The organism is Deinococcus humi, assembly GCF_014201875.1.
Taxonomy (GTDB): Bacteria; Deinococcota; Deinococci; order Deinococcales; family Deinococcaceae; genus Deinococcus; species Deinococcus humi.
Genome location: NZ_JACHFL010000025.1, coordinates 1 through 48,831, shown reverse-complemented (window position 1 = coordinate 48,831; position 48,831 = coordinate 1). Strand labels below are relative to the sequence as shown.

At 64.4% G+C, this 48,831-nt stretch carries 46 protein-coding genes and 3 pseudogenes; 35 read left to right on the top strand and 14 right to left on the bottom strand.

What is annotated here, in order from left to right; genetic code table 11:
• Positions 1–46: 46 nt before the first annotated feature.
• From HNQ08_RS24770 to HNQ08_RS27695, 5 genes and pseudogenes are all read left to right on the top strand, one after another.
• Entirely contained in the window at positions 47–694 is a 648-nt protein-coding gene (locus tag HNQ08_RS24770; RefSeq protein ID WP_229790260.1) for a GNAT family N-acetyltransferase, read from the top strand.
• A gap of 260 nt (positions 695–954) precedes the next feature.
• Positions 955–1,335 (top strand): ArsR/SmtB family transcription factor, encoded by a 381-nt coding sequence (locus tag HNQ08_RS24765; RefSeq protein ID WP_184137909.1) that lies wholly within the window; start codon positions 955–957, stop codon positions 1,333–1,335.
• A complete protein-coding gene (locus HNQ08_RS24760) occupies positions 1,332–2,582 on the top strand; it encodes an MFS transporter (RefSeq protein WP_184137908.1) in 1,251 nt (416 codons plus the stop codon). The genes HNQ08_RS24765 and HNQ08_RS24760 overlap by 4 nt, the downstream gene beginning before the upstream one ends.
• 373 nt (positions 2,583–2,955) lie before the next feature.
• Entirely contained in the window at positions 2,956–3,615 is a 660-nt protein-coding gene (locus HNQ08_RS24755; RefSeq protein WP_184137907.1) for a PIG-L deacetylase family protein, read from the top strand.
• 204 nt (positions 3,616–3,819) lie between these two features.
• Positions 3,820–4,144 (top strand): annotated as a pseudogene (locus HNQ08_RS27695) (IS6 family transposase); the annotation flags it as partial.
• 199 nt (positions 4,145–4,343) lie between these two features.
• Here the strand turns inward: HNQ08_RS27695 and HNQ08_RS24750 are convergent.
• From HNQ08_RS24750 to HNQ08_RS24740, 4 genes are all read right to left on the bottom strand, one after another.
• A complete protein-coding gene (locus tag HNQ08_RS24750) occupies positions 4,344–6,779 on the bottom strand; it encodes a heavy metal translocating P-type ATPase (protein ID WP_184137906.1) in 2,436 nt (811 codons plus the stop codon).
• A gap of 290 nt (positions 6,780–7,069) precedes the next feature.
• Positions 7,070–8,314 (bottom strand): MFS transporter, encoded by a 1,245-nt coding sequence (locus tag HNQ08_RS24745; protein WP_184137905.1) that lies wholly within the window; start codon positions 8,312–8,314, stop codon positions 7,070–7,072.
• A gap of 1 nt (position 8,315) precedes the next feature.
• Entirely contained in the window at positions 8,316–8,627 is a 312-nt protein-coding gene (locus tag HNQ08_RS27205; RefSeq protein WP_221284472.1) for a hypothetical protein, read from the bottom strand.
• 312 nt (positions 8,628–8,939) lie between these two features.
• Positions 8,940–11,363 carry a phosphoketolase family protein gene (locus HNQ08_RS24740; protein ID WP_184137904.1) on the bottom strand — a complete coding sequence of 808 codons (2,424 nt, stop codon included), beginning with the start codon at positions 11,361–11,363 and terminating at the stop codon, positions 8,940–8,942.
• Positions 11,364–11,580: 217 nt separating this feature from the next.
• Here HNQ08_RS24740 and HNQ08_RS24735 point away from each other — a divergent pair, with 217 nt between their 5' ends.
• Both HNQ08_RS24735 and HNQ08_RS24730 read left to right on the top strand, forming a co-directional pair.
• The gene (locus HNQ08_RS24735; RefSeq protein ID WP_184137903.1) at positions 11,581–11,853 is read left to right on the top strand and encodes a hypothetical protein; all 273 of its coding nucleotides are present in this window, start codon (positions 11,581–11,583) and stop codon (positions 11,851–11,853) included.
• Between the two features lie 198 nt (positions 11,854–12,051).
• On the top strand, positions 12,052–13,248 hold the full coding sequence (locus HNQ08_RS24730; protein ID WP_229790261.1) for an N-acetylmuramoyl-L-alanine amidase family protein: 1,197 nt from the start codon (positions 12,052–12,054) through the stop codon (positions 13,246–13,248).
• Between the two features lie 63 nt (positions 13,249–13,311).
• Here the strand turns inward: HNQ08_RS24730 and HNQ08_RS24725 are convergent, their stop codons facing one another.
• Positions 13,312–13,734 carry a four-helix bundle copper-binding protein gene (locus tag HNQ08_RS24725; protein WP_184137902.1) on the bottom strand — a complete coding sequence of 141 codons (423 nt, stop codon included), beginning with the start codon at positions 13,732–13,734 and terminating at the stop codon, positions 13,312–13,314.
• A gap of 240 nt (positions 13,735–13,974) precedes the next feature.
• On the opposite strand from HNQ08_RS24725, the gene HNQ08_RS24720 reads away from it, so the two are divergent.
• The 5 genes from HNQ08_RS24720 (at position 13,975) to HNQ08_RS24700 (ending at position 18,898) form a co-directional block, all read left to right on the top strand.
• The gene (locus HNQ08_RS24720; protein WP_184137901.1) at positions 13,975–15,027 is read left to right on the top strand and encodes a peptidase C39 family protein; all 1,053 of its coding nucleotides are present in this window, start codon (positions 13,975–13,977) and stop codon (positions 15,025–15,027) included.
• A gap of 13 nt (positions 15,028–15,040) precedes the next feature.
• Positions 15,041–15,904: a WD40/YVTN/BNR-like repeat-containing protein gene (locus HNQ08_RS24715; RefSeq protein WP_229790262.1), complete on the top strand. Its 864-nt coding sequence runs from the start codon at positions 15,041–15,043 to the stop codon at positions 15,902–15,904.
• Positions 15,905–16,310: 406 nt separating this feature from the next.
• On the top strand, positions 16,311–16,637 hold the full coding sequence (locus tag HNQ08_RS24710) for an Ig-like domain-containing protein (RefSeq protein ID WP_184137900.1): 327 nt from the start codon (positions 16,311–16,313) through the stop codon (positions 16,635–16,637).
• A gap of 193 nt (positions 16,638–16,830) precedes the next feature.
• On the top strand, positions 16,831–17,781 hold the full coding sequence (locus HNQ08_RS24705; protein ID WP_184137899.1) for an alpha/beta hydrolase family protein: 951 nt from the start codon (positions 16,831–16,833) through the stop codon (positions 17,779–17,781).
• Between the two features lie 25 nt (positions 17,782–17,806).
• Positions 17,807–18,898 carry a peptidoglycan DD-metalloendopeptidase family protein gene (locus tag HNQ08_RS24700; protein ID WP_184137898.1) on the top strand — a complete coding sequence of 364 codons (1,092 nt, stop codon included), beginning with the start codon at positions 17,807–17,809 and terminating at the stop codon, positions 18,896–18,898.
• 53 nt (positions 18,899–18,951) lie between these two features.
• On the opposite strand, the gene HNQ08_RS24695 is transcribed toward HNQ08_RS24700, so the two are convergent.
• Together HNQ08_RS24695 and HNQ08_RS24690 are read right to left on the bottom strand one after the other, a co-directional pair.
• Positions 18,952–19,215, bottom strand: coding sequence for a metal-sensitive transcriptional regulator (locus HNQ08_RS24695; protein WP_179164928.1), 264 nt, complete (start codon positions 19,213–19,215; stop codon positions 18,952–18,954).
• Positions 19,216–19,279: 64 nt separating this feature from the next.
• Positions 19,280–19,483 carry a CopZ family metallochaperone gene (locus HNQ08_RS24690; RefSeq protein ID WP_179164929.1) on the bottom strand — a complete coding sequence of 68 codons (204 nt, stop codon included), beginning with the start codon at positions 19,481–19,483 and terminating at the stop codon, positions 19,280–19,282.
• Between the two features lie 139 nt (positions 19,484–19,622).
• Here HNQ08_RS24690 and HNQ08_RS24685 point away from each other — a divergent pair, with 139 nt between their 5' ends.
• Positions 19,623–22,130, top strand: a complete 2,508-nt coding sequence (locus HNQ08_RS24685) for a heavy metal translocating P-type ATPase (protein ID WP_184137897.1) — start codon at positions 19,623–19,625, stop codon at positions 22,128–22,130.
• A gap of 56 nt (positions 22,131–22,186) precedes the next feature.
• Positions 22,187–22,597: a hypothetical protein gene (locus HNQ08_RS24680; RefSeq protein WP_179164931.1), complete on the top strand. Its 411-nt coding sequence runs from the start codon at positions 22,187–22,189 to the stop codon at positions 22,595–22,597.
• Positions 22,598–22,697: 100 nt separating this feature from the next.
• On the opposite strand, the gene HNQ08_RS24675 is transcribed toward HNQ08_RS24680, so the two are convergent.
• The gene (locus HNQ08_RS24675; RefSeq protein WP_229790263.1) at positions 22,698–23,486 is read right to left on the bottom strand and encodes a DUF305 domain-containing protein; all 789 of its coding nucleotides are present in this window, start codon (positions 23,484–23,486) and stop codon (positions 22,698–22,700) included.
• Positions 23,487–23,506: 20 nt separating this feature from the next.
• Between HNQ08_RS24675 and HNQ08_RS24670 the strand changes: the two genes are divergently transcribed.
• The 3 genes from HNQ08_RS24670 to HNQ08_RS24660 all read left to right on the top strand — a co-directional run bounded on the left by HNQ08_RS24670 (position 23,507) and on the right by HNQ08_RS24660 (position 25,456).
• Positions 23,507–24,310, top strand: a complete 804-nt coding sequence (locus HNQ08_RS24670; protein WP_184137896.1) for an HAD-IC family P-type ATPase — start codon at positions 23,507–23,509, stop codon at positions 24,308–24,310.
• A gap of 115 nt (positions 24,311–24,425) precedes the next feature.
• Positions 24,426–24,863, top strand: coding sequence for a four-helix bundle copper-binding protein (locus tag HNQ08_RS24665; RefSeq protein WP_184137895.1), 438 nt, complete (start codon positions 24,426–24,428; stop codon positions 24,861–24,863).
• 74 nt (positions 24,864–24,937) lie between these two features.
• Complete coding sequence (locus HNQ08_RS24660) at positions 24,938–25,456, top strand: DUF305 domain-containing protein (protein ID WP_221284470.1); 519 nt, start codon at positions 24,938–24,940, stop codon at positions 25,454–25,456.
• Positions 25,457–25,475: 19 nt separating this feature from the next.
• On the opposite strand, the gene HNQ08_RS24655 is transcribed toward HNQ08_RS24660, so the two are convergent.
• The 4 genes and pseudogenes from HNQ08_RS24655 to HNQ08_RS24640 form a co-directional block, all read right to left on the bottom strand.
• Positions 25,476–26,564 carry a sensor histidine kinase gene (locus HNQ08_RS24655; protein ID WP_184137911.1) on the bottom strand — a complete coding sequence of 363 codons (1,089 nt, stop codon included), beginning with the start codon at positions 26,562–26,564 and terminating at the stop codon, positions 25,476–25,478.
• Entirely contained in the window at positions 26,561–27,247 is a 687-nt protein-coding gene (locus HNQ08_RS24650) for a winged helix-turn-helix domain-containing protein (RefSeq protein ID WP_184137894.1), read from the bottom strand. Before HNQ08_RS24650 ends, HNQ08_RS24655 begins: the two co-directional genes overlap by 4 nt.
• Positions 27,232–27,789, bottom strand: a pseudogene (locus tag HNQ08_RS24645) (DUF305 domain-containing protein); the annotation flags it as partial. The pseudogene HNQ08_RS24645 and the gene HNQ08_RS24650, both read right to left, overlap by 16 nt.
• A 390-nt stretch (positions 27,790–28,179) precedes the next feature.
• A complete protein-coding gene (locus HNQ08_RS24640; protein ID WP_184137892.1) occupies positions 28,180–29,070 on the bottom strand; it encodes a C39 family peptidase in 891 nt (296 codons plus the stop codon).
• 232 nt (positions 29,071–29,302) lie between these two features.
• Here HNQ08_RS24640 and lnt point away from each other — a divergent pair, with 232 nt between their 5' ends.
• The 6 genes from lnt to HNQ08_RS24610 all read left to right on the top strand — a co-directional run bounded on the left by lnt (position 29,303) and on the right by HNQ08_RS24610 (position 34,654).
• Positions 29,303–30,826, top strand: a complete 1,524-nt coding sequence (lnt, locus tag HNQ08_RS24635) for an apolipoprotein N-acyltransferase (protein WP_229790265.1) — start codon at positions 29,303–29,305, stop codon at positions 30,824–30,826.
• Between the two features lie 130 nt (positions 30,827–30,956).
• Positions 30,957–31,775 (top strand): bifunctional metallophosphatase/5'-nucleotidase, encoded by an 819-nt coding sequence (locus HNQ08_RS24630; protein WP_184137890.1) that lies wholly within the window; start codon positions 30,957–30,959, stop codon positions 31,773–31,775.
• 318 nt (positions 31,776–32,093) lie between these two features.
• Positions 32,094–32,513, top strand: a complete 420-nt coding sequence (locus HNQ08_RS24625; RefSeq protein WP_184137889.1) for a MerR family DNA-binding protein — start codon at positions 32,094–32,096, stop codon at positions 32,511–32,513.
• 33 nt (positions 32,514–32,546) lie between these two features.
• A complete protein-coding gene (locus HNQ08_RS24620; RefSeq protein WP_184137888.1) occupies positions 32,547–33,014 on the top strand; it encodes a putative iron-sulfur cluster-binding metallochaperone in 468 nt (155 codons plus the stop codon).
• Positions 33,011–34,390 (top strand): dihydrolipoyl dehydrogenase, encoded by a 1,380-nt coding sequence (gene lpdA, locus HNQ08_RS24615; protein WP_184137887.1) that lies wholly within the window; start codon positions 33,011–33,013, stop codon positions 34,388–34,390. The genes HNQ08_RS24620 and lpdA overlap by 4 nt, the downstream gene beginning before the upstream one ends.
• A 72-nt stretch (positions 34,391–34,462) precedes the next feature.
• Positions 34,463–34,654, top strand: coding sequence for a hypothetical protein (locus tag HNQ08_RS24610; protein ID WP_184137886.1), 192 nt, complete (start codon positions 34,463–34,465; stop codon positions 34,652–34,654).
• A gap of 14 nt (positions 34,655–34,668) precedes the next feature.
• Here the strand turns inward: HNQ08_RS24610 and HNQ08_RS24605 are convergent, their stop codons facing one another.
• A complete protein-coding gene (locus HNQ08_RS24605; protein WP_184137885.1) occupies positions 34,669–35,529 on the bottom strand; it encodes a tyrosine-type recombinase/integrase in 861 nt (286 codons plus the stop codon).
• A 152-nt stretch (positions 35,530–35,681) separates the two neighbouring features.
• Between HNQ08_RS24605 and HNQ08_RS24600 the strand changes: the two genes are divergently transcribed.
• Positions 35,682–38,645, top strand: coding sequence for a Tn3 family transposase (locus tag HNQ08_RS24600; RefSeq protein WP_184137884.1), 2,964 nt, complete (start codon positions 35,682–35,684; stop codon positions 38,643–38,645).
• A 54-nt stretch (positions 38,646–38,699) separates the two neighbouring features.
• On the top strand, positions 38,700–39,290 hold the full coding sequence (locus HNQ08_RS24595; protein ID WP_229790266.1) for a 5'-nucleotidase: 591 nt from the start codon (positions 38,700–38,702) through the stop codon (positions 39,288–39,290).
• 123 nt (positions 39,291–39,413) lie between these two features.
• On the opposite strand, the gene lgt is transcribed toward HNQ08_RS24595, so the two are convergent.
• Complete coding sequence (lgt, locus tag HNQ08_RS24590; RefSeq protein WP_184137883.1) at positions 39,414–40,361, bottom strand: prolipoprotein diacylglyceryl transferase; 948 nt, start codon at positions 40,359–40,361, stop codon at positions 39,414–39,416.
• A gap of 466 nt (positions 40,362–40,827) precedes the next feature.
• On the opposite strand from lgt, the gene HNQ08_RS24585 reads away from it, so the two are divergent.
• From HNQ08_RS24585 to HNQ08_RS24540, 10 genes and pseudogenes are all read left to right on the top strand, one after another.
• Positions 40,828–41,610, top strand: coding sequence for a peptidoglycan DD-metalloendopeptidase family protein (locus HNQ08_RS24585; RefSeq protein WP_184137882.1), 783 nt, complete (start codon positions 40,828–40,830; stop codon positions 41,608–41,610).
• A gap of 413 nt (positions 41,611–42,023) precedes the next feature.
• On the top strand, positions 42,024–42,578 hold the full coding sequence (locus HNQ08_RS24580; protein WP_184137881.1) for a thioredoxin-like domain-containing protein: 555 nt from the start codon (positions 42,024–42,026) through the stop codon (positions 42,576–42,578).
• Between the two features lie 31 nt (positions 42,579–42,609).
• On the top strand, positions 42,610–43,107 hold the full coding sequence (locus tag HNQ08_RS24575) for a TlpA family protein disulfide reductase (RefSeq protein WP_229790267.1): 498 nt from the start codon (positions 42,610–42,612) through the stop codon (positions 43,105–43,107).
• Between the two features lie 31 nt (positions 43,108–43,138).
• Positions 43,139–43,840 (top strand): response regulator transcription factor, encoded by a 702-nt coding sequence (locus HNQ08_RS24570; protein WP_221284469.1) that lies wholly within the window; start codon positions 43,139–43,141, stop codon positions 43,838–43,840.
• Positions 43,841–43,847: 7 nt separating this feature from the next.
• Positions 43,848–44,354, top strand: coding sequence for a HAMP domain-containing protein (locus HNQ08_RS24565; protein ID WP_184137879.1), 507 nt, complete (start codon positions 43,848–43,850; stop codon positions 44,352–44,354).
• Positions 44,251–44,964, top strand: coding sequence for a sensor histidine kinase (locus HNQ08_RS24560; protein ID WP_184137878.1), 714 nt, complete (start codon positions 44,251–44,253; stop codon positions 44,962–44,964). Before HNQ08_RS24565 ends, HNQ08_RS24560 begins: the two co-directional genes overlap by 104 nt.
• Before the next feature lie 366 nt (positions 44,965–45,330).
• Positions 45,331–45,543 carry a hypothetical protein gene (locus HNQ08_RS24555; RefSeq protein WP_184137877.1) on the top strand — a complete coding sequence of 71 codons (213 nt, stop codon included), beginning with the start codon at positions 45,331–45,333 and terminating at the stop codon, positions 45,541–45,543.
• 77 nt (positions 45,544–45,620) lie between these two features.
• Positions 45,621–46,922, top strand: coding sequence for a peptidoglycan D,D-transpeptidase FtsI family protein (locus HNQ08_RS24550; protein WP_184137876.1), 1,302 nt, complete (start codon positions 45,621–45,623; stop codon positions 46,920–46,922).
• Between the two features lie 169 nt (positions 46,923–47,091).
• A protein-coding gene (locus HNQ08_RS24545) for an IS3 family transposase (protein WP_425321375.1) occupies positions 47,092–48,209 on the top strand; the annotation gives its coding sequence in 2 pieces (ribosomal slippage) (positions 47,092–47,341 and positions 47,341–48,209; 1,119 coding nt in all).
• Between the two features lie 350 nt (positions 48,210–48,559).
• A pseudogene (locus HNQ08_RS24540) lies at positions 48,560–48,831 on the top strand (hypothetical protein); the annotation flags it as partial.

Genomic DNA, 48,831 nt, shown 5'->3' with positions numbered 1-48,831 from the left:
AGTGCATGGAGCTGTTGGTCGGCGGCTTCGCTGATCTCGATCTGTCGTGCGGGACGACCCATCCCTAATTCTACTTCTTATTCGCGATCTACTTAATCGGAGTCCGTATCAGACTGGATTTTTTGGTGAGAGCGCAGCACGGTACTTTCCTGCACAGCGGCTTTTCGAGTTGTTATGGATAGGGCCGTACTTTGCTCAGGCGAACGCGTTTGGGTTTATGGCCGTGCTAGATGGGCAGGCGGTGGGGTATATCCTGGGAAGTACCAGCCAATTGCTCTACCGGCGTGCCATGACCCGCTCGGTGCTGAGAACGGCGTGGTCAGTACTCCCTCCGGTGGGTAAGCTGTGGCTTTGCCTGCGTTATCTGCTGCGGCTTGCCCGGTTTGCCTCGCCACATGCGGACTGGACACAGTACCCGGCTCACCTGCACATCAATCTGTTGCCAGATGCGCGTGGTTTCCGGCTAGGCGAACAATCACTTGAAGCGTATCTATTGGCCCTGTCGGAACGGGGGGTGCCTGGCGTGCAACTGTCCACCACCACCGAGAATCAGGCGGCGGTGGGGCTGTACCACAAGTTTGGTTTTCAGGTGCTGGTTTCGAAAGTCACGCCGTTATGGACCCTGTGGCTGGGTCATCCAGCACAGCACCTCATCATGGGGCGATTGGAGTCTGCTATCAGTGTTGGACACTGATCAGCCCATTGGTTCGTCCTGCAAGAGCCGTCTCATGATTGTGGTCTGTGTGGGGTAGGCATTTATGGCCTGCAATTTGCCTTGCTGTCGGTTAACCTGTTCTCAGGACAGAGGTGTGGCGCGACCAGCGCTGAAGTGGCCAGCAGCGTCAGCAGGGAGGCGGGGAGGCTCAGCATCTGAAGTGGAACACGCACCGGCGCAATGTCCCTGAAGATTAGTTCTGCTTTCCGCTATTCCGCATAACCGGATATGCTGCCCCCATGCACCGGCACCCCCTGTCTTTTCCCCCCAACCCTGCCGATCTCGCGCACGTCAGCGGACTGTTCCAGGCGCTGGCTGACCCCACCCGGCTGACCCTGCTGCTGGCCCTCCAGGACGGCGAACATGCGGTTGGTGAGCTGACCGGGCTGCTGGATCAGCCTCAGAGTACCGTCAGCCGGCATCTGGGCGTGCTGCGTCACGCTGGTCTCGTCATCCCGCGCCGGAACGGCCCGCGCGTGCAGTACCGTCTCGCGGACAGCCACCTGGTGGGGCTGCTCACCCAGGCGTTCAGCCACGCCCAGCATCACCGCCTCGGTCTGCCTGGGCACAGCGCTCACAACCAGAACGCCGACACCGCCAACACCGGGGAGGCATCGTGAATCCCCCGGCGCTGTTCGGTGCCCTGAGCAACCCGCGCTTTGCCCGGCTGTACGCGGCACAGACCATCAGTCAGATCGGCGACGCGCTGACCTGGGTGGGCCTGGCCCTGCTCGCCGCGCAGCTCGCCGGGCCAGACCAGGCCCCGGCGGTGCTGGCCGTCGCCCTGACCCTGCGCGTGACCACCTTTGTGCTGCTCAGCCCCCTGGCCGGCGTCCTGGCTGACCGGGTCAACCGCCGCACCGTCCTGGTCGCCTGCCACTTCGGGCGCATGGTCGTCATCGGTCTGATGTTTTTCGTGACTCAAGTCTGGCAGATCTACGTCCTGATGGTCGCGCTCAACGCCCTGACGGCCTTCTTCACGCCCACCAACCAGGCCACCGTGCCGCTGGTGGTGGGCCGTGACGACGCCCGCTCGGCGTTCGCGCTGTCCAGCGCGACTACCGAACTGCTGGGGATCGTTGGCCCCGGCCTGGCCGGGCTGCTGGCCGCGTGGCTGGGGGCACGGGCCCTGTTCGTTGTGGACGCCGCGAGCTTTCTGATGTCCGGGTTGCTGATCCTGACCCTGCCCGCCCTGCGGGCCACCCAGGACGCTGGCGCACCAGAACGCAGCACCCGCAGCGACCTGCGCGACGGCACCGCGCGGCTGTGGCGCGATCCGCCGATCCGTTTCGCGCTGCTGATGGAACTGGTGGCCGCGCTGGCGGGGGCACTGATCCTAACCGTGACCATCTCGCGCGTGGAGGGGGGCCTGGGCCTCGGGGAAGCCGAGTACGGATGGGTGATCGCCGCCTACGGTCTGGGGGCCGCCGCCGCGTCCCTGGTGGTCGGTGCCGCCGGGAAGCGCATTCCGCTGACGCGGTTCATCGCGCTGGGCGCGCTGATCACCAGCCTGGCGATCCTGCCGGGGAATCTGGTGCCGCTGGGCGGGCTGATGGCGTTCTGGCTGCTGGCCGGCGTCGGCCAGAACTGGGTCAACCTGCCCACCGAGACGCTGCTCGCCGAGCGCACCGAGGAGGCCGCGCAGGGCCGGGTGTACGGCGCGCACTTCGCGTGGAGTCACCTGTGGTGGGCGTTTGCGTACCCGGTGGCTGGGTTCCTGGGCATCCGCTTCCCGGATCAGGCCTTCGTGCTGGGGGGCGGGCTGGCGCTGGCGCTGCTGGCCGGCGTGTGGCTCAGCCACCGGGGACGGCTGGGCGCAGGTCTGGATGAGCGGACCACACCCGGACCAGCGGATCAGTCCGGCTGAGCGGCCCCAAGCTGCGCGCGCGGCAACAGCTCGAAAGCCACGTCGCTGCTGGCGTCGTCACGCCGCGCGAGCGGGAGCAGGAGCATGGAATGCATCACGCCGTCCACCGTGGCGCTTGGCCCGGAGAGGCGCTCTGGGTCAGCCAGGCGCGGGCCGCCCGGCGGATCCGCCGGGCGGCGGGGGTCATCGCTGGGGTGACGGAACCCAAATGCGGCCGGGACGGACGTGAACGGTGATCGTCCTGGGGACTCCTGGAACTGAGGAGGGTGGGGTAACGGAGTGCCGGTTCGGGAGCGCGGACCCAAGAGGAAGTGCAGCGGGGGTGGTCTGACTCCCCGGCCCCCGGGGCCCGCCCCTGACCTATGCTCCTGGGATGACGCAGCTCAAGCTCCTGGTGATCGTGCCCCATCCTGACGACGAGGTCTTCGGGTCCGGTGGAACGATCCTGGAGGTCCTGGCACGCGACGAGCCGTGCGGCCTGGTGACCCTGACCCTGGGGGACGCCGGCAGGAACCTCGGCCTGTGTGAAAGCCGTGCGGAACTGGCCGAACTGCGGCGTCACGAACTCCAGACCTGCCTCACCACCCTGGGCCTCTGGGAGCAGGCGGGAAGCTGGCACCAGCAGCACACCTTCCCGGATGGAGAGATCAGTGCCCACCTCTCAGAGGTCACCGGGGTGGTACGTGAGGCCTTCACGAGGTGTCAGCCGGAAATCGTCCTGACCTTTCCGCCCGATGGGCTCAACGGCCATCCCGATCACGTTGCCACCCATCAGGCGGTCAAGGCGGTGTGGGACGCCCTGCCGCCCCGGACGCGTCCCCGGTTGTGGTACTACGCCCTGCAAGCAGAGCTGCTGGGCACTGTTCTGCCTGGATATCTCCCGCCGAACCGAATCCATGACGTGAGCCTGTTTATCACCAAAAAGTTGCGGGCGATGGGGTGTCACCGCTCGCAGGGCATCACCCTGGCGAACACGTTGCGCCGGTTCCCGGAACGCGTGACCCACGAACCTTTCCACGAAGTCACGGCGTAGGACAGGGGACGCCCTTCTGGCCGCCGCAGGGTGTCGCGGTGGCCACCCGTGACGGTCTGCGGTGGCAGGTGAAGACCGGAGCGGGGTGACGACACGGCTCGGCCATTGGCGTACAGCAGGGTTGCAGGGTTCTGGCAAGTGAACGCCGGTAGGCTGGTCAGTTTTGACTGACGGAAGCCTTACCAACACCGTTTTCCCCGCCGCATCATCGGCTACACCTTACGGCTAGATCACCGCTGCCTCTCAGCCAGCGTAACGTGCTGGAACTGTTCCACGAGCGCGGCATTGGGGTCAGCCATGAGACCCGAGGGCAGTGGAACATCATATTCGCGCCACTCCTTACCGAGGAAGGGAGCCACTGAGAACCCTGCCGGGGTTCTCGGTGGCCTCTGGGCGAGGCCTCCGTCAAGGTTGGTGGAGTGGGGCACTGGTTGTGGCGGGCCGCCCTGGAATACAGGGACATGCTGGTCGTCCTTCTCCAGGGACACCGCGACGGCCAAGTCCTTCTTTGTCCGCCTAACGCAGGAATTCTTCGCGCTGCACGCCGAGTCTCAAATCTTCACCGCCATATCTGAACGACACTCCCCGCTGCCTTTAGACGAAACCACCAAACATCAGCACTGCTCCTCTGACGAGAGGCGATGCAGCAGGGGCTTGACAACCAAACCCCCTGCTGAGCTATTCCGCTCCCGTTGGGTTAAGTGAACGGAACCCTCCGGAAGCTGCTCCTAGCGAACCGCAGCAGGCAGCGAGCCGGCCGTCCCTTCCCCTGTTGTTGGCCCACTCGGACGAGCGAACTGAACCCGGTTGAGCAGCAGGGCATTGACCGTGACGATGACCGTGCTCGCGCTCATCAGCAGCGCCGCCCATTCCGGCCGCAACAGGATGCCGTAGCTCGGGTAGAGCACACCGGCCGCGAACGGAATCGCCAGCACGTTGTACCCGGCCGCCCAGAACAGGTTCTGCTTGATCTTGCTCCGCACCCGCCGGGCCAGGTTGATGCCGCCCGCCACGTCCGCCGGGTTGTTGCGGACCAGGATGACATCGGCGGTCTCCACGGCCACGTCGGTGCCTGCGCCGATCGCGATCCCGACGTCTGCCTGCGCCAGGGCCGGGGCGTCGTTCACGCCGTCCCCGACCATGGCCACCACCCGCCCTTGAGCCTGCAACGCCTTGATCTGGTTGGCTTTGTCCTCCGGCAGAACATCCGCGATGACCGTGTCCATGCCCAACTCACGGGCCACCGCTTCCGCCGTCCGGCGATTGTCCCCGGTCAGCATCACTGTTTGGATGCCCGCGTCATGCAACGCCCGGACCCCCACCCGGGCCGTTTCCCGGATCCGATCAGCCACCGCGATGACGCCCAGGGCTTGTCCGTCGGCGGCCGCATACATCGCGGTTTTGCCATCCGCGGCCAACCGCTCGGCCACCTCCGGCAAGTTCCCCACGTCGATACCTTCCCGATCCATCAGCTTGCGGTTGCCCAGCAGCACCCGGCGGGCGTCCACCGTGGCCACCACCCCGTAGCCAGGGACCGAATCGAACTGCGCCGGGGCTTTGACCTCCACGCCTCGTTCTTTTGCGCCGGCCACGATCGCTTCGGCCAGCGGGTGCTGGGAAGGCTGATCCGCCCCCGCCGACAAACGCAACAGGTCCTGTTCACTCACATCCGGGGCAGGCACCAGGTCAGTCAATGCTGGTTTCCCTTCCGTCAGCGTGCCCGTCTTGTCGAACACCACGGTGTTGACGCCCGCGGTGGCTTCCAGGGCAGTGGCGTTCTTGAACAGCACGCCTTCCCGGGCCCCTTTCCCTACACCCACCGTGATGGCGGTCGGTGTCGCCAGGGCCAGGGCGTCCGGGCAGGCGATCACGATGGCCGAGACTGCTGCGGTCAGCGCAAACACCACGCTCTCTCCCAGGAAGAACCACACCAGGAAGGCGATCAGACCGGAGCCGAGTGCCACAAACACCAGGTATTTCCCCGCCTGATCAGCCAGGCGCTGCGCGGGCGCCTTGCTGGCCTGGGCGTTCTGGACCAGCTGCACGATGCGCGACAGGGCAGTGTCACGGCCCACCGCGGTGGCCCGGACCTTCAGAGCACCGTTCTGGTTCACCGTGCCGCCAGTGACGGGCGTCCCGGGCCGTTTCTCGACGGGGATGGGCTCACCGGTGATCATGCTTTCGTCCACGAAGCTGCTTCCGGAGACGACCTTCCCATCGACCGGGACCCGGTCCCCGGGACGCACGGCCAGGACGTCACCGACCACCACCTGTTCCAGCGGCACTTCGGTCTCCTGACCATCACGGACCAGCCGCGCCGTGGTGGGGGCCAGCTTCAGCAGGGCTTCCACCGCCCGGCCGGTGGCGAAGCGTGAGCGCATCTCCAACCAGTGCCCCAGGAGCGACAGGGTGGTCAACATGGCGGCCGCCTCGAAGAACACCTCGGCGCCCCCAAGGAATAGGGTGGCGTACACTGAGAACACCCAGGAGACCAGGATGCCGGTGGCAATCAGCGTCATCATGTTGGCTTCGCGCTGCTTCAGGGCGCGCCAGGCCGCACTGATGAACGGCCAGCCACCCCACCACACCACGGGTGTGGCGACGATCAGGCCGAACCACGCCATGGACCAACCGAACGGTGGCATGCCGGAGAGCCCGAAGACCGTGCCGATCGGTGAGAACAGCACCACTGGGACCGTCAGGATCAGGCTGATCACGAAGCGCCGCAGCATGTCATCAACCATGTGGGCACCGTGCCCGGCATGCTCGTCCTGGATCATCCCAGCATGATCACCGGAGGCGCCCTGTGCCATTGCCGAGTGGTCATGGGGCGCGGCTGGATTCGGGTGTTCATGCTGATGTGCAGGCTGGCCAGGCTGGGCGGCGGACGGAGCGCAGTCGGTGCACTTCCCGTCATACCCGGTCTCGTGAAGATGAGCGCGCAAGCCGGCTTCGGTCTGGACCTCCGGGTCGTACCCGAGGTGCGCGACCGCCCGGGTCCGGTCCAGGTGCACACTCTGGACGCCCGGCACCTGCGACAGGCGACGTTCCAGGTCCGCGAATTCTGAGCCGTTGTAACAATTGCCGAAGGCGACTTCCAGGACCTTGATGGGAAGGTGGGCGCCTGAGGCGTGGGTGCCGGACTGAGGGTGGTTGTGTGTCATCTCGCTCCTGCCGTACTTGAGAGCTGTTCGTCAGCGTCACCGGGCGGTGTCCAGGTTCCGTTACCAGGGAGGGGAGAGTGCAAGGTGACGAACAAACACCAAGACCACATACCCCAGGGGGAGGATTGGACGGAACCGCATTTAACAACCCCTTTGACTGTCGGACTCTTGACTGACCTTATTTTTCAATAGCCCGATTTATTAGCCAAAATAGGTATCGCAAGAGAGTTTCAGGACTAACCTCCACCCAGACTCTCTTGGTGTCACCTTACACCCCCCATGGGGGGATTTCAACCAGGACCAGCTGGGCGGAGTGGCCTCTCCCCCCAGAGCGGCCTGCTGACCGATCTCCAGCCGAGGACCATCGCCAGGAGGAGCAATCCAGAACCAGTGAACACGTAAGGCGCGTGCACCTGCCAGATCAACAAGGCACCCCCTAACAGAGGACCCAGCACCTGACCCAGGCTGTTTGCAGCGTTCTGAATGCCCAGTGCCGCACCCATGTGGTGTTGTCCACCACCCTGAGAGATCAGGGCCGCGAGGTTCGGAGAGACAAAGGCCGTCCCGAGAGCGAGCAGGGCCACCAGGGTGATCACGGCAGGTGTTGACTGGACGGTCCCCAGCAGAAGCAGACTCAGCCCCATCAGGCCGAAACCCACCCCAACCTGGTAGATCTTGCGCACACGACCGGCCAGGAACCCCACCGCACCAACCTGAAAGATGGCCATCACCAGCCCGCACACCACGAAAATGACTCCAACCTCAGCGAGCCCGTACTCGAACCTTGTCTGGGCGTACAGGGCAAACGTCGCCTCAAACACCGCGAGTCCGAACTGGCCGGCAAGCGCCAGCCCGAGCAGGGGCCGGAGACCTCGCCAGTCCGTGCGGGTCTTGCTCCCGGGCGCTCGGCGCTGCTCGACGGGCAAAGATTCCGGCAGCCACCGAAGCGCCATGAACACGGTCATCAGGCCCAGCAGCGCCGCCACGAAGAATGGCACCGAAAAATTGTCAACTCTGATGTGGCCATACCGGGCATTGAAGTGCAGGTCCGTACGCGACAGAACTCCCGCAAGTGCCGGACCAACCACGAAACCGAGGCTGACTGAGGTACCCAACCAGGCCATCCCCCGCACCCGTTCCTTGTCACTGGTCAGGTCAGCCACATACGCCGCCGCCACCGGCAAAGTCGCCGAGGAGAGAATGCCGCCGAGGACGCGCGCTGCATAGAGCGTCCAGAGGGAAGTAGACAGACCGAACATGACCTGCGCAGCGATAAAACCAACGACCCCGATCAGGATGAGCGGCCGTCTGCCGACTCGGTCAGACCATCGTCCCCACACCGGCGCGAAGAGGAGCTGCATCAGCGCGTAGACACCGGTCAGTAACGTGACGTGCAAGACGATGATCTCACGCGAAACACCCGAGGCCAGCCCCAGCCGCTCAACGTAAAAGGGCAGCACCGGCATCGTAATGCCAAGTCCAATCATCACCACGAACACAGAGGTCAGGAGAACCAACAGGTGTTTGTTGATCATCTCAGGCCTTCGCAGCGTGCCGCGGGAACATCAAGGCCAGCCCAGCTCCCCAGAGGAGTGCGGGGATCAACAACAGCCACCTGAAATCGGACTTGAGACGGAAATTGGTCACGCTCATCGTCCCAACCGTGGACATACCAGTCAGTGCCAGGACGGGCCAGGTCCATTTCTCCTGTGGAGAAGCCTCCCTGGCCACCCAGAAGGTCAGGACCCCGGCACCGAACATGAACCCCCCCATCACCCTGAACACGCGTGGCAACCACCGGGCCAATCCAGGCATGGCCTCTTGAATCTGGTCTGGGCGAACGTCCATGTACCGGAGATCCTCTGGAAGCAGAGGAGGGCGCTTAAAAGCGAAATAGAGGCCCAGTCCACTCATCCACAGACCGCAAGTTGAGAAGATGAGCACAGCTGGATGACGCGATTGTGTTTCCATTTGATGTTCCTTCTTGAGGCGTGCTCAGGTCATTCGGCAGCAGCACGATACCGATGCCCACCAGCGCCCAAACCAGCAGCATCCCCAGGCCCCACCCATGTCATGGCCATTCCACATCGTTGGTTGCCTTCTGCTGTGGAATTCGATTCCGTATGGCTCGCGATCCCGTCCGGGCCACACTTCTTCAGCTCACTTGTGTTCAGGCAGCTCAGTCATCTCGCCTCCTGGCCAGCGCCAGTTCCTCACTTCCGGTAAGTCATCTCCGGTCTCCTGAACGTAGGCGCGGTGCTCATCGAGCTTGGCCAGAAGTTGCTGCCTGACTTCAGCGCCTACGTCGTTGAGGCGGGGCACGCGGTCAATGACCTCAATGGCGAGGTGGAAGCGGTCAAGATCGTTCAGCACGGTCATATCGAAGGGCGTGGTGGTCGTACCCTGCTCCTTGAAGCCTCGCACGTGGAGATTGGGGTGGCCGGCGCGGCGGTAGGTCAGGCGGTGGATCAGCCAGGGGTAGCCGTGATAGGCGAAGATGATCGGTGTATCGGTGGTGAAGAGCTGGTCGAAGGCGGCGTCGGACAAGCCATGGGGGTGCTCACGTTCCGGCTGTAGCGTCATCAGATCGACCACGTTCACCACTCGGATCCTCAAGTCGGGGAAGAAGCCGCGGAGCAAGCTCACCGCCGCCAGCGTCTCCAGGGTGGGCACGTCGCCTGCACAGGTCATCACCACGTCAGGCTGTTCTCCCGCACCAGTACTGACCCCCTCCGTGCCTGCCCAGGGCCAGATGCCCAGACCAGCCGCGCAGTGCTTTGCGGCCTCGTCCATACCCAGCCACTGCGGTGCGGGCTGCTTGCCGGCCACGATGACGTTCACGTAGTGGCAACTGCGCAGGCAGTGATCGGTCACCGACAGCAGCGTGTTGGCGTCTGGCGGCAGGTATACCCGCACCACTCCTGGATTCTTGTTCATCATCAGGTCGATGAAGCCTGGATCCTGGTGCGAGAAACCGTTGTGGTCCTGCCGCCAGACATGCGACGTGAGCAGGATGTTGAGCGAGGCCACCGGACGCCGCCAGGGAATGTCCCGGCTGGTGTCCAGCCATTTGGCATGCTGCCCCACCATCGAGTCCACGATGTGAATGAACGCCTCATAGCACGAGAACAGACCGTGGCGCCCGCTCAGGGTGTATCCCTCCAGCCAGCCCTCACAGAGATGCTCGCTCAGCACCTCCATCACCCGGCCCTCCGGTGAGAGGTGCTCATCAGTGGGAAGCAACGGCTCCATCCAGGTCTTCCCGCTGGCCGCGTACACCCCGTCCAGGCGGTTGGACGCGGTCTCGTCAGGGCCGAACAGCCGAAAGGTGGTTGTGTTCTGCTTCATGACATCGCGGAGGAAGGCACCCATCACGCGCGTCGCCTCGCCGTCCACCGAACCGGGTTGGAGAACGGCCACGGCGTACTCGCGGAAGGCTGGCAGGTTCAGGTCCTGCCTCAGCAAACCCCCGTTCGCCACTGGATTCATCCCCATGCGGCGCTCATCGCTGGGGGCCAGCGCTGCGAGTTCTGGACGCAACACCCCGGCCTTGTCGAACAGCTCCTCCGGGCGGTAGCTCTGCAACCAGTCTTCCAGCTGCCGAAGATGTTCTGGAGTGGTACTCAGGCCGGCAAGCGGCACCTGATGCGCCCGCCAGGTGCCTTCCACTGGCTTCCCGTCCACGACTTTTGGGCCGGTCCAGCCCTTGGGGCTGCGCAGCACGATCATCGGCCAGATTGGGCGTTCCTGCACGTCTTCTTCTCGTGCCCGCTGCTGAATGGCGGTGATGTCGGCGTGGACCTGTTCCAGCGTGCGGGCCATCAGCTCATGCATGGTGGCCGGGTCATCACCCTCGACGTAATACGGCGCGTGGCCGTAGCCGCGCAGCAGAGCGTCCAGCTCCTCGTGGCCCAGGCGGGCCAGCACGGTCGGGTTGGCGATCTTGTAGCCGTTCAGGTGGAGGATCGGCAGCACCGCTCCGTCCGTTTTTGGGTTCAGGAACTTGTTGCCGTGCCAGCTGCCCGCCAGCGGCCCCGTCTCGGCCTCGCCATCGCCGATGACACAGGCCACCAGTAGGTCCGGATGATCGAAGGCAGCGCCGTAGGCGTGGGACAGGCTGTAGCCCAGTTCGCCACCCTCATGGATGGACCCAGGGGTCTCCGGCGCCGCGTGGCTGGGAATGCCGCCGGGAAACGAGAACTGCCGGAAGAGGTTACGCAGCCCTTCTTCGCCCCTTCCAATGCCCGGATACAGCTCGCTGTAGCTGCCCTCCAGGTAGGTGTTGGCTACCAGGCCGGGGCCACCATGACCCGGGCCAGCAACGTACAGCACACTCAGGTCATGCTCGCGGATCAGCCGGTTGAGGTGCACGTAAATGAAGTTCAGTCCTGGCGTGGTGCCCCAGTGGCCCAGCAATCTCGGCTTGACATGGGCCAGGGTGAGCGGTTCGCGCAGCAGCGGGTTGGCCATCAGGTAGATCTGCCCCACGGACAGGTAATTGGCGGCCCGCCAGTACGCGTCCAGGTGCTGGAGTTCAGTCGGATTCAGGATGGACGTTGAGAGGGGGATTGCAATACTGGTCATACCAACCTCTTTTGACTTCAGATGCGAAGACGGTTCGTGGTCTGGCCAGGGGTGGTCTGTGACCTGAAACTCACCGTGGACATGAGTCTCTGCCCGGAGTGTTACGACACCGTTACCGCGTGTGGTCTGACTGGATCTTCCTGATTTGCTGGCGCCTTCAGGTTGCTCACAGCTTTAGGCGAAGGACTTCTGGAACTCTGGCCGAGGTGTCCAGCCCTTGACCGGCAGCCACAACGGAAAGGTGATTTCAACCGTTTACAGGAAGCCGATAGAAGTGAAAAAGCCTCTGAAGGACATGAAAGCCCTGCTGGACGACACCAGGCTGATCGGGTCCTCCCCATCCTGGACCATGTGCCTGACCGTGTGGCCCTGGCCGTCATCCTGGGCGAAGAAACGCAGAAAGGGATTCGACGGGTGGTCCCACAGCGCGATTCATCAGGGCGTCAGCGCGAAGGGTGAAGCAGGCGGGGTGCCCCTCAGCAGGCAATGACTCAGGACCTCTGACCTGCGCGCAGGCCACCCCATCCGTCATTGCGGTGCCTTCACCGTTTCAGGCCTCTGTAAAGGTTCCCTGAGAATCTTGTTGGTCAGAAGGTCATCTCCATGCTGCTCTGAACCCGGCCAATGGCCCTTACACTGGGCCCGTGCTGCTGCCCCCTGCTGATTCGACGCCGTTGAGGTTCCCTTCGTGAGCCTGAAAAGGCGCTCGCCCGCAGCCCATTCGGAACGGCCCCCCTTTAGACCCTCCCAGTGGTTCCTGGGGCTCCTGGTCACCCTGACCCTCGCTGCCGCGGCCGTGGCGGCCCCACGCCTCGGGATCCACGAGGGCTACTCCCGCCTGGTGTTCCCGCTGCCCGCCCCCACCACCGCAGCCTTGAAGGTGACCGGCCAGACGGCCACAGTCACTCTCGGGGCCGCACTGCCTTCCGAAAGCGGAGCCCTGACGCTCGTAGGCGTGAAAGCGTACGCCGTCCAGGGCCGCACTGTGCGCGTCACCCTGGCGCCCGGACACACCAAAGCCAAAGTTTCCGTGCTGCCCGCAGCCGGGGGCCAGCCCGCCCGCCTGGTCATCGACGTGCTCACCAGCACCGCAAATGTGCCGGCCAAGCCCACCACTACAGCAAAGGTCCCGGCCATCAAGCCCACAGTGGCCAAGCCGGCACCTGCCGCCGTGACCCGCCCGGCCAGCACCAGGCCCCTCAACCGGCCGCTCTTGGTGCTCGACCCAGGGCACGGGGGCAACGACTCCGGGATGGCCAGCCAGTGGGTGCGCGAAGAGGACGTCAACTTGGCCGTCGCCCTGCTGGTGCGCAAGAAACTGAGGGAGCACGGAGTCGACGTCATCATGACGCGCAGCACCGACCGCCACCTGAGCCTGAACAAGCAGGTGGACCTGGACATGCGCTCTCGCCTGGCCACCACCGGGACCGTGAGTGCCTTTGTCAGCATCCACACGAACGCTTCGGGACCAAACGCCCAGGGCATTGAGACGTTCTACTTCGGTCAGCCCATGGCCGGCCAGGGACGGAGCACCGCGGTCTTCGAGAACGGCGGCGGTCAGGCAGGTGAGGCTCTCACGCGGCGGATGACCAGCAGCGCCCAGGGCATGCTGGGGGACATCCTCGCGCAGGCCAAACTTTCGTTTTCCCGGCAGCTCGCCCAGCAGGTCCAGGCCAACCTGATCCGGGCCACTGGAGCTGTCAGCCGTGGCGTCCGGACCGACGCGTTCTACGTCATCCGCAACCCGACTACCCCCGCCATTTTGATTGAGCTCGGGTTCGGCACCCACCCAGTCGAAGGTCCGAAACTGGCTCAGCCGGCGTACCAGGAACGTATGGCGCAGGCCATCGCCCAGGCTTTGTTGACCTTTCTGAATCAAAAGTAGACCAGGCCATGGTCCCCGCTGACACGCCGGAATTCAGTCCGAGGTCCACGCCTGGCCTGGGCTTCAGGCCGCCATCACGCTGACCAGGCGGGCACAGGCAGCCTCACAACGCCGGCAGCTCTCAGCACAGACCGCGCAGTGCTTCATGTCCATGTCCCGACCATGCCGCTCACACTCGTCACCGCTGGCCTCGCAGGCGGCCATACATGCCTGCAGCTGGGCACGCAGCACGGTTTGATCCGGGTGGGTCAGGCGGGACACCACTTTTGCTGTGACCACATATACATCCGCGCAGTCGAGGTTCCGCCGGATGCAGCCCACCATGTGCGCCAGGTGTTCCTGCTCGCCCAGGCAGGCGTCAGCGCAGGCAGTACAAGCCTGCGCGCATTCCAGGCAGGCGGCGATGCACTCCGCCAGGGCCTGCGGATCAAAGGCCAGTTCCGGTTGTGGATGGGTTTGAAGCATGGCTTGGATCGTCTGGGTCATGTGGGCCTCCTTGAGATCACATCAGTCGCGAGGCGCGTCGCCTCTGCGCAGGCGACAGCAGCCGGGCGGGTCCCCACGCTGGTCTACCGGGCCCCTGACATCACTGTGGCGTCACCGTCCCCGGAGGCTTTCGAGGTTCCCTCAGGACCGTCTTGAGGAGAACGCCATGGGGTATCGGCGCTCCCCGCACGTCCGAAGGTCAGGACCTTTACACAACGGCAACACAGGGGTTCTACCCTGATGCGCGTGAAGTTCTCCAGAACTGTCCTGTCGTGGGCGCTGCTCAGCTCCGCTGCGACCGCCGCGCCTTACGCCCAGCAGACGAGCTACGGTCAGCCCGTGCCCCGCATTCAGGCAGCCCAGGCACAGTCGGGCCTTCCGGCTACCTGGTCCGCTCTCCCCCCCGTCCGGGCCGGTCGACTGGACGGTGACGTGGCCGAAGTGGCCCCTTTCAACGAACTGATTCCCAGTTGGAATGTCACGGGCCCAAGCTCAAGTGCGCTTCAGCTCGAAGTCCGGGTGCGTCGTCCGGACGGCCGCTGGAGCCGGTACTTCAGCTTCGGATCCTGGAGTGCCGCCGGCCCCCGCGCCAGCGCCCGCGTCACCCCCACGGCGGACGGCACGGTCAACACCGACACCCTGAGCCTGCCGTACCGCAGCACAGCCTTTCAGTACCGTGCCACCCTCAGCGCCGGCCTCCAGGCTCACTTGCTGTCGTTCAACACAGCCGACACGGCTCTGCGCCTGCGTGACCAGGGCAAAGCAGGACAGCCGTCTTCGTGGAACAACGTTCTCAAGGTGCCTGGACTGTCGCAGATGATCTACAAAGGTGGGGGTGAAGTCTGGTGCAGCCCCACCAGCGTCAGCATGCTGCTGGGCTTCTGGAACCGCCCGGTGCGGGTCCCCGACGCCGCCAAAGCCACGTACGACCGGACCTACGACGGCTACGGGAACTGGCCGTTCAACACCGCCTACGCCGGCTCTCAGGGCTTCCAGGCATTCGTCACCCGACTGGGCAGCCTGCGTGAAGCGGAAGCTTACCTCCAGCAGGGCCTGCCGCTCGCGGTGAGCGTGCGCTTCAACGCGGGAGAACTGCCCGGTGCCCCCCTCTCCTGGTCGAACGGCCACCTGATGGTGCTCACCGGCTTCGACGCGCAGGGTAACCCCGTTGTCAACGACCCAGCCGCTCAAAGCGACACTGGTGTAAAGCGCACCTACCCGCGGGCGGTCTTCGAACGGCTGTGGCTGAACCATGCAGGCGGCATGGCATACGTGATGGCGCCCCGCTCGTGAAAGGCGTGCTCCTGTGACGAAGCAGCCAGCAACTCGCCCGGTGCCCCCGGCGTCCAGTGGCCCTCGCCTCGGAGGACCGTGGCTTCCAGCTGCCCTTCTGATCCTGGGCCTCGTTGGCGGTGGACTCTGGTGGGGGCAAAGCATCCGTGCCCCTGCCCCCACGGTCCTGGAGGGAGACTTCCACGCCCTGCGGGTCCTGCCAGACGGCACCCTGCTGTACGGGCAACACGCGGGTGTGTCCATCAGCACCGACGAAGGCCGCACGTGGAGTGCACCCAATGGCGCCGGAGACGCCATGGCCCTGGCGGCCGCCCCAGCGGGTCCGGTGCTGGTGATGGCCGGCCATGACGTGCTCAAGGTCAGCCAGGATGGGGGGCAGAGCTGGCAGGCTCACCCCTTCGGCACGCTGCCCAGCACCGACATACACGGCTTCACGGTACTGCCGGACGCACCGGGCACCTGGTATGCCAACCTTGCCGGCGCCGGACTGTACCGGACCACGGACGGGCGGACGTGGCGGCCGGTCACGGCCGTAACGGGCAGTGCCATGGCCCTCGCGGCCGGGCCCTCGTCCCGACTCTATGCGCTGGGGGCGCAACTCTTGGTCTCTGATGATGCGGTCACCTGGCAGCAGGCACAGCACGCTCCCGCTGCGTCGGCCATCGACGTGCATCCCCTCACCGGCCACGTGTACCTCGCTGGATGGGCTGGCGTGTTCCGCTCGACGGACCAGGCCGCCACCTGGGAGAAACTGCCCTTCCCGGAAAGCGCGCGCCTGGTTGCGGTCAGCCCACAGAATGACCGTCAGCTGTACGCCGTGGGCGGCAGTGGGAAGGTGTACCGCTCGCAGGATGGAGGCGCCACCTGGGGCCCGTAGAGGAGGCGAGCGGGGCCCTGTATCTCCCAGTCTGGTGTTCGTGCCCTATCAGGCCGCTTTCAGGGTCGCTCCTTACCCTGACGCATGCCCCTGCTCCCCCTGTTCGCGTTGCTGACGGCTGCCCCCCAGACCCCGTCCACACCCCCAGCTGGGATGATCTGCCCAGGTGTCGCTCGTCCAGCCCTGGACCTCATCGTCAAGAATGAGCAGCGGCCAGGTGCTCAGACAGTTCAGCTGGCTGGACGCCTCTGACCAGTCCTGGCTCAGGATTACAAATAGCGGCACTCTCTACACTGTCACGATCAACCGCCGTTGGTACAAACCCCAGACCATACGGAACATCCAGGTAATCCACGACGAATGTGGTCCCTCGAAGCCCACGCGCATGGTGGCTCGGCTCCAACCGGTGCCAGGGGCACCCGTCATCCGGGAGTTTCACATCGTAGGCGTCAATTCCGACAACCTGATGGTCGTTGGGTACTGGCCACACTTCCAGCGCTACACCACGTTCCTGGATGCACCCAGTCACGTCAGCCGCGAGGTGCTCTGGACCAGCAGCCGCCCAGACGTCGCCACCATCGACCAGAGCGGCATGCTTCGCTCAGTCTGCGCCCGTGAACCCGGGCGCACCATCACCGCAACCCTGAAAGCTGCCCCGACGTTCACCTCCAGAACGGTCTTTGGGCGGGGTGGCGGCGGCATGGTCTGCAAACGCGGGCCGGTCGACCGCTAAGGGCAGGTCGCTGACCAGAGCGGCCTCATCCAGCTTCTCCTGGATGGGGATGCTGTGATTCAGGCGACAGAGAGACCAGGGATCCCGGCCCCTTCGCTCTGGGAACGCTTACACGACCTTTACACGGGCGTTCTACGCTGGGAACCCGACTCCGTTGTTTGATCCGCCCTTTCTTCTCTAAAAAGGAGTTTCCATGTGGTCCACAATCCGTTTCTCCCTGCTGATGGCCAGTCTCGGCAGTATGGCTTGTGCACAGGCCAGTGACTCCCCCCTCTCGATCGAACGGATGCGGGCACGTCCCTACCCGGGCAGCGCTCTGACCACCCGTCAGACGCTGGCGCCCGGCGCGAACTACCAGCGGCGCATCGTGTCGTACCAGTCCGATGGCCTGCGCATCAACGCCCTGCTGACCGTTCCCACCGGCACCCCTCCCAAAGGCGGCTGGCCGGCCATCGTGTTCAACCACGGGTACATCCCGCCCCAGCAGTACCGGACCACGGAACGCTACGTCGCGTACGTGGACGCCTTCGCGCGGGCCGGCTTCGTGGTCCTGAAGCCGGACTACCGTGGGCACGGCACCTCCCAGGGCAACCCTGCCGGTACGGCGTACTGGTCGCCGGAGTACACCACCGACGTGCTGAATGCCTTCTCGTCCCTGAAGACCCTTCCAGGCGTCAACAAGGCGCGCATGGGCATGTGGGGACACTCCATGGGCGGGCACATCATCCTGCGCGCCATGGTGATCAATCCCGACATCAAAGCCGGCGCGATCTGGGCAGGCGTGGTCGCCCCGTACGACATGCTCTTCAACGACCTGCCCCAGTGGGGGAGCGGCGCGTCGGCCAGCGATCCGCGAGCGCAGCTGCTCGCCAAACTCGGACGGCCGGAGGGCAACCCGAAGGCGTATCAGGCCATCTCCCCAAACGCGTTTCTGAGGGACCTGAGGGGTCGTCCCCTGCAACTTCACCACGCGACCGGCGATACACACGTGCCCTACAGTTTCTCGCAGGCGCTGGCCAAAGGCCTGAAGACCGCCGGGCAACCCCACACGCTGTACACCTACCAGAACGACAACCACGACCTCAGCCGGAACCTGGGCATCGCCCTTGAGCGCTCGATTGCGTTCTTCCGCAAGAACCTGTGACCCCGCCCCCTCAGGAGATCCACTCATGACCCCCCATGATTCACCGCGTCCAGCTTTGACCCTCCCCCATACCCGCCTGCTCCGCCGGGCCTGCCTGTTGGCCGCCCTGCTCAGCGGAGCTGCGGGGGCTTACACCGTCAAGGCGGGCGACACCCTGTACAGCCTGGCCCGGACCTCGGGCACCACTGTCGCCGAGCTGCTGCGTCTGAACGGCCTGACGAGCACCACCCTCGAAGTCGGCCAGACCCTCCGGCTGCCTGGGGAGGGGGTCACTGCGCCTCCACCGGCGCCCACCAGTGCACCAGCCTCACTGGCCGGCGTGACCGTGACCGCTCCAGCGACGCTCCGGATGGGGGACGCCCTCGTACTGCGCTTGAGCGGACCACGGGCTGGTGAGGCGCGCGTGCGCTTCCTCAGTGAGACTGGCGAAGATGTCCGGCAGCCGGGTGAGGTCCTGACCCCCGTCCAGGTTGGGAATGAATTCCTGGTCCTGGGGCGCGTGGTGCTGGGAAAAACGACGCCTCTGATGTTCGAAGTCCAGGTGGGTAATGAGCGCCTTCAGCGGAGTGTGCCGGTCAGCAGTCTGGGCCAGCGGATTCAGCGCCTGAACCTGCCTGCCAGCATCAGCCGCAAACTCGAGGACCCCGCCCGCGAAGCCGAAGATGCTGCAGTCGAACAGGCGTATACCCGGCGTACCGCTCCCGTATGGTCCAAGCCCTTCCAGGAGGCCGTCAAGATTAGAGCGCAGAGCAGCGCGTTCGGTCAGCCCCGCACGTATGTGGCGGGAGGACCCGTGGGTTACCACTTCGGTACGGACTACCCGGCCCCTGCAGGCACGATGGTGACGGCGGTGAACGATGGAACCGTGATCCTGGCAGGCATGTACCCGGTCCGTGGGGGCCTGGTGGTCATTGATCACGGGGCCGGGCTGACCAGCCTTTACTTCCATCAGCGCCGCGTGACCGTGCAGGTAGGGCAGAAAGTCACGCGCGGTCAGAAAGTTGGTGAGGTCGGCAGCACCGGTCTGAGTACTGGGGCGCACCTGCACCTGGAAATGCGGGTGCGGGGAGAGGGTACCGATCCGGCTGGCTGGATGAATCGCCTCTGGCCGAAGTAAGGACAAGGCGAACCGGGCCAGTCGCTTCAGACTGGCCCGGTGGCGGTTGGCGCTCAGGTGTACTTGAGGGCTTCCATCAGTTCCTCAACGATCTCGACGCTGTCCCCACGGGTGGAGGCGGTCGCGACATGCGCTTCCAGGTGGCCACGGAGAACAACCTCGCCGGCGCCGCTCAGGGCGCCCTGCACAGCCTTGAGCTGCCGCAGCACGTCTACACAGTACGCGTCGTCCTTTTCCAGCATGGCCACGATGCTGTCCAGGTGGCCACGGGCGATTTTGAGGCGACGGGCGGCCCGGTAGCGGGCATCTTCGGGCATACACAGGTGACCGGCGGCCGGCGTGTGGCAGGCTGCGGCCGTTTTGTCCTTCGTGGCCGTCACGTTACTGACGAACCTGGGCGCCGTAGCCTTCCTCGGTCACGGCCGCGATCAGCGCTTGGGCATCGACGTTGCCTTCCACGGCGGCGGAGCCACCTTTCAGGTCCACGCGGACGTCCTCAACGCCGGGCACGTCTTTCAGGGCGTTCTTCACGGCGGTTTCGCAGTGTCCGCAGGTCATTCCACTCACGATCAGTTCAGTCGTCATGCCTACAGGGTAGACCCTACTAGGGGGGATGTCAAGAAGGAATTTAGGCGAATGTCCCAGTGTGCCGCTAATAGACTTGCTCATCAAATCGAATTGAGGTAGCCTTTCCTCATACCCCCATAGGGGGATAGGAGAGGCAATGACTAAAACAGTGGAACTGGGCGTGCAGGGCATGACCTGCGCCAGCTGTGTCGGGCGGGTGGAGAGAGGCCTGAAGAAGGTAGAGGGCGTGGAAAGCGCGACCGTCAACCTGGCCACCGAACGGGCAACGGTATCTTTCGACCCAACCCTCACCAACCCGCAGGCCCTGATGGAAAAGGTCAAGGCTGTCGGCTATGAACCTGTTGTCGGGAGTCTTGAACTGGGCGTGCAGGGGATGACCTGCGCCAACTGCGTCGGCCGGGTCGAACGCGCCTTGAAGAAAGTGGATGGCGTTCTGGACGCCAACGTGAACCTGGCTACAGAGCGCGCCAGCATCCAGTACCTCCCAGCCAGCGTCAGTCCTGGACAGCTCAAAGCGGCGGTCAGGGCAGCCGGGTACGAGATCCTTGAAAGCGAAGCAGGGAAAGACCGCACCGACCAGGAACGCGAAGCACGGGAGCGCGAGGTGCAGGGTCTGCGCCGCGCGGTGACCTTCAGCGCGGTCTTCGCCATCCCCCTGCTGCTGATCGCCATGGTGCCAATGCTGTACATGCCCGTCCATATGTGGCTGACAGGCTACGTCAGCATGGAGACGCTGAACTGGATCATGCTGGCGCTCGCTGCGCCCGTCCAGTTCGGCCCTGGGCTGCGCTTCTACCGCCTGGGCTGGAAAAGCCTGGTTCACCGCTCACCCGACATGAACAGCCTGGTGATGATCGGCACTTCCGCCGCCTTCTTCTACAGCCTGGTCGCGACGGTCGCTCCGGGCCTGTTCCCCGAAGGCACGGCCCACGTGTACTACGAGGCCAGCGCGGTGGTCATCACCCTGATCCTGCTCGGCAAGTACTTCGAGGCCATCGCCAAGGGCCGCTCCAGCGAAGCGATGAAGAAGCTGCTCTCGCTGCAAGCCAAAACGGCCAGGGTCGTGCGCAATGGTCACGAGGTCGAGGTGGCCACCGACGAAGTGCTCATCGGTGATCTGATCGCGGTTCGCCCTGGCGAGAAAATCCCCGTAGACGGCGAAGTCATGGCCGGTAACAGCTTCGTCGACGAGAGCATGATCACCGGCGAGCCCGTGCCCGTAAACAAACAGGCCGGTGCCGGTGTGGTGGGCGGCACCATCAACCAGAACGGAGCCTTCACCTTCAAAGCCACCAAGGTCGGGGCGGACACGGCCCTCGCTCAGATCATCAAGCTCGTCGAAACAGCACAGGGCAGCAAACCACCCATCCAGGGCCTCGCCGATAAGGTCGTGAGCGTCTTCGTCCCCGTTGTCCTGGGCATTGCCGCCCTGACCTTCGTGCTGTGGATGATCTTCGGGGGGCAGACCGCCCTGAGCTTCGCGCTGGTCAACATGGTGGCCGTGCTGATCATCGCCTGCCCCTGCGCGATGGGCCTGGCGACCCCAACCAGCATCATGGTCGGCACCGGCAAGGCGGCCGAGCTTGGCGTGCTGTTCCGCAACGGCGGCGCCCTCGAAGGCCTGCAAGGCGTGAAGGTTGTGGCGGTCGACAAAACCGGCACCTTGACCAAAGGCAAGCCTGAACTCACCGATCTGGTGACCACGGCCGGCTTTGACCGTACGCAGGTCCTCAGTCTCGTCGCGGCGGCTGAAGGGCAGAGTGAACACCCCATCGCACAGGCCATCGTGGAGGCCGCGAAGCGTGAAGGCTGGGCAGTCCCCGCCCCGGAGCACTTCGAAGCTGTGCCTGGCTTCGGCCTGGAAGCGCGGGTGAACGGACATCTCGTCCAAGTCGGCGCGGACCGCTACATGACCCGGCTGGGGCTGGACACCGCCGCCTTCACAGCGCAGGCCCACCAGCTCGGTGATCAGGGCAAGTCGCCACTCTACGCCGCCGTCGACGGCCAGCTGGCGGCCATCATCGCCGTGGCCGATCCCATCAAGGACGGCAGCTTGGAAGCGGTCCGTGCCCTGCATCAGCAAGGCCTGAAGGTCGCGATGGTCACGGGGGACAACCAGCGAACCGCTCACGCGATCGCCCGGCAGCTGGGGATCGACGAGGTGCTGGCTGAAGTCCTGCCCAGCGGCAAGAGTGACGCCGTGAAGGCCTTGCAGGCGAAAGGACAGAAGGTCGCTTTTGTGGGGGACGGCATCAATGACGCGCCCGCGCTGGCCCAGGCAGACGTTGGTCTGGCCATCGGGACGGGGACGGATGTGGCCGTGGAAACCGCCGACGTCATCCTGATGAGCGGTGATCTGCGCGGCGTACCCAATGCCTACGCCCTGTCCCGGGCGACGCTGCGCAACATCCGCCTGAACCTGTTCTGGGCCTTCGCCTACAACATCATCCTGATTCCCGTTGCCGCTGGCGTCCTGTACCCGGCCTTCGGCTGGCTGCTCAGCCCGGTGCTGGCCGCCGCGGCCATGGGCTTTTCGAGTGTCTTCGTGCTGACCAACGCCCTTCGCCTGCGCGGCTTCCGCCCGCCCGTGCGGCCTGACCCTGTGCCGGCCCAGGCCGCTGCGTCTTCACCACTCCACGCCTGAACCTGGTGCGCTGCGGGTGCTGAGCGCCCGCGGCTTTTTCTGAAAGGATTTCTCTGATGAGCAAACTCACTGTTGGCCCCTGGATTGCCGCTCAAAAACTCCCCAGCCGCGATGTGGCCCGCGACCGCCACGCCTTCTTGGCACGTGTCAGGACCCGTGAAGAAACCCAGAGCGTGGCCGGATTCCCTCTGGTGGGCCTGGGCGGAAGCTGCGGCAAACCCTGCTTCGCCCTGCCGTACCTGTTGACCTGGACAGATCAGAACACCCAGCAGCTCGAAGAGCTCGCGGAGCGCTACGGCTGTTACGTGGAATACGGGGTGTACCCCCACCTCAAGCTCCACGAGAACGATCAGGAAGTGGGGGCGGTCCAGGACTGGACAACCTTTGCCATGGTGTATCTGAGGCCCGGCTACGAACGGGCCGAGGAGCTGCTTGTCGATCTGGCCGACACCCTCAAGCCGGCGTAAGACACATGAAGCGGCCGACAGGCTGGCCATGAACTGAAAGAAGGGCGGCCCGGGACCTCAGTAGGTCCCGGGCCGCTGTGTGTTTGCTCAGCGGGGTGGATCAGAGGCCGCGTTTCATCAGCCACACTCGGAAGTCGTGCGCTTCAGAGGCCTGCGCGCGCACGATGTCCCGGGCCAGCGTGAGGACAGTGGCGTTACTGCTCTTCTCCAGGGCCATGGTGGCCATGTCAATGGCGGACGTGTGATGCGGAATCATGCCCTGCACGAAGGCCACGTCCGGGTTTTTGGCCTTTTTGACCATATCGGCCATGCCACCCATGCTTTTTTTCATCATGTTGGCCATGCCAAGGTCACTGCCACCGTAGCTTTTGAGCAGCGTGTTCATCTGGCTGATTTCCTTGTTCTGGGCTTTGATGATCTCGTTCGCCCAGCGCTTGACTGTGGCGTCCTTACTCACTGGCAGCACTGCCCGGGACATCTCCACCGCCGTCTGGTGGTGGGGGATCATCATGCTGAGGAATGCCTGGTCGAACGCCTTGCCTTTGAGCTTCTCCAGGCTGCTCATGTCCATCTTCATCGTCATGCCACTACTGGAGGACATCCCAGGCATGGTGCTGTGATCCATGCCTGCCATTCCTTGGGCCAGGCCTGCGGTACTCAGGCCAAACAACGCTGTCATCACAAGATTACGTTTCATGGCCTGACGATATTGCTCCCCTGTAAAGCTCGTGTAAAGGGCAATGGCGAAGGGCGTCAAGGCCTTTACGGGTGCTGAGTGACGGGAACTGAGCAGGGTGGCACCCGAAGTCTGTCTCTCCTGCGGAGGCACCTTGAATCCAGTTCTCCTGAACGGCGGCTTCGCTCTCCTCTGATCCAGGATGCTGATCACGCTGGGCAGCAAAGAAGGACGTGGTGCTGAGCAAGGTGCAGGAGTTCGAGTCGGTGCCGGGACAGGGGGTGCCCGGACAGCTGACAGGCAGGAGCGTCCTGATCGGCAACCGCAAGCTGATGGCCAGGGAGAAGGTGCCGCTCGGTTCTCTGGTGCGGGTAGCCGAGACCTTGGCGGCAGACGGCAAGAGCTCCATGGTCGTCGTCGCAGATGGTCAGCTCGTCAGCCTCGTCGCGGTGTCGGACCGGGTGCGCCTTTCGGTAAAGGTGGCCGTGAAGGCCCTGCATCACCTGGGCATTCAGACCGTGATGTTGACGGACAACACTCGGCGCATGGCTGAGGCCGTGGCCCGCGAACTGGGCCTGGAGCCAGTGATGGCTGACGTATTGCTGGAAGAGACCTCAGGGCTGATCAAGCTGTTGCAGGTCCAGGGCCGCGTTGTGGCCATCCTCTGTGACGGCGTCAACGATGTTCCTGCGCCGGTACAGGCAGATGTGGGCCTTGCCGTGCGTGGGGGAGGTGGCGGTAGTGACGGCAGACGTGGTCCTGGTCCGTCGCGATCCGGCCAGTGTCGTGAGGCCGTGACGCTGGCGTGGCGGGTGCGCGACAAGATCAAACACAACCTGTTCTGGGCGGCTGGGGACACCCTACCGGCCATTCCCTTCGCGGCCGGAGCTTTGTTTGTTTTGCCGGGCATCCTGCTGCGCCCGGAGCGAGCCGGCCTGCTGATGAGCGACAGGACGGTCAGTGTGAGCCTGAACGCGCCGTCGCTGAACCGCTTGCAGGGCCTCCGGCGCACACCCGTTCAGCCTGCGCCGTCTTGAGACAGCATTGAGGGAACCGGGCACTTTACACGGGCTTAACACCCCGCTGCTTACGCTGTTGAGCGAACGGTTCGTGAACAGCCCACTTCGTGCCCATTCTCCCGGAGGTTTTTCCATGACCCAGAACGCCAGCTCGGCCGTGACCCGTATGCTGCAGACGCATCCCCAGATTGGCCAGTCGCCCTTTGACATGAATGCCCTAACCGAATGCATCGAGGCCTGTTTCGAGTGTGCTCAGGTCTGCACCTCCTGCGCCGACGCCTGCCTGGGCGAGACCGAACACGCTGGGCACCTGACCCACTGCATCCGCCTCAACCTGGACTGCGCCGACATCTGCACCACCACCGGACGCGTTCTCGTGCGTCAGACCCAGCCTGACATGGGCGTGATCCGTGCCCAGCTCCAGGCCTGCCTGGCGGCCTGCAAGGCTTGCGGCGACGAATGCCAGCAGCATGCCGAAAAAATGGACATGAAGCACTGCGCGGTCTGCGCCGAGTCGTGCCGCCGCTGTGAGCAGGCGTGCCAGAAGATGCTCGGCGGCCTGAGCGCCTGACCGCCTGAGCAGGTTAGCGCCGTCTGCCACAGGGTGCACGTGGGCAGGCGGTTTTTCCTGTCAAGGAGTCAACGATGAACGAATCCATGAACCGCCAGGGAGCATCCCAGGGCTCAGGCGAAAAACCGATGGGGAAAATGGGCAGCCCCTATGGCCGCTTTGCGGCCATGATCGTCACGTCTACCATCGTGATGTACGGGTTGATGTACCTGAACACCTACCGGCTCGAACATGTGTTCTTCAGCCAGACGCGGGTATGGATGGCGATCTACATGGGCGCGACGATGGCCGTGATCATGCTCGGGTACATGCTGAACATGTACAAGAACACCCGGGTCAATCTAGGCATCCTGCTCGGCAGCGTCGCCGTGTTTGCCGGGGCGCTGTGGCTGCTCCGGTCACAGGCCACGGTGGACGACGTGGCGTATATGAAGGCCATGATCCCGCACCACTCAATCGCCATCCTGACCAGCAACCGCGCCCAGATCAAGGACCCCCGCGTGCGTGAACTGGCTGACGAAATCATCGAAGCCCAGGTCCGCGAGATCGCCGAGATGAAGGCATTGATCGCTGACTTGGAAAGCAAGGACTAGAAATGGAGCCTGGCGGCCCTCAGTGAGGATGGGCCACCAGCAGTTTCAAGGTGAAGACGCTGCCCTGCGAAGACGAACTCACCGTCAGGCTGCCACCCATGCGGGTGGCCAGTCCACGGGCGATGGTCAGGCCCACGCCGCTTCCGTCCCCCCGGGTGCGCGCAGGGTCAACGCGGTAAAAGCGCTCGAAGATGCGCTCCAGATGTTCAGCGGGGATGCCGCTGCCGGTATCGGCCACCGTGAACACCACGTCGCCGTCCCGGTGTTCGGCCCCCAGTGTCACCTGACCTCCACGTGGCGTGTGCCGCAGGGCGTTGCCTAGTAGGTTGGCGAGAATCTGCGAGGCCCGCTCGAAGTCCGCCGTGACCTGCGGGAGCTCGCCACATTCCACCCGCACCAGCGCCACGCTGCGCTCCTCGTACGCACCCACAAAGCGTTCGAAGGCATCTGCGATCAGGGTGTCAGGAGCGAAGTCGCTGGGATGCAATTCCACCGCGCCCGCCTCCACCCGTGAGACCACGCTCAGGTCCTGCGCCAGCCGTTCCATCGCTGCCGTCTCGCGCAGGATGGCCCCGGAGACTGCCTCCGGGGTCATGACGCCGTCTTTCATGGCCTCGGCGTATCCGCGCAGGGCCGACAGGGGCGTCCGCAATTCGTGCGCCACGTTGGAGATCAGTTCCACCCGGCCCTGTTCCACCTGCTGGAGCGCCGCGGCCATGCGGTTGAAATGCCGGGCCACGTCGGTCAGCTCGTCCTGACCTTCTTCCGGCAACCTTCGCTCGTAGTTGCCCGTGGCGATGGCGTGGCTGCCGTCGCGCAGGAGTTCCACCGACCGCACCACCCGCCGCGCCGAGTACAGCGCGGTCAGGGCCGCCACCACCAGCGCCAAAGGCAAGGAAACCAGCAGCGCCGCGTTCAGGGTGCGCCGCACGCCGCGCTCCAGATCCGGGCGCAGGGACGCGCCGTCCGGGCCGATCAGCGTGATCATCTGCTCGACGTGATGACGGATAAAGGCAGAAGCCAGCACCTCGCTGATCAGCAGCACCGCCCCCAGCGCGATGCAGATCACCAGCAGGTGAGACAGGAACAGCCGGGGGTAGAGTTTCAGCCGCCCTCACCCCCCTCCGCAGCCTCCATGAAGCGGTAGCCCACCCCGCGCACGGTCTCGATAAACCGCGGAGCTTCAGCGTCGTCGCCCAGCTTGCGGCGCAGGCCCGTGACATGCACGTCCACCACCCGCGCGGTGCTGGGAAAGTCATGGCCCCAGACCCGCTCCAGCAGCCGTTCCCGGCTCCAGACCAGCCCGGGATGCTGCGCGAAGGTGCTGAGCAGGTCATATTCCAGTTTGGAGAGGTCCAGGCTCTGGCCCGCCAGTGTGGCGCGGCGGGTTCGCAGGTCCAGCTCCAGCTCGCCGCTGCGAATTTCATGGTGGACACCCGCGCGGCGTAAGAGCGCGCGGACACGGGCCACCACCTCGCGTGGGCTGAACGGCTTGACCACGTAATCGTCCACGCCCAGATCGAGGCTGCGCAGCTTGTCCTCCTCCTCCCCGCGCGCGGTCAGCATCAACAGGGGCAGCTCAAGCCCCGCCGTGCGCGCCTCGCGGGCCAGGTCCAGGCCACTGACCTCTGGCAACATCCAGTCCAGGATCGCCAGATCGACGCGTGGCAGCAACTCTCTGGCCTGATGACCACCGGCCGCTTGCAAAACCTCGTACCCCTCGCCGCTCAGGTAGGCGTGCAGGATTTCGAGGATGGCCGGATCGTCATCGACGATCAGAACGCGGGCCATGCCCGCCTTCCGCCCAGCCCTGGGATCACAACCCTCATTTGATCAGCCACTGACGGTAAGGGTACATCGCGTTGGCCTGGGTCGGGATGATGTTGCGGGCCAGACCCAGAACGCGCCCTTCGCCGCTCTTGTGCAGCGCCAGGCTGGCCCTGTCGATGGCGCTGGCGTGATGCGGCAATGCCTTCCACCAGTCCATGGTCGCTGTTCTTGCTGGCTTTCAGGGCGGCCACCATGTTTTTCATTTCAGCGTTCATTCCTGTTTGCGCGCCCCTGTCCACGCCGCCGAGGGTCTTTAACCAGGTGTTCATCCGGCCGATTCCCTGTTGCTGCGCGCCAATGATGTCCGCAGTCCGTCTTTTGACCCGGGGGTCCCTGACGTTGTTCAGGACGGTCTTGCTCATGTCTCCTGCGCCCTGATGGTGAACGATCATCATGGAGAGGAAGGCGCAGTCGAACGCTTTACCTTTCAGGGTTTCCAGGCTGCCGTTCATGGTGGTGGCGTGCTTCATGCCGGGCATGGTCATCTGGGCGTGGCCAGGGGCGTGAGGCTCAGGATCAGCAGCAGTGCGCTCTGTTTCATGGCTTCAGCGTGGGGGCGCAGTGTAAAGAGGCTGTAAGGTCTGGTGACGTGATCGCTTTGAGCAGCGGACGTGCAGGACGCCCTGACGGGCCGCACAGTGGCCAATCGACCGGCCGGTCCCCTTCTGGAGTGGGCGAAGCCGTCACGCAAAAAAGGCGAACTGGAGAACGTATTGCAAGAAGCATGCGGTGGATGGTGTGGCCTTCACTGGATCAGGGGGGCTGACCCGCCGTGACCGCCCATCAGCCCTACCGCCACCGCTTCCCGATGGCTACCATCCAACACGCCGTTTGGCTGTACCACTGCTTCACGCTAGCCCAGACAAAGAGCTGCCCGTTCCCGCGCAGCGGGATCACTGGTCCACTTTCTTGCTGGCCTGGGCTTGAAAACTCAGGAGTTCCTTGCTGTCCGGGTAGAGTTTGAGGGCGCGGCGGGTCAACGTCAGGATGTCGGTGAACTGACCGGTCTTGAGCCAGGCCTCGAACGCTTCCTGGCGGTACAGGTAGTAGAGCGTTGGGACGCCGAGAGACACCGCACGCTTAAATTGACGGGACGCCACTGAGGCATTCCCCAGGCGGAGGTTCGCCTTGGCCAGCCCCCACCAGGCATAGGGATCACCAGGGCGCGCCTTGACGTCTTGCAAGCCGTGTTCCTGGGCGTGCTTCCAGTTGGCGGACACATTGAAATCCGTCCCCAGCGCCTGTCTGATCTGGGCTTCCTGGTCAGGGCGGTAGGCCACCAGATACTCGCCGTTGTAATAGCGCCACAGCTCCAGCATCTCCGCGTCGCTCAGCTGGAGCGATGGGCCACGAATCGGGTCACTGACCAGAAAGCGTCCAGCGCTGTAGCCGTACACCGTACGGAAATGCGCCACATTGCTGCCGAGCCGCAGCCGCTGCTGCACCACCACCGGGAAGCCCTGGGCCACCAGTTCGCGCAAGCGCTCGACGTCTCCGGCGTAGCGAATCACGCTGCGCAGTCCGAAGCGTCCCAGGTAGGCGGCCAGTTCCAGGCTGGAAACCTGCGGGTCACCCACATAATCCTTCATGGCGGCGGCGGCTTGACGCTGGCTGACCTGTGTTCCGAAGTACCCCAACACGGTCAGGGCGGTCACGGGCGCGCAGTTGTCAGGTCCCTGATACTCGTGTCCAACGTTGGGAAGTGTCATACTCCGTGGAATGGCGGCGGCCCCGGTGCCAGTGAGCAGCAGGGCCAGCAGGGCGGGCAGATGTCGCGCAAGCATGCTTGAGTGTGCCGCGGCGGTGTTAAGTCCCTGTAAAGTGGCCGCGCTCCGTCCAGCGCCCATGGGCATCATGCAGATGGAACTGGGCGGCAGTCTTGAACAGCTGAGGAGACGGGCAACCGGGCGCGGCTTCCAGGGATGCCCATGCGGGGCTGAACGCCTGCGCGAGACGTATTTGCGTCTGGCCGGGGACTTTACGGTTGCTGAATGCACCTCGGGCAGACTCATGCGCGTGACTCTCGCTGCAAGGACGCAACACATCCGCCAGCTCGCAACGGCCCCCCGGTGGTCCGGGTGGCTGTGGGACTGCCTGAGCGGCGTCCTCCTGGGATGGCTACTGTTTTCGGGTATGTTTGCCGTCCTGGCTCCTGTGCCCCTGGCCTGGTTGCATCGCCGGCTGGCCCGAAGTGCAAACGCTGGGAGGACGTTTCGCTGCGCGTTCAGATTTGCCCTGGCCTTCTTTGCCGTTCATCTGAGCTGGTTGCCGCTGAGCATGGCGGACGTGCTGGGACCCGTTGGCGGCGCGCTCACGGTGCTGGTGTTGCCCGCAGCGGCACTGACCTGGGCCGTGCCCCTGGCCCTGACGCGCTGGGCTTTCGGGCCGCACACCCTGCTGATCCTGCCCTTCGCGTGGGTCCTGACCGAGGCGCTGCGGACCACTGGTCCGTTCGCCTTTCCCTGGGGAGCGCCGGGATACGCGCTCGCCAGCGGACCGCTGGCCCAACTTGCCAGCCTGGGGGGCCTCTCACTGTTGACCCTGCTGGTGACCCTGACCGCCAGCGTTCTCGCTGGCTTGGGAACGCGTAAGCAGCGGCCAGCACTCGGGGTTGGCTTGGCCTTGGTCTGGCTGGGCAGCCTGGCCTGGGGCCTGGGCGGACTTCCACCTGAACGGTCTCCCACACGCACCGCTGTCCTCGTGCAGGGGGCCGTTGACCCACGCGTCAAAGCCCAGGGACGTTCGGCAGCGGAGTGGGAGCTGTACCTAAATCTCACCCGCGCAGCGCTGGCCAGCGGCCCAGCACAACTGGTGGTGTGGCCCGAGACGGCCAGCCCACGGGCGCCTTCCGAACCCGCGGCCCTGACCACCCTTCAGCGCCTGAACGTCCCGATGGTCATCGGTGCACCGGGCGACGTTCCTGGGCAGGTGCGCAACAGTGCCTACGGCGTGGACGCGCAGGTCACGGGCCGTCAAGACAAGCGGGTGCTGGTCCCATTTGGGGAAACCCTGCCGTTTGAGCATGCGCTGGGCGGCGTCTACCGGGCGGTGCTGGGAAGCCTGGGGATGTCCGGCTACACCAACACCACGCCGGGCAAGGCCCTCACGGTGCTGCCGCTGGGGGCGCTGCGCGCGGGCGTCAGCATCTGTTACGAGTCCGTGTTTCCCGCGCTGGCCCGGCAGTCGGTGCAGGCCGGCGCAACTGTTCTGGTGGTGATTTCCAACGACGCGTGGTTCGGCCGGGGGGCCGGTGCGGAGCAGCATTTTCAGATGGGCCGCCTGCGTGCGATCGAGACCCGCCGCTTTCTGCTGCGCGCCGGTAATGATGGGGTCAGCGCCGTGGTCGATCCCTGGGGCCGGACGGTGTTCCGTGCGCCTCGGGGGGAGCGCGCCGCTTACCGCGTCCCGTTCGATGTGGCGACTGGAATGACGCCATATGTGAAGTTTGGCGAGTGGGTGCTGGTGGGCAGTGTGGTCATGCTGTTGGCACAACTCGTGGCCCGGCTGGTGACCAGTCGCCTGCGCCTGAAGCCAGGCTGACCATCCGCCGCTCAACGTCTGTGTGGCTCCGGCACAGTGGCTTCGGTCCACCTGCAACGTGGTGGTCCCCTGAAGCGCTGCTGGTTGGCTGAACCGCCGCCAGCCGTTGCAGAAGTCTCGGGAGGACGTGATGAAATCAAGAAGCGTTTCGCTCTTTGCCCTGACCCTGATTCTGGCCGCCTGCACGCCCGCACCGCAGCCGCCGGGACCGCCCGTGACCCTCCAGCTGCTCAACGTCTCCGACTGGCACGCGGAGCTCGCTTCCCTGAGCATCGACTCGAAGGACGGCGGCGCAGCCGTCCTGAGTGCCTCCTTCAACAAGGACCGTGCCGAGAATCCCAACACCCTGACCCTCACGGCGGACGACGCTTTCGGGGCCTCGCCGCCACTGGCGAGCTTTTTCGACGCGGTGCCCGCCCTGCTGGCGATGAACGCCATGGAGTTCGACGCTGACACCCTGGGCAACCACAACTGCGACAAGGGCACGGCCTTTTTGCAGGGTTTGATCGACCAGGCGAATTTCCCGTACCTGTCGGCCAACCTGAGCAACCTCAGCGGCAACCTGAACACGGTCGCCCCCGACAAGACCTTTGAAGTCGGTGGCGTGAACGTCGCGGTCGCGGTGAGCGGCCTGACCAACCCCGAAGTGCCCACGCTGGTGTCGCCCAGCGCCTTCGGCACCCTCAAGGTCCCGGACCCAGTGGCCGCCATCCAGGTCCGCATCGACATCCAGGCGCAGGGCGCTCAGACCTTCGTGGTCCTGACCCGCATGGGCATGGAAGCCAAGGACGCTGCCAGAACGGTCAGCGTCTCCCTGATCGACCTGGCCCAGGGCCTGACGGGCTTCGATGTGATCCTGGGAGACCACACCAACGTTCAGTCCAGCGGCACCATCGGCGGCGCGCTGGTCCTGGAGCACCTGAGCAAGGGGACGCTTGGGTCAGCCTGACCGATGACCCGGCCACCAAGAGCGTGATCAAAGCGGCCAGCACCTTCGTCACCCCCTTCGCCAGCGAGGTCACTCCAGACTCGGCGTTGGTCCAGGTACTGGCCCCATACCACACCCAACTGGCCGCGCAACTCGGGGTCAAGACACGATCCAGTAATTTTTGTACGCTAAGCGAAAGCAACACCTGGGGAAAGCGGTTCAAGCGATCTTTCAGCGAAAAATGCTAGCTCACGTTCAGCCAAACTTGACCAGGATGCGAGTCTGTGCGGAGCAATGCAGCCCACGATGCCCTGCCCGCAAAATTGCGACACTTGGGACATGACCCTTCAACCCGCGCCGCTTTCCATCGGACACTTGGCCGCCGAAACCGGCGAGGGGGTCAAGGCCCTGCGGTACTGGACGGACCTCGGCCTGCTGGAACACCGACGCAAAGAGAGCGGCTACCGGACGTACACCGCTGAGAGTGTGGCGCGCGTGCAGTTCATCCGCTCCGCCCAGCACGTTGGATTTACCCTCAGCGAGATCGCCGGCATCATCCGCCTGCGGGCTGAGGGTCACAAGCCGTGCGCGGAAGTCCAAGAAGAGTTACGGGTGCATCTCCAGGCCGTGCGCCAGCACCTGACCCAGCTCCAGGCGTTGGAAGCCGAACTCGCCGGGCGGCTGGCGTATGCACAGACGCACCCTGATCCCGAGTGCGATACAGCGGGCTGCGTGTACCTGAATCCACCGGCCCCTTGACTCTCCCCCTGAGGGGAGACTCTAGCTTCAGGCATGGAACTCAACTGCTGCGCCCCCAGCGCCCCTGGGCAGGACGTGACGTCCTGCCCAGTCAGTGGCACCCGTGGAAAAGCGGTGCCCCTGATCACCCTCAAAGCCCTCCTGACCCCGCTCGCCCTGGCCCGACTGACGCCGGAAGACACCTTCCGGCTGTGCCCGGACCCGGCCTGCGACGTGGTGTACTTCAGCCCGTCTCAGACCTACGGCACGGGAGACCTCAAGGTGCTGGTCTTCCAGAAGGATCAGGCTCCTGAGGTCCCGGTTTGCTACTGCTTTGACCACACGCGGGCTGACCTCGGAGAGGCCGCGTCCACGGGCACGGATCAGGCGCTGGAAGCGTCGATCCGCGCGCACGTGCAGGCCGGGCGCTGTGGGTGCGAGGTCAACAACCCGCAGGGCAGTTGCTGTCTGGGCAATGTCGGGACCGTTCTGCGGAGTCTGGACCGCCAGGAACAGGCATGACGCGCTACGACGCCGTGGTGATCGGCGGGGGCATGGCGGGTTTGCCGCTGGCCCTCAAGCTGGGCTTCAAGGGACGCTCCGTCGCACTGATCGAGCGGGATCAACTGGGCGGCACCTGCCTTAACCGGGGGTGCATTCCTACCAAGACCCTGATTGCCAGTGCCCGCGTGGCGCACCTGGCGCGGGAGGCCGCCCACTGGGGCGTTCACGCCGGACCCGTCCGGGTGAATCTGCCCGAGGTGATGCGGCGCAAGGACGATCTGGTGACCAGCGTGCGGCAGGGCGCGGAAACCAATGTGGAGAAGAATCCGAACGTCACCCTGATCCGGGGGGAGGCCCGCTTCACCGGACCGCACACTCTGGAGGTGAATGGGGAAGCCCTCGAAGCAGCGCAGGTTTTCATCAATACCGGAACCCGTCCGGCGATGCCCGGCATCGCTGGGTTGGAGGACGTGCCCTTTCTCGATTCCACCAGTGCCTTGCAATTGACGGCCCTGCCTGAGCATCTCCTGGTGGTGGGTGGGGGCTATATCGGCGTGGAGTACGCGCAGATGTACCGCCGCTTCGGCTCGGAGGTGACCCTGGTGCAGCGCGGCCCGCACCTGCTGAAACAGGAGGACGAGGACATCGCGCGCGCGCTGGAGCTTGCCCTTACGCAAGAAGGCATCACTATCCTGACGGGAGCCGCTGCAACGGCAGTCACAGGGAGTGAAGGTCAGCTTCGACTGACGGTCCGTGTCGGTGGTGCAGAGCGCATCCTGGAAGGCTCACACCTGCTGATCGCCGGGGGACGGCAGCCGAACACAGACGGGTTGAATCTGGAAGCCGCTGGCGTCGCTTTGGACGGTCAGGGTTTCATCCCAGTCAATGACCGTCTGGAAACGGAAGTGCCGGGCATCTGGGCGCTGGGCGACGTGCGGGGCGGCCCGATGTTCACACACACGGCGCGCGACGACGCGCGGGTGGTGTACGAGAACGTCACGAAGAACGCGGGGCTGTCCATCCGAGACCGGGTGGTGCCCTACGCCGTCTTCAGTGACCCGCAGCTCGGGCGGGTGGGCCTCACCGAAGGCGAGGCCCGGCGGCTCGGGTACCGGGTCAAGGTGGGGCGTTACGACGGGCACAAGATTGCCAGGGCGCGGGCCATGGGGGAGACCGCCGGGTTCATCAAGATTGTGGCGGATGCGGACACGGACCGCCTGCTGGGCGCGGCGGTGCTGCTGGCCGAGGGGGCGGAAGTCGTGCATGAACTGATCGCGGCGATGCACCTGGCGGCGAAGTACACCGATTTGCAGGACATGCTGCATATTCACCCCACCCTCGCCGAGGGGTTGTCGAGTGCCCTGGGGGGCGTCCACGCCGAGGAGGGCATCTGAATGCCGGAGTCACGGGAGCAGGTCCATCTGTCCGCAGCCCCGGAGCGCCCGGTCAGGGCTGAATGAAAGACGGTGCTGCTGGGAAGCGCGGCGGTGCTGGCCGCTGCGGTGTGCTGCGTCTCCAACACCCTGCTGGTGGCGGGTCTGGTGGTGGGCGGTCTGGGCGGGGTGCTGAGCCTGTTGACCGGCTGGTTGGCCGTGCCATTCCTGTTGATCGGGTTGTTGCTGCTGGGACGGGCGCAGTGGCTGCGCCGCCGTCTGTAAGGGTCTCCCATGTTTCAGTGGCGCTGCCGACGCCACTGCCGCAGTTCCTGGTCTGCGGCCCCGTCGCTGATTTCCGCGTACCGCAGGGTCGTCTGGATGTGCTGGTGGCCCAGCCGTTTGCGGATGGTGGCCAGACTCACGCCGCCGTTCACCAACTCTGTCGCGTGGCTGTGCCGGAGCTGATGCAACGTGCAGCAGACTTCCGCCTGAGCCGCGTACCCCTGCCAGCGGGCCTGCACACTCTGGTAGCGCAGTGGGCCGCCCCGCCCATTCTTGGTGGCCTGGAACAGCGGTCCATGCGTGAAGGCCAGCGTCTTCAGGTAGCGCCGCAGCCGCGCCACCAGGGCCGGATCGTCCAGCAGCACCGTCCGCCTGCGCCCACCCTTGCCCAGCACAGTCAGGTGTTCGTCGCCCCGGGTCAGGTCCAGATCGCTCAGGTGCAATCCCAGCGCCTCGCCGATCCGCAGCCCGGTCTCGTAGACCAGCCGGAACAGCAGGGCGTCGCGGCCCTGCGCCGGGGGAATGGCCGCGAAGATTCGTTCAATCTCCTCCCGGCGCAGGCCCCTGGGATGGGATGGGGGCAGGACTGGGCGTTCCAGGCGCAGGGTGGGGTCACAGTCCAGCAGTGACCGCTGCACCGCCCAGCGGCAGAAACGTTCCAGCGCCGTCTGCTTGCGGTGCCGGGTGGAAGTGGCCCACGCGGGGTGGGCGGCGAAGTAGGCGTCCAGACTGTCGGGGATCAGGGGCTGCCCGGCCTGCGCCAGCCAGGCGGTGAGGTGCCGCAGGTCCGCGCCGTAGGCGCGGACGGTGTGCGGGCTGCGTTCCAGCTCCCGCAAGAAGCGCTGGCTCTGGAGTTCAAGGGTCGCGTGGTCCATACTGTTCACGGTTCCTGCGATAAGTGTCAAAAGGTGTGGCCCGATGAAAGGCAATGGCGTTCGCAACCGTCAAGGCAGGAGAGGTTGAATGCAGTGATAAGAAGACTTATAGCAGGAAAAATATTCCGGAGTCGGCAGGCTGGATTCCTGACTTGACCTCGCGCGCGCCCTCTCTCTTCACGCCAGCGCAGCGTCAGCAGTTCACCCGCTTCCCTGTACTCGACCAGCGCACCCTCGCCCAGTTTTACCTCCTGGATGCAGATGATCTGCGGCTGGTGCGTGAAAAGAGGCGTGATTTCAACAAGCTAGGATACGCCGCGCAGCTCACCATCTTGCGTCATCTGGGGCGCGGACTCCGCCAGGGCGAGGCTCCACCCAGCGAAGTGCTGACCACGCTGGCCGAACAACTGCGCGTCAAGCCTGTCTGTTACGCCTCTTACGCTTCGCGCGACACCACGCGGCGGGAACACTTCGCCGAGTTGTGCCAGCGGCTGAGATATGCCGAACTGTCCGGGCCTGTGGGGCGCGAGATACGCGACTGGCTGGTGCCCACTGCCGTCGTGACCGACCAGCCTTTCCCACTGATGGGTGCACTGATCGACGAGTTACGTCGTCGGCAGATCCTCATCCCGCGCCTCCCGGTGCTGGAACGCCTCGTGAACGCGGCGCGCGTCCGCGCGGATCAGCACGCCTACGCCCTTCTCAATCTGCCCCTCAAGGATGATCTCGCCAGCCGGGTAGATGCCCTGTTGACGCCGGTGGGCGACGCGTCCATCTCGCAGATCGTCTGGCTGGGCCGCCCTGTGGGTGCGCCCAGACCCAGGCAGCTCCTGACCCTGCTCGACAAGCTGGCCTTCGTCCGAACCTTTCCAGTGCGCAGTAACCTGCACACCTTCTTGCCTCAGAGCCGTCTGGATCACCTGGCTGAAACGGCGCGGCGGCTGAGCGCTTCCCACCTCGCAGCCTATGCTCCTCAGCGGAGGCGTGCCACGGTGATGGCACGCCTCTTCGAGCTGTCCGAGACGTTGACCGACGAGGTTCTCGGCATGCATGACCGCCTGATGGTGTCTCTACTACGGGAAGGAGAGCGGGCCGCAGCGGAAGCCTATGTGCAGCAGGGGCCGCCGTTGCTGGAGCAACTCAGCACCTTCAAATCAGTCTGTGCCGCGCTCATTGCCGCGCGTGACCAGAAGGCTGATCCTTACCAAGCCATTGAGGCCATCGTGCCGTGGGAACGGCTGGTGGAGACGGTCCGCACCCCGCAGGAGGCTGTGATCGCCAACCACATTGACCCCCTGTACCATGTGGTGAAGGCGTACGCGAAAGTTCGAGCGTATGCGCCCCGGCTGCTGTCCATGTTCACGTTCCAGGCCGATGGAACCGCAGCCCCTCTCGTCGAGGCCGTGGGCCTCCTGCGCGAGATGTATGCCGCGAACAGGCGCACGCTGCCCGAACACGTCCCGCTGGGTTTCGTGCGGCAGAAGTGGGCGGCCCAGGTCTTTCGCGGCGGCGAGATGAACCGCAAGGCATACGAATTATGCGTTTTGGACGAGTTGCGGCTGGGGCTGCGTTCGGGAGACATATGGGTGGAGGGCAGCCGCAAGTACAGGGACCTCGACGCCTATCTGCTGCCGCAGGAGGTCTGGCAGCGGCGGCTTCTAGGCTTTCCCCTGGATCTCCCTGAAACCTTCGAGGCGTTCTGGACGGCCACCGAACCGAGGTTAACTGGGCAACTGCACGAGGTCACGGATCTCCTCTCGAAGGGCGAGCTGTCGTCAGTGAGTCTGCTGGGAAGCAAGCTCAAGGTGGGGAAGGTGGTCAAGACTGTGTCTGACGAGGTGGAGCCGTTGCAGCGCAGCCTTGCCGCACGGCTCCCCAGGGTAAAGATCACGGACCTGCTGCTGGAGGTAAATGCCTGGTGCCCATTCACAGGGGCCTTCTTGGACCTGCGCAACGGCAAGGCCGTTGAGCGCCATGACCATCTGCTCACGGCCCTGCTGGCCGACGGCCTTAACCTGGGACTGACGAAGATGGCCGAGGCTTCGGCGGACCCAGGCGTCACGGCACGGCGGTTGATGCACCTGTCCGACTGGTTCATTCGCCCGGAGTCGTATGCGGCAGGTCTGGCTGAGATCGTCAACTTCCAGTCGAAGCTTCCTCTGGCGGCGCTGTGGGGGGACGGAACAACCAGCAGTTCCGATGGGCAACGCTTTCCCACTGGTGGACAGGGAAAAGCGTTTGGGCATCTCAATGCGAAGTATGGACGGGAACCGGGTGTACTGTTCTACACGCATGTCAGCGATCAATACGCTCCCTTTCACACCAAGGTCATCACGACGAACGTGCGGGATGCGCTCCACGTCCTGGACGGGCTGCTGTACCACCTGTCCGACCTGAAGATCAAGGAACACTACACCGACACGGCGGGCTATACCGAGCAGGTCTTCGCGCTCTGTTCCCTGCTGGGCTTCCGGTTTGCTCCGCGTATTCGGGATCTGGGTGAAACCCGGCTGTACACCCCGGAAGCCGGGGCGTTATATGGGGTGTTGGAACCACTCGTGGCGCAGAAGCTGAATCTGCGCCTCATCCGGGATCACTGGGACGCGCTGCGCCGTCTAACGGTCTCTATTAAGTCGGGAACTGTGACCGCCTCGCTGATCCTGGGGAAGCTGGCGTCCTATCCCCGCCAGAATGGCCTGGCGCTGGCGTTGCGCGAGCTGGGGCGGGTGCAACGCACGTTATTCACGCTGGAATGGCTGCGCGATCCAGACCTGCGCCGCCGCGTTCTCGCTGGTTTGAACAAGGGTGAGGCCCTGCACGCCCTGAAACGGGCGGTGGCCTTTCACCGGAGCGGAGAGATCCGGGACCGAACATTCGAGTCGCAGAGTCACCGGGCGAGCGGCCTGAATCTGGTGGTGGCGGCGATCAGCGTGTGGAACACGGTGTACCTGGGGCGGGCCGTGGCGGCGCTAAGGGCCGAGGGGCAGAATGTGCCGGATGAACTGCTGGCGCATATTTCGCCGCTGGGCTGGGAACACATCGGCCTGACGGGCGACTATCTCTGGCATCAGGAGCGGGTGCCGCAGCCGGGAACCTATCGGGAGCTGAGAAGCTAAATCCCGTGCTGGACGCTGCTCTCGCTTAGCGTACAAAATTTATTGAATCGTGTCTTGACCCCAACTCGGCGCCAAGATCGGGGTCGCCGCCGACCCCTTCCTGCGCGCGAGAGCAACATCGGGCGCCGAGGGGAAGTCGCGCTGGGTGACCTGATCGCCGACGCCTACCGCACGACCTCCAGTACCCAGCTGGCGATTGTGAATGGCGGGGCCAGCCGCAGTGCCCTACCGTCCAGCGCTGCGCCCCAGGACAAGACCCTGCGCGGTCCTGCGCCCGGCCACCAGGCCGGACCGCCCTACGACGTGGTCAAGGGCGACATCGACAGCGTGCTGCCCTTCGGCAACACCGTCACGACGCGCACTGTGACCGGCACGCAACTGTATGCCGTGCTGGAAAACAGCGTCTCGGTCTTGCCCTGTTCCAGCGGACGCTTTCTGCGAATCTCGGGTTTCTCGTACACCTATGACGTGAGCAAGCCGCAAGCCCGCCGGCTCGCGCGTGGTCAGCGTCAAGCTCGACAGCGGGGCGGCCATGGGCAAGGACAGCGCCACCTCCACCCTGTCCCTGCCGGGGCGGCGACGGGCACATCGTGCTGGCCGACATCTAGGGCGTCACCCGCGAACCCGACGTCCTGGTGCTATTGAACCACGTTCAGAAACTGGGACCATGACCCCCACGGTGGGCCAGCGCATCGACGCCATCAAGTCGTCCACCCGAAGAGCCAGCGGCCCTGGACCGGGGCCACTGCTCTTATCAGCCTCCGTTCTTCAGAGTGTCTGTACCTGTTCGCTTGCCGGCACATCGACCTTCGCTTCCACCGGCAGCGGGGTGTCCGGCTGCTTGCGAATGCGGATCAGCATGATGATGCTCACGATGATCAGCGGAATGCTGATGAGCTGCGTTTCGGTGAGCAGGCCAATGCCCGCCTTGTCCAGCCCCTGGCTGAGGTACACGTTGGGCAGCAGCGGGTTGAGGCGGAAGGTTTCTTCCCACCCGGCGCGCAGGATGCTGTACCACAGCCAGAACTGCCAGAAGGTCCAGCCCGGCTTGTGTGAGCGCAGCCAGTAGTACGAGGCGACGGACAGGATGATGCCGATGATCACGCCGTAAAGCTGCGTGAAATGCACCGGGGCGGTCATGACCACCTGGCCGCCGATGTTCTGGCAGTACTGCGACAGATCCAGGTTGGGATTGGGGTTGGGCTGGCACATGCCGTTGTGGAAGGCCCGCGCGCTGTCCGGCCAGCGGTAGCCGACGGCCCAGTTCGTCACGCGGCCCACCGTGTCGGTGCCGTTCATGATGTTGCCCAGCCGTCCACCGATCACCCCGAACGCCACCCCGGGCACGCACAGGTCCGCGTACTGGTAGAAATTGAGCTTGTAGCGCCGGGTGTAGTAGATCAGCACCAGAATGCCGCCGATCAGGCCGCCGTGGATGGAAATGCCGCCCGCCCGCAGATTAATGATGTCCAGCAGGATGCGCGGAAAGGGCGTGCCTGAAAACTGTCCCCAGGAGGTCAGCACGAAGACCAGCCGCGCACCGACCAGGCCCCAGATAATCATCCACAGGATCATGTCGCTGAAGAGGTTGGCGTTCAGGCCGCGCTGGCGGGCCATGCGTGTGCCGAGCCACGCGCCGATCACGATGCCCAGCGTGATCAGCACGCCGTACCAGGCAATCGTGAAGGTACCGATTTGAAGAAATACGGGATCCATCCTGCCTCCAGAAGTGAACGCATCGAGGGCGTCCGCAGGAACCTTAGCGGGCCTCTGTAAAGCATGTGTAAAGCGTGAGCAGCGTTGAGCGCGTGGCTGGATCTTCAGCCCACTCGGGCTGCCGGACGACGACGAGTGGAGGGGTTTTGTTGTCAACGTCGCCTTTGAGATTTCAGGTCAAGTGCGGTCTGCTCCCACTGCCCTAAGCGACAGTCAATCGATGTCAAACGCAGACGGTAGAGCTGCAAACTCTGGCGACAGAACCATGTGAACACGGATGCGAACGTGAGGAGCGTAGGAACCCGGCCGGATACACGCTACTTTTCATGTTTTCTAGATTGCTGATGGCAACGGCACATTTTCGCAATTGGACAGCCAACCTCTGGGATTCTCCTCACCTCTCTCATCAAAAACACAGAAGATTCACTCACGCCTTCATGCCATCTTCAGCTTTATGTGGGTTGCCATGTTCCGTTTCCGCCAGACGGTCTGCTTGAGCTGTGCTCTTCTGGGCGGGGGATCCGGGCACGCTGCCCCGGTCCCTGTCCAGGCTGGGGACACCCTGACGCGGCTGGCCATCCGCTACAGCACCACCATTGAAGCGCTGCTTGGTGCCAATCCCGATCTTCGAACGGGCGTGTTGCGGGCAGGAAGCACCATTGAAGTGCCGTCCCGCAGCCGCATATGGACTGTGCGCGCTGGGGACACCCTCTTTGGAATCACCCGGCAACAGCAGATCACGCTCGCAGATCTGCTGGACCTCAATCCTGGACTGAACCCCAGCCGCGCCCTGCAAATCGGGCAAACACTGAGGGTGCCGGGGGGCGCGCCCGTCCGGCAGACCAATGCCGCCCCCGCACGATCGGCGGTTTTCCGGGCGGCATCCACCGGGGGAAGCCTGATTCTCCCCGTGCAGGGCCGGTTGACCACCCCTTTCCAGTCAGACCATACTGGGCTCGATCTGGCCGCTCCAAGCGGAACACCCATCCGTGCAGTCCAGGCAGGCACCGTCACGGAATCCCGGTTCGATGACCGAACTGGCTGGGGCTGGACTGTCGTGGTGGATCACGGCGACGGCGTGACCACCCGCTACAGCCACAACAGCGCCAATCTGGCCGATGTCGGCCAGCGCGTTGAGGCCGGGACAGTGATTGCCCAGGTGGGCAGCACCGGCAACAGCACCGGACCGCATGTGGATTACCGCCTGACGGTGCAGGGCGTACCGGTTGACCCCCTCACGCTGAACTGATCCAGGGAAACTGGGCGAGGCACACCGCTGGTTTCCGCCGCCCGGAGCCTGTCTGGGCGCAGATCGACTGAAACTGAACAGGTCTTGCGTGGGCTGGCGGCGTGACCAACATGTTTGCATGAGCTCCCGCTTCTGGTGGACCGTGGGCGCCCTGCTCTTCGCCGTGGGCGAGAGCGGCGCGGTTTACCGGCCGCCGGATGGGGGCGCGACATGGACCCCGTAACGCGACGACAAACCGGGGGTGGCTCCAGGGCCCTGCCATACACGCTGACAGCGAAGCGTCCTGGCTGCCCAAGACCGAGACGGCGTGTTCAGCCCTGGTAAAGCGTGGCACATGAGCCGCCGGAGAATGCGTTCAGAACGGCGCGAACGCGCTTTACCGTCTGCAAACACGGGGAGACTACGCTGAGGTGATGTCCAAGGCCAGCCCGCCCGCCAACGTGAAAATCAACCCCGCACCGCCGCGCCGCACCCTCTGGCCCGTCCTCCTGATCGGTAGCGGGGCGCTGCTGCTGGTGGGCGCGACTTGGTGGGCCCGCTCAGCGAATGAAACCGGCGACCTGGGACTGACATTCGCCAATCAGGGGCAGGAACACATTGCGGTTGGGGCTGACCACGGTGACTACAATTCCTTTCCAGCCACCAGCGGCTGGCATGACAGAGAGCCGCAACCGTGGGGAAGGTTTGCCTACACGGTTGAACCCGAACGTCTGATCCACAATCTGGAACACGGCGGCGTTGTCATTCAGTACAATCCAGCGCTCGTTCAGGGCGCAGAGACAAGGCTCGAAAACGTCCAGCGGCGCTTTCCCAACAAGACGGTCGTGGCTCCCAACGCGGCGCTCAAGGTCCCGGTGGCCGTCACGGCGTGGCGGCGGCTCTACACCCTCGACGGCGTGGATGAAACCCGGATCGTGGCGTTCGTCGAGCGCTACAAGAACCGCGCTCCTGAGCGGTTTCCCGATTAAAGGTCAGGCGCCCGCGCGCTGGAAGCGGTGGGTGCCGCCGCTGCTGGCTGCTGCCGTGGTGGCCGCGCTGGCCACGGCGCTGCTCAGGCCCAGCCCTGGGCCAGGCTCTCCGCTGATTGGGAAACCTGTTCCAGCGTTTACGTTGCTCACGCTCAGCGGGCGATCGTTGAGCGTGAGTGGTCAGGGGGGCCGCCCGGTGGTGATCAACTTCTGGGCGTCGTGGTGCATTCCGTGTCGGGAAGAGGCTCCCCTCCTCAGAGAACTGGCGCAGAAGACCCGCAACGTCAGGGTGGTGGGGGTGGTCTTTCAGGACCAGGTAGGGACGGCGCGGGCCTTTGAGCAGGAGTTTGCCATACCTTATGCCAGTGTCCTGGACCCTCAATCCCAGACCGCCATCAATTTTGGGGTGGCTGGCGTTCCAGAAACCTTTTTTGTCGACGCACAGGGCGTCGTGCAGGCCAAGCAGTCGGGTCAACTCTCCCGCGACAGCCTGCGTGCGAACGTCCGGAAGATCGGCGTGTCATTTTGAACGCAGCCGCACAGACGTGCGTGGGGACCCTATGACCGATTCGGAAAAAGGCGTGAGGACCGTTCTGGTGGTCGACGACGAACCCAGCGTGCGCAAGGTGGCGTCCGCTTACCTGGAGCGTGAGGGCTTCGAGGTCCTGACGGCTGCCGACGGGCTGGAGGGACTGCAGGCGGCCCAGGGGCGCGGTCTGTCGCTGGTGGTGCTCGACGTGATGCTGCCCCTGCTGGACGGCCTGGAGGTCTGCAAACGGCTGCGCGCTGTGTCTGACGTACCCATTATCCTGCTGACCGCCCGTGGGGAAGAGCTGGACCGGGTGCTGGGACTGGAACTGGGCGCAGACGATTACATCGTCAAACCGTTCAGTCCGCGCGAACTCGTGGCCCGGGTGAAGGCCGTGCTGCGGCGCATGTCTGGCGAGGCCGCCCCGATGGCCGTGGTGTACGCGAACGTCCAGCTTGATCCGGTCACGCGCACGGTCAGGCACGAGGAGCAGCGGCTGGACCTCAGCGCCCTGGAGTTCGATCTGCTCTACGTGTTCATGAAAACGCCGGGCCGTGTGTTCACCCGGGCGGAACTGATTGAACGGGTCTGGGGGGCTAATTTTCCGGGCATCGACCGGGTGGTGGACGTTCATATGGTGAGCCCGAGAAAGCACCTGAGCAAGTCTGGACAGTCGCCTCGCCTGATTCACGCTGTGCGCGCCGTGGGGTACCGCTTTGGTTATGCCGAGTAGCCGGAGCTTGCCCCCCACCGCCCTCGGCCTGCGGGCCAAATTACTGCTGTCCTATCTGCTGGTGATCGTCCTGGCCGCCACCAACATGATCTTGATCGCCGAGTGGAGCGCGCCGCTGTGCTACCCGACGCATATCAAGCAGATGATGCAGATGTTCGGGATTCGCGACATTCCGGAAATGCGCTGTCAGCTCGCGGACGGGTTCACCGGGGCGTTTGGCAGTGCATTGATCATGGCGAGTGTGGCGACGCTGGCCCTAGCCGTGAGCGCCTTCGTGAGCCGCCAAATCCTGCGCTCGGTCCAGCGGCTCAGCCACACCAGCACGCGCATCGCAGCGGGTCATTATGCCGAGCGGCTATCCGGAGCTGGGCCAGGACGACCTGGGGGAATTGACTGGCAGTTTCAATCGCATGGCCCAGGCGCTGGAGGCCACCGAGGCGCGGCGACGCGAACTGATCGGCACCGTAGCCCACGAACTGCGCACGCCCCTGACAGGCATGCGCGGCCTGACTGAGGGGCTCCTCGACGGCGTGTTCAGCATCGAGGAGGCGGCCCCCGACATCCTCCGCGAGATTCGCCGCCTGGAACGGCTGACCCAGGAACTGTCTCTGGTCACGCAGGCGGAGGCTGGAATCATGTCGGTGGTTAGCCGGCCGGTCGCGCTGGGCGAGATCACGCGCGCCGCACTAGCCCAGTTCGAGCGCCCCTTTGCCCTGAGGGAACTGGAGCTGAAGCTGGACGTGCGGCAGGAAACGGTCATTCAGGTCGACGCCGACCGGTTGATGCAGGTGCTTGTCAATCTGCTGTCCAACGCCCTGCGGCACACAACAGTCGGTGGGGTAAGGGTTCAGGTGGACAGACTTCACCGCTGTGGTCTGGTCACCGTCCAGGATACGGGCGAGGGCATCTGTGAACGGGACCTGCCGCATGTGTTCGAACGGTTTTACCGCTCAGATCAGTCGCGGGCGCGAGACGAGGACGAGAATGTGGGTGTGGGCCTGACAGTCTCACAACATCTGGTCGAGGCCATGGGCGGACGTATTTCACTGAGCAGTCAGGTAAGTTTGGGCACCACGGTGACCGTCGAGGTTCCCCTGGCCACGTCTGGGCTGCTTTCAGATTGATAGGAGAGGGCCTGAAGGTCGGGACAGACTCCGCTGGTGAAGTCGACGGTCCCCTACAAATCTGCGACATGGAACGCTCCAACTCGCCCCCGTCACCTTCCTGACGGAAGCGTCGGCGTCGCGCGGGCAACCTGTCCAGAGGGAGCTCAACCTCCACATGCATGGTGGGCGGGGCGTCATCGACAATGGCGCTGATTTTGCGGCCTCTGGCACAACTGCATGTGCCGCTGTGACGTTGCGTATTGATCACGATTTTTCAGCGTCTGGAGCCGCCGCCCAGCAGGCCGTCAAGCTGTGGGCCAGGCGGGCTCACCAAGCGCAGATGCCCTTTACACGGTGGTAACAGAGTGGGGCTACCCTCTGCGCATGACACGCCCCTCCCACAATCCCAAGCACACGCCCCCATCCCGCCGGGTTATTCTGCGTCCCGGACTGCTGTTCGCTCTGGCGGTCGCGGGCGGCGGCGTCTGGCTGGTCAGTACCCTGGCGGAACGTCCAAGCGCCGCAGCCCCCATGAATTCGGCCATGCCTGGAATGCCGGGCATGAAGACCCCGCCCACGGCCTCTCCCAAGCGCTGATGGATCAGGCAGCAGCACCAGAGAGCACGGCGCGTCCTCAGCACAACGCCATCGGACAGATCCTGCGTTCATGGGTTATGGCCGCCCTAGCTGCATTGTTCCTCCTTGGGCTGGGAGGCGCCTTCGTCCGGCTGACCCTGGCTGCCCCAACCCCACACCCCCCGTCCCCCCCGCCCCGGGGGACCCTGTGGAGTGCCGATGGCCGGATGCTGGCAGGGGGTCCGCTGGAACTGCGGCGCAACCCGCAGGGTGAGTTGGCCGCGCCCGTGGTGGGCTTCGTGGGCGTGTCGGCCGGCTTGGAGGGCGTGGAGCGAGCGCTCGATGAGCGTCTAAAACAGGGGGAGGACATCACCCTAACACTCGATACCCGCGTGCAGGGTGCGGTCGAGGACATCTTGAGCACGGCCGTGCGCCGCACATCGGCACAGTACGCCACCGCCGCCGTGATGGACGCACGCACGGGTGAACTGCGGGCGCTGGCCTCCGTGCCGGGCTTCGATCCAGCGGATTGGCAGACGGCACCGCCAGAGCGTTGGCGCAACCGGGCAGCGCTCGATGAATACGAGCCGGGCAGCGTGCTCAAAGCGCTGACCGTGGCCGCCCTGCTTGACGCGGGTTTGACCACCCCGGAAACCCGGTACCCCACGCCCATGCGTCGCCGGGTGGCGGGCGCCACCATTGGCGACCTCGTGCCTCACCCAACCAACCTGAGCACTCGAGAAATCCTGCGTTATTCGAGCAATGTGGGCATGACCCAACTGGTCGATGGTGTGCCCGCCCAACTGCTGCGGGATGCCTTTGCCAGCTACGGCCTGGGCATTGCGCCGCGCCTGGGCCTGCCTGCTGGCGACGGAATTTTGCGGGATGCGGCTGACTGGAGCGAACTTTCACAGGCCACCATGGCGTTCGGGCAGGGACTGACGGTGACCACCCTTCAGCTTGTGGCTGCCTTCAACGTGCTCGCCACCGAGGGAAACTACGTTACCCCCCGGCTGCTTACCTCGGCGCCGCTGCAGACGAGGCCGGTGCTGCGCCCGGCCACCGCTGCCCGGATGCGCGAGGTGCTACACAAGGTCATCGACGATGGCATTCGCACCAAAGCCGCGCTGCCCGGCTACCATGTGGGAGGGAAGACCGGCACAGCCCAAGTCGTCGTGGACGGCCGCTACAGCCCGGACGTCTTCTCATCAACGTTCGCTGGGTTCCTACCCGCCGCTCAGCCCCGTTTCACAGTGGCCGTGATGGTGCGTGGTGCCCAGCGTGACTTCCAGGGCTCACAGTTGGCGGCTCCTATATTCCGTGACATCTCTGGTGCGCTGTTCTCCCTCTATGCCCTGGCTCCCGAGGGAGACAATGCCTCTGCACGCACTTCGCGCTGATACCCGTCATCACGTGGCTGAGCATGGTGGAGGTCGAATTTTTGTCCAAATCGTATAAAACACTTCTAACTTCAAAAAATGTCATTGAGGGTGACCTGAACCCGGAGAACCTGTCCACATGAGAATGGAGCCTCTGGCATGATCGGGGAAGTTCCCCAGGAGGCCCGCAATGCGTGGAAAACGATTCACTGAAGAACAGATTGCGTTCGCCCTCAAACAAGCGGAAACCGGCGTCTCTGTGGCCGAAGTCTGCCGGAAAATGGGCATCGCAGAATCGACGTTCTTCAACTGGAAGAAGAAATTCAGCGGCTTGGGGGTCAGCGAGTTACGCCGTCTCAGACAGCTCGAAGAGGAGAACCGCAAGTTGAAACAGCTGGTGGCCGATCTGAGTCTGGACAAAATCATGCTGCAGGACGTGATTCAAAAAAAGCTTTGAAGCCGGCCCAGCGCCGTGTCCTAGTCGATCACCTGCGGACGGGCTATCGGGTGAGCGAACGGCGCGCCTGCGCCGTTCTGAACGAGTGGCGGACCATCTACCGCTATCAGGGCATTGCCCGTCCAGAAGAACAACTGATCCTGAAAAGGATGACCGAGATTGCCCACACCCGGGTGCGGTATGGCTTCCGAAGAATTCATGTCCTGATGGCGCGGGAAGGATGGCATATCAACCACAAGCGATTTTTCAGGCTGTATCAACTGGCTGGCTTAAATCTGCGGATGAAACGGCCCAGACGGCATGTCAGCGCTGCACGACGTGTAGCGCAGCCGACAGCGCAACAGCCCAATGAAGCGTGGTCAATGGATTTCATATCAGACATGCTCTTTGATGGGAAACGGTTTCGTGCGCTGACTTTGATCGACACCTTCACGCGAGAGTGCCTGGCGATTCATGTCGAGACCAGCATCAAGGGGGAACGTGTGGCCGACGTGGTACATGAGATCAGCAGGCACCGGGGGGTGCCTGCGCGCATCCAAGTCGACAACGGGAGTGAATTCATCAGCAAAGCCCTGGATCTGTGGCCGTATCAGCAGGGTGTGATCCTGGATTTTTCACGTCCTGGACGGCCGACCGACAATCCACTCATCGAATCCTTCAATGGCAGTTTCAGAGATGAATGCTTGAACACGCACTGGTTCCTGTCGCTGGACGACGCCGCAGAGAAGATTGAAAAATGGAGGATCGACGATAATGATTTCAGGCCGCATGCCTCGCTGGAAAATCTCGCGCCCAGCGCGTTCCGAGCCAGGATTGCACCGACCTTTCGCCCGTCGGAGGCTCCATCCTGACCCGGACAGGTTTCTGGGATCAGCTCAACCCGTCAGAGATCCCGTCCTGACCTGGGCCGATTTTTGGGGGCGGGTCACACTGCTGGCGTATCCGCTCTGGGAATCGCCCGTAACCTGGGGCATCGGTCCCTGCCCCAGCCGCAAGGAGAAACCAGCGTGAAAGAGGAGCGGACTATGATCAAAGAGGTGCAGTACGCGGTGCGTGGTCTTTGCCCCTTTCCCCGTTTGGAAGAGCGAAGCTGCGAAGGCAGCGGAAGTGAGACCGGGCAAGTCCTGACTTTAACCAGGATGCTGAGGTTTTCAGCCATCGGCCTTTCTCCTGCGTTGCGTTCCATGGCGGCAATGTCCACATGAGCCGCGCCGAACATCCCCTGCACCGCCCCGATCAGCGCCACGAGCGGCTCAAGCGTGAGCGCAAGCGGGCTGTCAGGGTCAAGAAGGAGGGGGCCAGCAGCGGGGCCGCGCGGGTGGGCTGGGTGGCTTTTGCCTTCAGCCTGGGGCTGCTGGGGCTGGGCGTACGGCTGTACACCCTGCAGGTCACGCAACACAGCCAGTATGCGGTGCAGTCGGCCAGCAACTTCCAGCGCGATGAGGTGATCCGTGCCCTGCGCGGCGAGATCCG

Excerpts from the sequence above, each read along its gene's own strand:
- HNQ08_RS24740 (WP_184137904.1), bottom strand. The coding sequence starts at position 11,363 with ATGACCAGTATTGCAATCCCCCTCTCAACGTCCATCCTGAATCCGACT.
- HNQ08_RS24765 (WP_184137909.1), top strand. The coding sequence starts at position 955 with ATGCACCGGCACCCCCTGTCTTTTCCCCCCAACCCTGCCGATCTCGCG.
- HNQ08_RS24695 (WP_179164928.1), bottom strand. The coding sequence starts at position 19,215 with ATGCCCGAAGATGCCCGCTACCGGGCCGCCCGTCGCCTCAAAATCGCC.
- lpdA (WP_184137887.1), top strand. The coding sequence starts at position 33,011 with ATGACGCGCTACGACGCCGTGGTGATCGGCGGGGGCATGGCGGGTTTG.
- HNQ08_RS24580 (WP_184137881.1), top strand. The coding sequence starts at position 42,024 with ATGTCCAAGGCCAGCCCGCCCGCCAACGTGAAAATCAACCCCGCACCG.
- HNQ08_RS24650 (WP_184137894.1), bottom strand. The coding sequence starts at position 27,247 with ATGGCCCGCGTTCTGATCGTCGATGACGATCCGGCCATCCTCGAAATC.
- HNQ08_RS24725 (WP_184137902.1), bottom strand. The coding sequence starts at position 13,734 with ATGACCCAGACGATCCAAGCCATGCTTCAAACCCATCCACAACCGGAA.
- HNQ08_RS24700 (WP_184137898.1), top strand. The coding sequence starts at position 17,807 with ATGACCCCCCATGATTCACCGCGTCCAGCTTTGACCCTCCCCCATACC.
- HNQ08_RS24585 (WP_184137882.1), top strand. The coding sequence starts at position 40,828 with ATGTTCCGTTTCCGCCAGACGGTCTGCTTGAGCTGTGCTCTTCTGGGC.
- HNQ08_RS24705 (WP_184137899.1), top strand. The coding sequence starts at position 16,831 with ATGTGGTCCACAATCCGTTTCTCCCTGCTGATGGCCAGTCTCGGCAGT.
- HNQ08_RS24570 (WP_221284469.1), top strand. The coding sequence starts at position 43,139 with ATGACCGATTCGGAAAAAGGCGTGAGGACCGTTCTGGTGGTCGACGAC.
- HNQ08_RS24625 (WP_184137889.1), top strand. The coding sequence starts at position 32,094 with ATGACCCTTCAACCCGCGCCGCTTTCCATCGGACACTTGGCCGCCGAA.
- HNQ08_RS24560 (WP_184137878.1), top strand. The coding sequence starts at position 44,251 with ATGGCCCAGGCGCTGGAGGCCACCGAGGCGCGGCGACGCGAACTGATC.
- HNQ08_RS24630 (WP_184137890.1), top strand. The coding sequence starts at position 30,957 with ATGAAATCAAGAAGCGTTTCGCTCTTTGCCCTGACCCTGATTCTGGCC.
- HNQ08_RS24640 (WP_184137892.1), bottom strand. The coding sequence starts at position 29,070 with ATGCTTGCGCGACATCTGCCCGCCCTGCTGGCCCTGCTGCTCACTGGC.
- HNQ08_RS24755 (WP_184137907.1), top strand. The coding sequence starts at position 2,956 with ATGACGCAGCTCAAGCTCCTGGTGATCGTGCCCCATCCTGACGACGAG.
- HNQ08_RS24745 (WP_184137905.1), bottom strand. The coding sequence starts at position 8,314 with ATGATCAACAAACACCTGTTGGTTCTCCTGACCTCTGTGTTCGTGGTG.
- HNQ08_RS27205 (WP_221284472.1), bottom strand. The coding sequence starts at position 8,627 with ATGGACGTTCGCCCAGACCAGATTCAAGAGGCCATGCCTGGATTGGCC.
- HNQ08_RS24750 (WP_184137906.1), bottom strand. The coding sequence starts at position 6,779 with ATGACACACAACCACCCTCAGTCCGGCACCCACGCCTCAGGCGCCCAC.
- HNQ08_RS24620 (WP_184137888.1), top strand. The coding sequence starts at position 32,547 with ATGGAACTCAACTGCTGCGCCCCCAGCGCCCCTGGGCAGGACGTGACG.
- HNQ08_RS24720 (WP_184137901.1), top strand. The coding sequence starts at position 13,975 with ATGCGCGTGAAGTTCTCCAGAACTGTCCTGTCGTGGGCGCTGCTCAGC.
- HNQ08_RS24660 (WP_221284470.1), top strand. The coding sequence starts at position 24,938 with ATGAACGAATCCATGAACCGCCAGGGAGCATCCCAGGGCTCAGGCGAA.
- lgt (WP_184137883.1), bottom strand. The coding sequence starts at position 40,361 with ATGGATCCCGTATTTCTTCAAATCGGTACCTTCACGATTGCCTGGTAC.
- HNQ08_RS24665 (WP_184137895.1), top strand. The coding sequence starts at position 24,426 with ATGACCCAGAACGCCAGCTCGGCCGTGACCCGTATGCTGCAGACGCAT.
- HNQ08_RS24555 (WP_184137877.1), top strand. The coding sequence starts at position 45,331 with ATGACACGCCCCTCCCACAATCCCAAGCACACGCCCCCATCCCGCCGG.
- HNQ08_RS24690 (WP_179164929.1), bottom strand. The coding sequence starts at position 19,483 with ATGACGACTGAACTGATCGTGAGTGGAATGACCTGCGGACACTGCGAA.
- HNQ08_RS24680 (WP_179164931.1), top strand. The coding sequence starts at position 22,187 with ATGAGCAAACTCACTGTTGGCCCCTGGATTGCCGCTCAAAAACTCCCC.
- HNQ08_RS24605 (WP_184137885.1), bottom strand. The coding sequence starts at position 35,529 with ATGGACCACGCGACCCTTGAACTCCAGAGCCAGCGCTTCTTGCGGGAG.
- HNQ08_RS24550 (WP_184137876.1), top strand. The coding sequence starts at position 45,621 with ATGGCCGCCCTAGCTGCATTGTTCCTCCTTGGGCTGGGAGGCGCCTTC.
- HNQ08_RS24685 (WP_184137897.1), top strand. The coding sequence starts at position 19,623 with ATGACTAAAACAGTGGAACTGGGCGTGCAGGGCATGACCTGCGCCAGC.